Origin of the sequence: Curtobacterium sp. MCBD17_028 (assembly GCF_003234875.1) — a bacterium.
Taxonomy (GTDB): domain Bacteria; phylum Actinomycetota; class Actinomycetes; order Actinomycetales; family Microbacteriaceae; genus Curtobacterium.
Genome location: NZ_QKTQ01000019.1, coordinates 1 through 50,266, shown reverse-complemented (window position 1 = coordinate 50,266; position 50,266 = coordinate 1). Strand labels below are relative to the sequence as shown.

Here is a 50,266-nt window from a genome sequence, read left to right as displayed (position 1 = left end):
GACAGGCCCGGCCCGGCCGGCCCGGCCCGGCCCGGCCCTCCTCCGCGAGATCGCAGTCGTTGCCGCTCTGACCAGACTCAGAGCGGCAACGACTGCGATCTCACCGGATGGCGGGGGCGGCCGGAGGGGTCAGGGGGTCAGGAGGACCTTGCCGATCGTGGCGCCCTCCGCGACCAGGCGGTGCGCGTCGGCGGCCTGCGCCATGGGCAGCACGGTGTCGACGACCGGCGCGACCCGACCACGCTCGACGAACGGCCAGACCTCGCGACGGACCGCGGCGACGATCTCGGCCTTCTCCTCGGCCGGACGAGCACGGAGCGTCGTGGCGGTGACACTGGCGCGCTTCCGCATGAGGAGCCCGAGGTCGAGCGGGGCGTCCGGGGCCGAGCCCGTGCTGCCGATGACGACGAGATGGCCGTTCACCGCGAGCGCTTCGAGGTTCCGCTGCAGGTAGGTCGGCCCCACGATGTCGAGCACGACGTCGACCCCGGCGCCGTCGGTCTGCTCCCGCACGACGGTGACGAAGTCCTCGTCGCGGTGGTTGATGACGACGTCGGCGCCGAACCGCCGGGCTGCCTCGAGCTTCGGCGTGCTGCCCGCGGTCGCGAACACGCGGGCGCCGAGGGCGTTCGCCCACTGGATGGCGTGTGACCCCATGCCGCTGCCGCCGCCGTGCACGAGGAGCGACTGCCCCGGACGCAGGCCCGCGACCATCCCGACGTTCGAGTACACCGTGCACGCGGCTTCGGGCAGACCCGCGGCCGCGACGAGGTCGAGGTCGTCGGGGACCGGGAGCACTTGCGCGGCGGGGACGGCCACGAGCTCGGCGTACCCACCGCCGCTCAGCAGCGCGCAGACCCGATCGCCCACGTGCCAGTCGCTGACGCCCTCGCCGACCGCGGCGATCGTGCCGGAGCACTCGAGCCCCAGGATCGGCGAGGCACCCTGCGCCACCGGGTAGTGCCCCCGCCGCTGGAGCAGATCCGCGTTGTTGATGCCGGCGGCGGCGACGGCGATCAGGACCTCACCCGGACCGGCGACGGCGTCGGGGACGTCGGACCAGACGAGGACGGCCTCGTCGCCGGGAGCGTCGAACGTGATGGCGTGCATGCGGTCGACGCTACGCCGGGCTCCTCAGCCTTCCGTGCCGGTGTCGTCCCGGGGCGCGGCCACCCGTTTCGACTGGGTCGAGCCGCGCTGCCGGAGCCACACGGTGGCCACGATCATGACCGAGATCACCATGAACTCCGATTGCCAGTTCTGCATCGACTCGAACCAGAACTGGCTCGTGGCGAGGTAGCCCCACCCGGAGACGACGGCACCGCCGTGCTCGCGTTGGTCCTCGTTGTAGGCCGCAGCACCGCCGAGGACGTGCCCCACGACGCTGCCGACGAACAACAGCGCGAAGAGGATGAGCAGCGAGTTCTCGTACAACACGAGTGCCAGGCCCCCGCGCCGGACCGGCCAGGGGACACGAGCGTCGTCCCGGTGCTCCCGCGGGTCCTCGTCCTGCTCGGCCGCTTCGTCCAGGGGCTTCGACTCGCTCGACCCCCACTGGAACAGGAACGACGTCAGCACGACGTACGACCCCATCTGGAGGAACTCGCTCTCCCAGTTCTCGAACGTCGCCTCGACGAAGTCCCCGCTCCGCAGGAACGCGCCGAGGGACTCCGCCGCCCGGCCGTGCTCGAGTGCGTCGGCGTTCGCGACGTGCCAGCCGCTGAACACCATTCCCGCGAAGAAGACGAGGAACGCGATCAGGTTGACGAGCAGCAGCCCGTTCCGTCGCGCCCACGTCCACTCCTGCGGCCGGTCACGCAGGAAGGCGCTCATGTCGTCCGCCGGGTTCCCGCGTGCCGACCGCGGAGCACGATCACGCCGCGGGTGCCTGCGCGGCGTCGAGGCGCTCGATCTGCTCGGGCCGCAGCTTGACGTCGGCCGCCCGCACGGAATCGAGGATCGACTGCGGTCGTGACGCACCCGGGATCGGGATGACGACGTCGCTCTTCTGCAGCTCCCACGCCAGTGCGATCACCTGCGGGGAGACGTCGTGCTCGCGCGCGACGATCGAGAAGGCCTCGTGGATGGCCCCGAGGTCACCGGCCGACGTGATGCCGCCGAGCGGAGCCCACGGCAGGAACGTGATGCCGAGCTCGTCGCACAGGACGAGTTCGACCTCGCTCGTGCGGAACGCCGGCGAGTACTGGTTCTGCACGGACACGAGCCGCCCGTCGAGGATCTCGTTCGCCTGTCGGATCTGGTCGACGTCGGCGTTCGAGATGCCCGCCATGCGGATGACGCCCTCGTCGAGCAGGTCGACCAGGGCACCGATCGAGTCGGCGTAGGGCACGGCCGGGTCGGGCCGGTGGAACTGGTAGAGGTCGATGGCCTCGACGCCGAGGCGCTTCGCCGATGCCCTGGCGGCCTCCTTGAGGTAGGCCGGGTCGCCGTTCTGGGTCCACCGCTCGTCCGGCCCGGGGCGCAGGTGTCCCCCCTTCGTGGCGATGACGACGTGCGACGTGTCCCCGCCGTACTCCGCGATGGCCTTGGCGATGAGCGATTCGTTGTGCCCGACCTCGTCGTGGCCGCCCAGGTGGTAGGCGTCCGCCGTGTCGATGAGGGTCACCCCGGCCTCGAGCGCGGCGTGGATGGTCGCGATCGCGCGGCGTTCGTCCGGTCGCCCCTCGATGGACATGGGCATGCCGCCCAGACCGATGGCGCTGACGTCGGTGTCTCCGATGGTCCGTTGTCTCATGGCTCCAGCATGCGCCGCCCGCACCGAGCCGGTTCCCCGCGAGGCATCCCTGTGGATGTCGACAGCTCTCCGGCCCCGGTGGAGGGATCAGCGGTCAGCGGGAACGCGGCCGGCGACGAGCAGACCTTCAGCGCCCCGCGGCGTACGCCTGCTCGCCCCGCGGGTTGGCGGCGGCCGACAGGACACCGGTCCGTGGGTCGCGGCCGACGCTCGAGAGGCGACCGAGGGTCCAACCGCCGGCGCGCGTGACGACGTGCCCCCGGGCCTCCAGGCCGGCGATGACGTCGTCCCCGATCCGGTCCTCGACGACGATCCCCGCCGGCTCCCACGTGCGCGGCCAGAACGACCCCGGGAACGAGGTCGTGTGCAGCGCCGGGGCGTCGATCGCCTGCTGCGGCGACCAGCCGCCGACGATCGTCCGGAGCAGGTAGAGCAGCTGCCACTGGTCCTGCTGGTCACCGCCGGGGGAGCCGAGGGCGACGACGGGCTCGCCGTCGCGGAGCACGAGCGTCGGGGTGAGCGTCGTGCGCGGACGCAGCCCGGGGCGGAGCGTCGAGGCGGTGCCCTCCTCGAGCCAGGTCATCTGCAACCGCGTGCCGAGGCAGAAGCCGAGCTCGGGGATCGTCGGCGAGGACTGGAGCCATCCGCCGGACGGGGTGGCCGACACGATGTTGCCCCAGCGGTCGACGACGTCGATGTGGCACGTGTCGCCGCGCGTCTGGCCGTCGGGGCCGACGTGCGGTTCCGCGCCGGCGAACGAGTCGACGGTGGGTTCCCCGACGCCCTCGGGGCGCTCGTCGAGCGCCGGCGGCAGGTACTCGGTGCGGAGCGGGGGCATGGCGCCGGCCGGCACGCCGGCGTCGCCCGGGCGGATCTCGGCGGAGGCCCGGTCAGCGATGAGCGCGCGTCGCTCGGCTGCGTAGGCCGCGGACAGCAGCCGCTCGAGCGGCACGTCGTGGTCGCCGTAGTACGCCTCGCGGTCGGCGAGGGCGAGCTTCTGCGCCTCGACGATGGTGTGCGCGCCCTCGACCGTCGACGGGTCGAGCAGGGCGTCGTCGAGCGGTTCGAGGATGGCGAGGGTCTGCAGCAGTGCGGGCCCCTGCCCCCAGGCGCCGGTCTTCGCGATGGTGTGGCCGCGGAACTCGAGCGTCACCGCGGGCTCGTACGTGGCCCGGAACCCGGCCATGTCGGCAGCCGTGATGACGCCCGCGTGGTCGGTGCCCGACGAGTGCCGGTGCGGCGTCCGGACGAACCGCTCGACGGCCTCGGCGACGAACCCCGACGCCCAGGCGTCCCGGGCCGCGTCGATCCGTGCCGACCGGTCCGCCGAGCCCTCTCCGGCCGCGACGAGCCGCTCGAGCACGTCCGCGTACGCGGTGTTCCGGACGACCTCGCCGGCGACGGGGATCCGGCCCTCGGGCATCCAGCGCTCGGCGGAGGACGGCCAGTGCTCCGTGAACAGGTCGGCGACGCGGCCGATCGTGTCGGCGACGCGGGCGGCGACCGGGTGGCCGTCGCGCGCGTACCCGATGGCGTAGGCCAGGACGTCGGCGAGGTCCCACGTGCCGTGGTCCCGGAGGAGCAGCAGCCACGCGTCGACGGCGGCGGGCACGGCGGCCGCGAGGGCGCCCGACCCCGGCACGAGTTCCAGACCCTCGCCGCGGTAGTGCTCGACGGTCGCACCGGCGGGAGCCGGGCCCTGCCCCATGAGCACGACGGGCGTGGGGTCCGCCGCGGTGGCGAACACCGCGGTCATGTCGCCGCCCGGGCCGTTGAGGTGCGGCTCGACGACGTGGAGCACGAACGCCCCGGCGACGGCCGCGTCGAACGCGTTGCCCCCGCGCTCGAGTACCGACTGCGCCGAGGCCGTGGCCAGCCAGTGCGTCGAGGCGCTCATGCCGTGCGTGCCCTGCAGGTCGGGGCGGGTCATGGTCGTGGGTGGGGTCGTGTAGGTCACGAGGTCCTTCCTGGTCATGCGGGCCGCTCGGTCGGTTCGAACCGTGCCGCGTTCGTGTCGGCGACGATGCCGGTGTCCCCGCCCGAGCGCGCCTCGTGCAGCCGCGACCCCGTGCGTACTCCGTGCAACTGGTGCGGACCGGGGCCGGAGCGGGCGGCGCCGTCCCCGGGGTTGACAAGGGCGCAGCGGGTCAGGGACAGACAGCCGCACCCGATGCAGCCGTCGAGGTCGTCGCGGAGGGCCTCGAGCTCGCGGATCCGGGTGTCGACCGCGTCGGCCCATCGTCGTGAGAGCGCCGTCCACTCCGCCGGGTTCGGGGCACGGTCCGCGGGCAGGGCGTCGAACGCCTCGCGGATCTCGGCGAGGGACAGACCGGCTCGCTGCCCGGCGGCGAGGACCGCGAGCCGACGGAGCGTGTGGCGCGGGAACAGTCGCTGGTTGCCGGCCGTCCGTTCCGCCGTCACGAGACCGCGTTCCTCGTAGTACCGGATGGCCGACGGGGCGATCCCCGACCGGCGCGACAGCTCGCCGATGGTCAACAGGTCGGTCGCGGTCGGCACGCGTTCATCGTCGCACCGATCCGGCCCCTCGCGGTCCTGGGGGTTGTCAGGTCCCGCTCCCGCCGGGCCACGGAGAGTCACCGGCCGGGGTCGTGCCGCCGAGGTCGCCGAGTGCCGACGCGGACAGGACCCCGCCGCCGACGACGCATCCGACGGCCACCACGAAGCCGATCGCGGCGATCCACCACGAGCTCCGCCGACGGATCCAGGCCCACACCGCCAGGACGAGCGCCGCGACCCCGACGACGAACGCACCGCCGGCCGCGAGCGCGCCGCCGCCGACGAGCGCTCCGGTCGAGCACCCGCTCGCCGGGTGGCATCGCGGTGCCGATGCCAGGACCGCGACGAGCGCGATCACGGCGGTCACGATGGTCATGACGCCGGTCGCGGCCAGCAACAGGACCGTCACCACCCGGTCGGCGATGCGCCCGACCGGTGGGATGAGCGAGGTGCCGCCCTGCTCCCACGCGATCCGGGCCTCCCGTTCGGCCTGCGTCTCCATGTGCGGCCGGGAGGCCCGGCTGCCGTCCGGCGCGCCGCCGTCCGTCCCCCCGGTCATCGGGGTTCCACCCCGAAGGCCTGCGCCAGGCGTTCGATCTTCTGTGCGCGCCCGAGCCGGGGCAGGTCGCTGCCGTCCCGGACCACGCGGTCGCGCGCCTCGAAGTCGTCGAGGAAGTCGCGGGCCCAGGCGACGTCGGCCGGCGTGGGCGAGATGACCTCGTTGATCACGGGCAGCTGGTCGGTGTCGAGGCACAGCTTGCCGGTGAGGCCGAGCGCCACCGCGACCTGCGCCTGCTCGCGGAGGATCGGGTGACTCGTGCCGACCGTCGGGCCGTCGATGGGGCCGGGCAGGTCCCCGACGCGTGACGCGACCACGAGCCGGGATCGCGGGTAGGCCATGGCCAGGGTGTCGGCGGAGGTACCGGTGTCGCGGCGGTAGTCACCGCTCCCGAACGCCAGGCGGAACGCGCCCTTCGCGCGGGCGATCGCCGTGGACTCCTCGATCCCGAGGGCCGACTCGACGAGCGCGACCACGGGGTGGGTGCCCCCGAGGCGGTGCCAGGTGTCGGTGACCTGTTCCGCGGCCTCCGTCTTGGCGAGGACCACGCCCCGCAGTCCGGGCAGGCCGCGGAGCGCCTCGACGTCGTCCGCCCAGAACGGCGTCGTGACGTCGTTGATGCGCACCCATGCCGATCCGCCGCCCGCGAGCCACGCGGCGACGGTGGCGCGGGCCTCCGGCTTGCGCTTCGGGTCGACCGCGTCCTCGATGTCGAGCACGACCTGGTCGGCCCGGGATCGCGCGGCGCGGTCGAAGCCGTGCTCGGCGGTCGCGGCGACCAGGAGCCAGGACCGGCTGATCTCGGCCGGGACGGCACGGCGTTCGGAGGTGGAGGTGCGCGGACGGTCGTCGATGGCCATGCGTCGTTGGTACCACACCCACCCCCGCGCGCCAGGGGCCGCGGAGGGCTGCGTGTGGAGGGTCGCGTGATCACGCTCGGATGTGTCGAAATCGGCGTTCATTGACCGTCGGGGCTCGGCGGGCCGCCTACAGTATCGGTGTGTGGCGTGTCGACAGGACTGCAGAGCGCGAGGACGACGTGGATGACGACGTCCGCGCCGATGACCTGCGCGCGCCCGAGCAGGTGACGAGCCCACAGCAGCTGAGCCTCGGGGACCCGCGCCTCACGGCGGGGAACGCGGCCGAGCCCGTGTGGGACGCCTGGCGCGAGCAGCTCTCCGGTGTCGGTGGCACGTCCCCGCTCATCCACTTCTCGGATCACCCCCGGGCTCGCATCGAGCTCAGCACGACCCACCCGGGTGGTCTGGCACAGTTCATCACCGGCAAGACGACCCTGCTGTCGAGCCTCATCCGCGACGAGGTCGCGTTCCGCGCCGCCCGCATCGCCGCCGGGTTCGTCGAGGAGAAGGGCACCGAGCTCGCCACGGTGCGCGGGATCGACGCGGTCGAGCTCGGCATCGGCATGGTGGACTGGCGGCACGCCGACGTCGACCACCGCGGGCCGGTCCTCCTCCGGCCGCTCGCCATCCGCCGCCACGGGCGCGACTTCGAGGTCCGACTGCTCGGCCAGCCCGTCCTCAACCCGGCGCTCGCCGACGCCCTGCGCGACCAGTTCGGGATCGTGCTCGACGCCGAGGCCTTCGTCGCGCTCGCCCAGCAGGACGGCTCGTTCACGCCGAACCCGGTCATCGACCGCCTCCGCGGCCTCACCGCGCACCTGCCGCACTTCAGCGTCCACCCGCGCCTCGTCGTGTCGACGTTCGCCGAGGTCGCGTCGAGCATGGTCGAGGACACCCGCGACCTCTCGCACCCGGTGCTCGACGCCCTCGCCGGCAACCCGAGCGCCAAGTGGCAGGTCGAGCAGTCCTACCGGCCGGTCGAGCAGACGCCGTCCGACGAGCGCAGCCCCGAGACCGACACGCTCCTGCTCGACGCCGACGACGAGCAGGAGAACGTGATCGCGCAGATCACGGCGGGCAACTCCATCGTGGTCAAGACCCTGCCCGGCACGGGTGGCACCCAGACCATCGTCAACGCCCTCGGTGGCCTCGTCGCCGCGAACAAGCGCGTGCTCGTCGTCAGCCCGCGGCGCGCGACCCTGCGCGGCATCGCCAGCCGGTTCGTCGAGGTCCAGCTGCCCGGCGTCGCCGTCACCCCCGCGACCCTCCGGCGCGACCTCATCCGCGCGATCGGCCGCAACGAGAAGTCGACGAAGCCGAACCTCCGCGAGGTCGACGACGCGCTCGTCCGGCTCCGCAAGGTCCTGCTCGACTACCGCGGCGCACTCGGCCGCGTCGACCCGGCGTTCGGTGTCTCCGTGCTCGACTGTCTGGTCGAGCTGTCCCGCCTGTCGCTCCTCCCGGTCCCGCCCGCCACGACCGCGCGCCTGTCGCGGTCGTCCGTGGAGGCCATGGTCGACGGTCGCGCGCGCGTCGCCGAGACGATGGTGAGTGCCGCGAACCTCGGCGAGTTCAAGTACGGGCCGGACGACTCGCCCTGGTACGGCGCCCGGTTCGCGTCCAGCGCCGCCGCGCACAAGGCGCACCAGACCGCGCAGGGCCTGCACGCCACCGAGCTGCCGACGCTGCTGCAGCGCGCGAACGACCTCATCGGCTCGACCCACATGCGGCCGTTCACGACGATCGGCGAACTCGGCGTGTACCTGCGGCTCCTCACCGAGATCCGCGACACCCTCGACCGCTTCCTGCCCGTCGTGTTCGATCGCTCCGTGTCCGAGCTCGTCGCGGCGACGGCCCCGCGTGGTGAGGGTGCCCCGATGTCGGCGACGAACCGCCGTCGCCTCAAGAAGCTCGCCCGCGAGTACGTCCGTCCGGGCGTGCACGTGTCCGACCTGCACGAGGCCCTGACGCGGGTCCAGCAGCAGCGGGTCCTGTGGCAGCGGTACGTGGCGGCCGGGGTCGCCCCGGAGATCCCCACCGGCATCGCCGACGTCCAGGTGCTCTACTCGAACGTCGCCGAGGACCTCGCGCGTCTCGACGAGCCGCTCGGCAACACGTCCCGTGAGCGGCAGCTCGCCAACCTGCCGATCGACCAGCTCGTCGCGGACATCGGCGAGCTCGCGGCCGAGAGCGACGTCCTGCACAACCTGCAGGAGCGCACCGAGCTCATGACGACCCTGCGCGACCTGCAGCTCGAGCCGCTCATCACCGACCTGGCGAACCGCCACGTGCCCGAGTCCCAGGTGCCGGCCGAGCTCGAGCTCGCGTGGTGGCAGTCCTGCCTCGAGATGCTGCTCGAGGGCGACCGCGCCCTGCTCGGGGCGAACACCGACATGCTCGACCGCGTCGAGGCGGACTTCCGGCTCGTCGACGACGCCCACGCTGCCGGGGTGTCCCAGGGCCTGGCGTGGCAGCTCGCCGAGAACTGGAAGGTCGGCCTGGTCGACTGGCCGGACGAGGCCGCGCAGCTCAAGGCGCAGCTCCGGCAGCCCGCGATCACGTCGCGACTGCTGCAGGACTCCGCACCGCACCTGTCCCGCGCCATCGCACCCGTGTGGCTCGCGTCGCCGTACGAGGTCCCGCAGATCGCCGACACGATGCCGTTCGACACCGTGATCCTCGTCGACGCCGGTGCCGTGACGATCGCCGAGACCGTCGGGGCGATCCGCCGCGCCAAGCAGACCGTGGTCTTCGGCGACCCGGTCACCCAGACGCCGTCCCCGTTCCGCATCGCGGTCGACCCGGACCACCGGGCGCTCCGCGTCGACGAGCAGACGCTCGACTCGCTGCACGCCGACTCCGCGCTGGCGAAGCTCTCGACGCTCCTGCCGACCCTGTCGCTCACGCGCTCGTACCGCGCCGGCGGCGAGGACCTCGCGGAGCTCGTGAACCGGCGCTTCTACGGGGGCCGCATCGAGTCCCTGCCGTGGGCGGGTTCGTTCCTCGGCCACGGCTCGATCGCGATCGACTACGTCGCCGAGGGCAAGGCCGTGCCGGACCCCGAGTCCGGCGCCGTCGAGAGCGTCGACGCCGAGGTCGACCGTGTCGTGCGGCTCGTCCTCGACCACGCCAAGAACCGGCCGACCGAGTCGCTCATGGTCATCACGGCGTCCGCCAAGCACGCCGTTCGTGTCGAGCAGGCCGTCCTCGCCGCCGTGCAGGGCCACAAGGACCTCACCGAGTTCGTGATCGGCGACCGCCCCGAGCCGTTCATGGTGGTGACGCTCGAGCAGTCCGTCGCCCAGAGCCGCGACCGCGTCGTGTTCTCGATCGGCTACGGGCGCACGCCCCACGGCCGCGTCCTCCGCGACTTCGGTCCGCTCGGCAAGCCCGGCGGCGAACGCCTGCTCGCCGTCGCGATGACCCGCGCCCGCCGGTCGATGATCATCGTCACGTGCTTCCAGCCGTCCGACATCGAGGCCGAGCGCATGGGTCACGGCACCGTCGCGCTCGCCGAGATCCTCGCGGAGGTCCGGGCCCGCACGAGCATGGAGTACGTGCCCGACGACAGCGACCCGCTGCTCGTCGACCTCGCCCGCCGGCTCGAGATGCGCGGCATCCCCGTGGCGCTCGGACACCGCGGCAAGCTCGGCCTCGTCGCCGCGCACGGCGGGGTCTGCGTGACGATCGAGACCGACGCGTCGCTCGCCAAGGGCTCCCTGCGCGAGTCGCTGCGCCTCCGGCCCGAGGTGCTCCGACGGCTCGGCTGGCACTACGTGCGCGTCCACGCCTTCCAGCTCTTCTCCGACCCGGACCGCGTCGCCACGACGGTCGCGCAGGTGCTCGGCGTCGACCGTGGTGCGACGCAGGAGATCGCGATCCCGCCGGTCCCGGCCCGGCAGTGACCGCGGGCTGGCCAGCGGTCGCCGGCTGGTCCCGATGACCGGGAGGCGCGCCTCCCGACCGGCCGGACCGGTCACCCCAGGGACGGAACAGCTCCGCGGGAGCTGGGCGGCCCACGCCGACGTCCGTTCCGCCACGGGGGCGGAGGCCGTCGCCGCTGGTCCCGCGGGCGACCCGTCCGCCGTTGGCCCCGCGGGCGACCCGTCAGCCGGGCGGACGACGGGCGCACAGGACCGCACGTCTGACGGCGCCACGGCCGCTCATGACCGACGGCCGGGAGGCCCGACTCGCCGCCGCCGGGTCACGACCGCTCCGGCGCCGGGAACGGACCCGAACCCCGCGCCCGAGCCGGAGCGGCACGGCGCGGGGGAGAACGACGCGCGGCTGCTGGGCGACCGGCCGCCGCACTGGGGCTGAGGCGGCCCTCCCGCCGCCCGTGAGCCCTCCTGCCTCCCCGTTCCGCCCTCGCACGGCCCCCGTCGGACCGGGACGACGTTCAACGCGTCGCCCGACAACGGTCGTGTCGGCGGCGGAAGTCGGCGGATGGAACTGTGCGGCTCACGTACGCAGGGGCGACGCGTCGATCGGGGAAGCGTGGCAGCGCTCGGCAGCGCGAGGTCAGCGAGGAGACTGCCGTCCGTGCGGTGCCGACCTCAGCGAGCGGGGACGGCGTCGCCGCGGCGCTTCCGCACCATGGCAGCGGCGTACTGTGCGCCGGCGAGCACGTGCCCGACCGTGCCGAGGACGATGCACACGAGGGCGACGACACGCACCCACGTGAGGTGTTCGGCGACCGACGTCGACGAGAACAGCAGCACGGGCAGCCCGACGAACAGCAGCGCCGAGCGGATCTTGCCCGTCCAGGTCACGTCGAGGTCTGGTGACCCGCGGAACAACGCGCTCGACATGGCGACGAGCACCAGGTCCACGACCACCACCACGGCGACGACGACCCACGGCAGGAGCCCGACGAGGACCAGCGACAACACGATCGCGACGATCGACAAGCGGTCCGCCACGGGATCCAGCGCCTTGCCGAGTGCGGACTCCTGGTGGAATCGGCGGGCGATGAAGCCGTCCGCCCAGTCGGTGACCCCGAGTCCGACCAGCGACACGAGGCCCCATCCGGGGTGTCCCGCGACGACCAGTCCGACGTACACGGGGATGAGGACGAACCGGACGAGCGTCAGCAGGTTCGGCCAGGTCTGCCAGTCCGGACGGGCTCGCCTCCCACTGATGTCCGCCATGGCGTCGGGCCTCTCGTTCGCCGTCGTGGCGAACCCGCCGGTCGCCCATCCACTCAGGATAGCGGCGGTGCCTCCGGCACCTGGGTGGCGAGCGATCGGCCCGGTCTCAGAGCTTCGTCGTGCCGCTGATGCCCGGTCCCGTCGGCGCGTCGGTGGGGGCGACGTGCGCGCCCGCGGCCTGACCGGTGATCCCCTGCTGCTGTCGGAGCAGGTCGCGGATCTCGAGGAGGACCTCGACATCGGTCGGCGGGACGTCCGCCGGCGGCTGCTCGACGTCGTTCTCGACGCGCTTGAACGCGAGCTTCCTCAGGCGGTTGACCGGCAGCACGAGCGCGAAGTAGACGACCGCGGCCACGATGACGAACTGGATCACGGCACCGAGCACGGAACCGAAGTGGAGCTCGGCGTGCGCCCCGCCGACTCCGGGGATCGTGAGGACCCAGGTGTGCTCGAGGCTCGACGCGTTGAACAGCGCCCCGACCGCCGGGTTGATCACCGCCGTGACGATCGAGTTGACGATCGCGGTGAACGCGGCGCCGATGACGACGGCGACTGCGAGGTCGATGACGTTGCCGCGGAGCAGGAACTCCCTGAAGCCCTTCACGGGACCCCCTCGTGTCCAGGTGTCGGCCCGCGCCACGGGGACCGGCCGGGCGTCCAGTCGACCGGCACGGATCACGCTACCGACGGAGCACGACTCAGGCCGCGCTGGAGCTCCCGGATGAGGACGACGACGGTGAGGACGAGCCTGTGGAGGACGAACCGGATGAACTCGACGAGGTCGAACCGGATGAACTCGACGAGGTCGAACTCGACGACGACGACTCGCTCGGCGTCGATCCGCCACCGGACTCGGACTTCGTCCCCGATGCCCCGGACGACGACCGGGAGTCCGTGCGGTAGAAGCCGGACCCGTTGAACGTCACTCCGACGGGGCTGAACACCTTGCGGAGCACGCCGCCGCAGGTCGGGCACTCGGTCAGGGCCGCGTCCGAGAAGGACTGCTTGACGTCGAAGGCGGTACCGCACTCGGTGCAGCGGTAGGAGTAGGTGGGCACGTCAGCTCCGGAAGGTGAGGATGCGCGATGGGGTGATGATGCCGTCGACGGGCTGGTCGTGGCGCTCGCGAGGGACCTCGTCCACGTACTCCGCGTCGAACACCACAGCATAGACGGGCGGACGCTTGGCCATGGATCCGAGGGTCTTGTCGTAGTAGCCGCGCCCCCAGCCCATCCGCATGCCGGCTCGGTCCACGGCGGCCGCGGGCGCGAGGATGACGTCGACGTCGTTGATCGCGATCGGCGAGAGCACCTCGCCGACGACCTCGGGGACGCCCGCCAGACCCTGGTGCTCGGTCTCGCCGTCCCCCACGGCCCAGTCCAGCAGGCCGTCGTCCCGGGCGATCGGGAACAGCGTGCGGATGCCCGCGTCGAACGCCCAGTTGAGGAACGGGCGGACGTTGGGCTCGTCGGACGACGGGAGGTAGGCCGACAGCGAGGAGATCGCCCGCTCCTCCACGAAGCGCTGGAGCGTGGCGGTGAGGTCCGTGGTGAACGCGCTCCGCTCCGACGCGGTGTGCATGCGGCGACGTTGCCGCAGCTCGGCACGGAGGGCTCGTTTGGCGTTCCCGATGTCGCTCTCGGCGCTCATGGCCACGAGCTTAACGGCTCGTCCCCGCGTGGCCATGTGTCCTCCACACGGTCCCCCATCCGTTAACGCCCGCGTCGTGGGGGCAGCGGATACGCTCGTCGCCATGGGTTTCCAGATTTCCAAAGCAGTGATCCCGGCCGCAGGGCTGGGGACGCGGTTCCTCCCCGCGACCAAGGCGATGCCGAAGGAGATGCTCCCGGTCGTCGACAAGCCCGCGATCCAGTACGTGGTCGAGGAAGCCGTCGACGCGGGCCTCCATGACGTCCTCATGATCACCGGTCGCAACAAGAACGCGCTCGAGAACCACTTCGACCACGTGTCGGAGCTCGAGGAGACCCTCCGCAAGAAGGGCGACCACGACAAGCTCGCCAAGGTGAACCAGTCGACGGACCTCGCCGACATGCACTACGTGCGCCAGGGCGACCCGCTGGGCCTCGGCCACGCCGTGCTCCGCGCCAAGATGCACGTCGGCCGCGAGCCGTTCGCCGTGCTCCTCGGCGACGACATCATCGACGCTCGTGATCCGCTGCTCAAGCGCATGATCGAGGTGCAGGACGAGAAGAACGCGACCGTCGTCGCCCTGCTCGAGGTCCCGGCGTCCCAGACCCACATGTACGGCATCGCGACCGTCGAGGAGACCGACGAGGACGACGTCGTCAAGATCACCGGTCTCGTCGAGAAGCCCGCCCAGGGGGAGGCCCCCTCCAACCTCGCGATCATCGGTCGCTACGTGATCCGCCCCGAGGTGTTCGACGTCCTCGAGAAGCAGGAGCCGGGCAAGGGCGGCGAGATCCAGCTCACGGACGCGCTCATGAAGATGGCCGGCGCCGAGGAGTGGACGGGTGGCGTGTACGGCGTCGTGTTCCGTGGACGCCGGTACGACACGGGTGACAAACTCGACTACATCAAGGCGATCGTCCAGCTCGCCTCCGACCGCGACGACCTCGGCCCCGAGCTCAAGGAATGGCTCAAGGAGTTCAACGCGGGCGAGTAGCCGTCCCGTCCGGGACACCCGAACCAGGAACGCGATCCCCCGATGACGACCATCCCCACCCTGACGCACGGTCGGATCACCATCCGCCCGCTGCGCCTCCGTGACACCCGTGACCTCGACATGGCCCTGTCGATGAACCGGAGCTGGTTGCGGACCTGGGAGGCCACGAACCCGTCGGGACTCGTGTCGGCGGACGTCCGTGGGAGCATCCGGGCCCTGCAGGCGAACGCGCGTGCAGGGCTCGGCCTGCCCTTCGCCATGGAGCTCGACGGCCGGTTCGTCGGACAGCTCAACGTGTCGGGCATCAGCTACGGCTCGCTCGCCAGTGCGTCGATCGGTTACTGGGTGGTCGAGAGCGCCGCGGGGCACAACGTGACCCCGACCGCCGTCGCGCTCGCGACCGACCACTGCTTCCGTTCCGTCGGGATCCACCGGGTGGAGATCTGCATCCGTCCGGAGAACGCGCCCTCGCTCCGGGTCGTCGAGAAGCTCGGGTTCCGGTACGAGGGCCTGCGGCGCCGGTACATCCACATCAACGGTGACTGGCGCGACCACTTCTGCTTCGCGCTCGTGGCCGAGGAGGTCCGCGAGGGCGTCCTCGACCGCTGGGTGCGCGGCGCCGTGCCCGCAGGTCAGGGCAGCGTGCCCGACCAGGCCCGTGAGGAGGCCGCGATGCCGATCGCGACCTCGCGCCGCGGCTGAACTCGTCCTCCACAACCCGAATCCGGCGCGACTCGCTCAACACGCGACGCGCAATGACCGATCGGCGCGCGGCCCGCCCATACCGTGTTCCCCGTGAGCATCGGGTCCTGGAGCGGAGGCATCGTCCTCCTCATCGCGGCGGTGCTGTGGCTCGTCTACCTCATGCCCTCGTGGCACGCGCGTCGGCAGTACCTCGCCACGGAGCGCAACGCGGTGCGTCTGCAGCAGACGCTCCGGATCCTCGCACAGACCGCCGAACTCCCGGACGAGGTCCGCATCGAGATGAACGCCCGATCCCTGGCAGAGGCCCAGCGTGTGGCCGCGAGCGAAGAAGCCCGCCGCCGCGCCATCGTCCGAGCACACGAGGCCGCACGCCAGCGTGAGATCACGCGACGCCTGGCGGAGCAGGAGCCCGAGCTCGAGCGGGTCGCCGCGTCGCCGGCGCTCACCGCCCGCCGCATGCGTCGTTCTCGACTGGGGGCGACGCTCATCGGCTTCGTCGGGCTCGTGGTCACCGTGGTGACGCTCGTCGCCGCACCGGCGATGTGGCTCATGGCGCTCGCCGCCGCGCTCGTGGTCGTGGGGGCGGTGGCGGTCCTCGCGCAGCTCGCCGCCGTCGGCCGCGCCCGGATGCGCCGTGCCGCCGGGGTCGCCGCGGCGACCCGGGCACCCGCACCGCGCGCCCGGTCCGCACGGGCACGGAACGCCGCTCCGATCGACACCGCCGTTGGCACAGCGGAGACCGCACCGGCCGCCGAGGACCGGAGCTGGACGCCCGTGGAGGTCCCCAAGCCGCTCTACGTGTCGCGACCGGACGTGGAGCGCGCCCGTGCGGAAGCCCGCCAGGCGGCCGAGGAGTCGTCGGCGGCGCTCGCCGCACGCCTCCGCGAGCGCGTCGCCGAGGCCGCTGCGGCCGCGGACGCGGAAGCAGCGCGACGCCGAGCAGAGGCAGCTGCCGTGGCCGCGGGCGCGACCGACCCCGACCTCGCTCGGGTCACGCCGATCCGATCCGATGTCGAGGCCGCTGCGGCCGCGCTCGCCGAGCACGACCAGGCGACGCCGACGACCACCCTGGCCGAGCGGATGGGGCTGCGCGCTCCCGCCGCGGACGGGGCCGCTGGTGGACCACAGCCGGGAGGCCCGACCACCGCCACCCGGACTGCGGACGACCGGCGGCCGGAACCGGCTGCACCGTCGGCACCGCCGAGCAAGTACGCGGGTATGGGGATCATCGACGAGGACTCGTGGGAGCGCACGGACCTCGACGCGGTCCTCCGGCGCCGCCGCGCGGTCTGAACGCGGTCGCCCAGCCGGACCGATGTCGTGCCGGGCTCGATTTCGGATCGAGCCTGCTGCGGTGCTAGTCTTGCTGGGCACTCGGGGCTATGGCGCAGTTGGTAGCGCGTCTCGTTCGCAATGAGAAGGTCAGGGGTTCGAATCCCCTTAGCTCCACCGAGAACCGCACGGCAAGAGGCCCGGGTCCACCAGGATCCGGGCCTCTCGCCGTCTCGGCGGGTGGTCGTTCTGCACCTGTCGTCTCGGCATGGTCGTTCTCCGCTGCGGGCGATGGTGGTGGTGCGCAGCGGCCTCTGGCACCATGGGCGCACCGCGACGGGGCGCACGCCGCTCCACAGCCAGCACGCGAGGAGCGACGATGCCCACCGCACTCAACCCCTACATCGGTTTCCGTGACGAGGCCCGCCAGGCGATGGAGTTCTACCGCGACGTCTTCGGCGGCGACTTGACGCTGTCGACGTTCGGCGAGATGCACGCGAGTGAGGACCCGACCGAGCAGGACAAGGTGATGCACAGCGTCCTGGTGACCCCGCACGGCCTCCTGCTCATGGCCTCGGACACGCCGAACGGCATGGAGGCCCCGACAGGGTCCCGCATCAGCATCTCGCTGAGCGGCGACGACGGGCAGGAGCTCCACGGCTACTGGGACGGTCTGGCCGACGGGGCGACGATCATCGCGCCGTTGACCGCCGCCCCGTGGGGCGACGAGTTCGGGATGCTGAGCGACCGCTTCGGCGTCACCTGGCTGGTGAACGTCACCGGTCCACGGTCCTGAGCGGCGTCGGTCGTCTCGGGGTTCCAGATCTCGGGAACGGTGGGCCACCGGCGCATCGTCGGACGTATCGCTTACCCTGTCCGGACGATGACTGCTCCCGCCGCGCTCACCCGACGTTCCCTGTTCTCGCTGGCGGGCGTCGCCGGTGTCGGCCTGGCGCTCGCGGCCTGCACGGCGGACGACCGGTCCTCGGGGTCCGCGACGCACGGCCCCACGACGGGCAGCGCGTCGACGGGCGCGGCGCACCCGGTCGCACGGGCGCTGTCGCCGGCGCAGGTGCCCTTGGCCGGCGGGGTGACCGTGACCATCACGGGGTCCGGCCTGGCGCGGGTCGCGGGCGTGACGGTCGGCGGGCTCGCGGCACGGGACGTCCACGCGACGGGTGAGCGGGTGACCTTCACGGCTCCGCACCAGGCCTCCTACGCCCCGGGGCGCGCGGAGGTGGCGCTGTTGACCCGTGCGGTGGAGCCGGTGCCGTCGGCGAACGTGACGACGTCGGACGGCAACGGCAGCACGAGCAACGACGGCGTGAGCGGGGACACCGCCACGAGCGGCGCGACCTCGACCCCGACGCCCACCGCAGCCACCGCGGGAACGCCCGTCGCCACGACGACGCTGACGTACGCCGCGCTGACCGCCGTCGACCGTCAGCTCCAGTACGCGATGGCGCACTGGTCGAACTACAACCTGGCGGAGTACGGCAACATGAACGCGATCGGCGGCGACTGCGCGAACTTCGTCAGCCAGACGCTCGTCGCCCGCGGGTGGCAGCAGCGCGACGACTGGTACAACCACGACGCCGGGGCCGAGCACTCCGCCACCTGGACCTACTGCCCGTCGCTCGACCCGTGGTTGCGGACGAACGCCGCCGCCTTCGGGCTCACCCGGCGGACGCTGGACGAGCGCGCGAAGGTCGGGGTCGGTGACATCGTCATGTGGGACTGGAACGGCAACGGGTCACCGGACCACACGACGATCGTGTCCGAGGTGTTCCCGAAGCCCGACGGCACGGTGCTCATCAAGTCCGCGAGCCACAACGAGGACGGCCCCTACCGTGACCTCGACGAGATGCTCACCGTGCAGCACCCCGGTGGCACGGCCTGGTTCCACACCTTCGACGCGTAGGGGAGCGCTGGCCGCCGAAGCGGGTCGGCGCATCGGCACAGGGGGGCGAACGCGCCCCACCACAACGGGGAGCCGGGTCACGGGAACCCGATGTACCAGATGAGCACGATCGCGATCGCCTGCAGCACCACGCCGACGACGGCGAGCACGACCGTGCGCCGCCGCGTCCGCACGAACAGGTCGGTCCCGAGCACGGGCGCGGCGGGCATGAGCAGCCGCACGAGGCTCTGCTGTGGCAGGAACACCGCGACGAGGTAGACCCCGTACGCGGCCACGAACCCGACCACCTCGGGCCCGAGCGCGCGCGTGCTCCGCCGGACGAGCAGCCACACCGCGGCGGCGATCACGGCGATCACCAGGACGAACCCGCCGTTCCCGAGCCACCGTCCGGCGAGCATGAACCACGGGGTCATCGGCACGAAGTGGACGTGGCCGACGTACCCGGTCCACCAGGCGAGCTCGCTGTCGAGGTAGGTGTCCGGCCGCCCGGTGACCGCGCTCGCGATGAACGGCCAGGCCAGACCGGCCACCGCGACCACGATCCCGGTGGCGGCGAGGCCGAGGCGCGTCGTCCAGGGGACGCGCTGGATCCACCGTCGGGCGGGCAGGCCCCGGGTGCGCGATCGACCGGCCCGGACCTCGATGGCGACGAGGTGCACGGCGACCGCGACGGCCAGCGCGAGGGCGCCCGGGCGGGTGAACGCGGCGACCACGCCCAGGGCGGCCACGAGCGGGTACCGGCGTTGCACGAGTGCGAGCAACGCGCCCGCGACGAGCAGCAGGGACAGCGCCTCGGCGTAGGGCACCTGCAGCAGGAACCCGAGCGGCCCGAACACGAACAGGGCCGTGGCGCGCCGGGCCCGTCGGGACCCGGCGACGGCGCGGACGAGCCGGTAGAGCACGACCGTGCCGCCGGCGCCGCTGAACAGGGAGACGACGACGCCCGCACCCCAGAAGGACAGCCCGGTGACGGTCATGACGACACGGACGACGGCGGGGAACACCGGGAGGAACGCCCACGCGTTCGGCTCGACGTGCCCGTGGTGGTCCAGGGGGACGGACCGCGGGTACCCGTGCACCGCGACGGTCTGGTACCACCACGCGTCCCAGGAGCCGGAGAACGCCAGCAGACCGTGGGCGCCGCCGTGGCCCTCCGGCTCGTGTCCGGCGGCGGCCCCGACGAGCAGCACGCCGACGAGCAGCACGGTGCTCACCGCACGGGAGCCGACCCACAGCAGGAGCGGGGCGGTCCACCCGCTGTGCCGTCCCTCCAGGGCGATCCGGATCAGGCGGGCGAGCCGCCTGATCCGGAGCAGGCGGGCGAGCCGCCGCGGCCGGGAGGCCCCGCCCACGCCGTGGACGGCCGTGCTGACGGGCGTCGGCAGAGCTGGCACGACCTCGATGATCGCAGAGGCGCGACGGGCGCGCGCGCTCCGACGGGAGGTCACTCGATGGCGGCCTCGCGGGTGAGGACCATGACGTCCATGCGTCCGGTCTGCACGACCTCGCCGTGCTGGTTCCGGAGGGTCACGGTGCGCTCGACGATGCCGGTGCGGCCGGAGCTCGTGCGACGGGTGGACAGGATCTCGACTGTGCAGGTGAGCGTGTCACCGATGAACACGGGCGCGGTGAACCGCCAGCCGTCGATGCCGAGGAGCGCGACGGCGGAGCCCTCGAACACGCCGGTGCGGGCGATCAGCCCCAGGCACAGGGACGCGCCGAGCATGCCGTGGACGATGCGCTGGCCGTACCGCGTCTGCTTCGCGAACTCGACATCGGTGTGCACCTGGTTGTTGTCGTTCGTCCACGACGCGAACGACACGACGTCCGCCTCGGTGATCGTGCGACCCGGGGTCACGAAGGTCTGTCCGGCGGCGAGGTCCTCGAGGTAGTGCGGCACGGGGCCAGTGTCCCACGCGGGCTCCGACCTGCCGCGCTGCCCGCGTCCCGGGCCAGCCGGAGCCGACCACGGCCTCCCGGCGCGGACCAGGGAACCGCGCCGGTCCGTCCGGCGTACGCTCCGGCGCATGAGCGACGCAGCCCCGACCACCGCCGCGACGGACCCGACATCGACCTCGGAGCCGCGCGACGACCGCCGGGTCGACGCCCTGACCCACGAGGTCGTGGCCGCCTGGATGGCGGGGCAGCGCTGGTACGCCGCGAAGGGCCTCGACCCCGCGCTCCGGCTCATCGCCGCCCTCGAGGGGGAGGTCGACGGCGTCCGGGTCAGCACGCAGCTCGTCATCGACGACGCCCCGAGCACGCCCGTGCTCTACCAGGTGCCGCTCACCGTGCGGACCGAGCCGGTCGACGCGCTCGACGAGGTCCTCATCGCCACGGACGGCGAACGGTGGCTCTACGACGGGCCGCACGACGCCGCGTACGCACGGTGGCTGCTCGGGACGATCGACGGCGGCGCGACCGTGCAGGCCGACGGTGCCAGCGTGGAGGGGCAGCACCTCGCCGACATCGGCGCCGTGACCGCCGTCCGGGTGCTCCGCGGCGAACAGTCGAACACGTCCGTGATCTGCGACGTCGACGGTGGCGGCGGCCAGGTCATCGTCAAGGTGTTCCGGGTCCTGCACCACGGCGACAACCCGGACGTGACCTCCCAGGCCGCGCTCTCGGCAGGTGGCTCGACGCGCGTGCCGAGGTCGTTCGGGGCGCTCCGGGGCACCTGGCCGGACGTCGGGCGGGACGAGGGCACGGCGACGGGGCACCTCGCGTTCGCGCAGGAGTTCCTGCCGGGGCTCGAGGACGCCTGGCGCGTCGCCCTCCAGGCCGCGCAGGACGGCGTGGACTTCACCGAGCAGGCCCACGGTCTCGGGCAGGCGACGGCCGAGGTGCACGCGGTGCTCGCCGAGCAGCTCCCGACGGTCGCGGCCGGCACCGACGAGATCGCCTCGGCGGTCGGGTCGATGCGGCAGCGGCTCGAAGTCGCCTCCGACGAGGTGCCCGCCGTCGCCGAGCACGCCGACGCGATCCGCAGGATCTACGACGCCGCCGAGGGTCTCGAATGGCCCCGGCTCCAGCGCATCCACGGCGACCTCCACCTGGGGCAGGCGGTCTCGTCGCCCGACCGCGGCTGGGTGCTCCTCGACTTCGAGGGCGAGCCGCTCCGGCCGATGCCCGAGCGGTCGCGACCCGACGTCACACTGCGGGACGTCGCGGGCATGCTCCGCTCGTTCGACTACGTCGCCGGCGCCCTGCAGCACGGCGACCACCCGACCGATGCGAGTGGGTGGGCGCACGATGCGCGCCGCGCCTTCGTGGACGGGTACATCGCGGCGTCCGGGACGGACATCCGTGCCCAGCGGACCCTGCTCGACGCGTTCGAGATCGACAAGGCCGTCTACGAGGCCGTGTACGAGGCGCGCAACCGTCCGGACTGGATCGGCATCCCGATCGCGGCCGTCGCCCGGCTCGTCGAGCGGTCCGCGCCCGACTCGGCCTGACGCCGCCCGCGGCCTGACGCGCCGCCTGGCCTGCCGTGCCGCCCGTGGCCGGACGCGCCGCCCGATCAGGCGGGGACGGCGCCCGTGAGCTGACTCGCGGCGAGCGCCAGGGTCATGATGCCGAGCACGGCTGCCGTGAAGGCCATGCTGCGCGCGGCGACACGCCACACCCCCGTGGCTCGGGGGCGGGCGATGCCCGCGATCGCGGCGACCACCGCGAGCAGGCTGACGATCCCGAACGGGTCGACCACCAGGGCGAGCAACGCCAGCGCGAGCGAGCCCCAGCCGAACAGGCAGAAGCGCCGCGCGGCGTGCACGCTGAACCGGCCGCCCGGGGTGAGCGCGATCGATCCCGTGCGGGATCCGCACGCCCAGCCGTGCTCGTCGAGGTCCTGCGACGTCACCGAGAAGTGCGGGGCGACGGACTCGGGCGTCGTGGGGGCCAGTGTCCGGTCGGCCAGCGCGGGCGCCTGCGTGGCACTGCCCCACGTGCGACCGTCCCACCACCGCAGACGCGTCGCATCGGCGGGGTCGGGGAACCAGCCAGCAGCCGGCAGTGACACGGGGACGTCTCCTGATCCTGGAAGGGGTGGAACGCGATCGAGCCTACGAAGCGCGTCCCATCCGCCCCAGCCCCAGCACGAGTGTCGGCAGAAGGGGGGACAAACCGGACGGGAGGTACGGTTCAGGCCGCGCCCACGGCCTCCCGGTCCCAGCCGAGCTCGCTCCCGACGGCCTTGACGCCGGCGAGCAGGCGCGCGTTGAACTCGACGCCGAGCTGGTTCGGCACCGTCACGAGCACGGTGTCGGCGGCCGCGACGGCCGCGTCCTGGGCGAGCTCGGCGACGAGCTGCTCCGGCTCGCCGATGTACGAGCGTCCGAATCGCGCGAGGCCGCCGTCGAGGTGCCCGACCTGGTCCTGCCCCTCCACCTGCGCCCGGACGCCGAAGTAGTGGCGGGACTCGTCGTCGATGATCGGGATGATGCTCCGCGACACGGAGACGCGCGGTGTGCGCTCCCAGCCGGACTCGGCCCACGCGTCGCGGAACCGCTGGATCTGCTCGGCCTGCAGCTCGTCGAACGGCACGCCGGTGTCCTCGGTCAGGAGGGTGGACGACATGAGGTTCATGCCCTGCTCCGCGGTCCACTCCGCCGTCGCGCGGGTGCCGGCACCCCACCAGATGCGGTCGGGGAGCGTGTCGGACAGCGGGAAGAGGGGCAGCGACCCCTCACGGCCGGTCATCTGCGGGTTCGCGTTCGCCATCGGCTGCCCGGCGATCGCCTGGCGGAAGATCGCGGTGTGCTGCCGGGCCATGTCCGCGTCGGTCTGCCCCGCCGCGGGCGCGTACCCGAAGGACTCGTAGCCCGCGAGCGCCGTCTCGGGCGATCCCCGGCTCACGCCGAGCTGCAGGCGGCCGCCGCTGATGAGGTCGGCGGCCGCGGCCTCCTCGGCCATGTAGAGGGGGTTCTCGTACCGCATGTCGATGACGCCGGTGCCGATCTCGATGCGGCTCGTCCGCGCCGCGATGGCGGACAGCAGCGGGAACGGCGCGGCCTGCTGCGGCGCGAAGTGGTGGACGCGGAAGTACGCGCCGTCCACGCCGACCTCCTCGGCGGCGACGGCCAGGTCGATCGCCTGCACGAGGGCCTCGCGGGCGGACCGCGCCCGGGACCCCGGCACGTTCTGCCAGTGCCCGAAGGACAGGAACCCGATCTTCTTCGTCATGTGCATACGAACGCACGGACCCCGGCGAGCATTCCGGCCGGGAGGCACGCTCCGAGCCCGTCCCGCCACTAGCGTCGAGCAGAGACCGCCTGTGGATAGACGCTGCACACGGCTGGCGGTCCGATACCGTTGATGCATGAGGCCACTGCTGCGTATCAGGGCGACGAACTTCCGTAGCTTGCGAAGCGTTGACGTGCTGCTCAATCCGCTCAACGTGTTGGTCGGTCCTAATGGCGCGGGAAAGTCCAATTTCCTCGACCTCATCGAATTTCTGGGAGATTCAGCGCGCTATGACCTTCCCGACGCGTTGGAGCGCCGAGGAGGTATTGATCGCGTGCGCTTCCGAGGGGTGCGCCCTGACTCTGGTCGAGTATCTATTCACGTCTCCGCGAATGTGACCACATACAGCAGTGAAAATACTCCCGATGAGTACGAGCTTCGATTCTCAACGCGAAAGCTCGCTCAACAGTCGTCATTGCTGCTGCGGAATGAGGAATTTATTTTCAAGCGGCTACGAGGGCGCGGGCGGCGGATCACCGTCAGTGGCGATAAGGCCGAAATCGTCGACTCTCGAGGTTCGCACAGCCAAGAGCGAGCGCTTCCGCTCCGAAGTAACTCTTTGGCGCTCTCCACGCTGCGCCGGCTTCCTCCAAAGGAAGGCGGGGAGGAGATAGATCGCTTTGCTCGACTCTTCACCACCTTCCGCGTGTTCAATGTTGACGTCAGCGCGGCTCAACTTCCCTCCCGCATTTCCGATGACGCTATTGCGCCAGACGGTCGAAATCTGGCTTCCGTGCTCGTAAAGCTTTCCCAAGATGATCAACCTTATAAAGACTTCATCGACGATGCGCAGGCGATGATTCCGGGATTTGAGCGCCTGGAGTTTATCGAGGTAGGTGGTGCAGATCGTGCGGTGGCCGTTCGCATAGTCGAGCGTGGGCTACGGGATTCCACGTCACTTGCTGACGCCTCCTTTGGTACCATCCGAGTTCTCGCACTCCTTGCTCTCCTTTATGACCCTAATCCCCCTCTCCTTACCTGCATTGAAGAGATCGACCATGGTCTGCATCCATACCTCTTTGATAGACTCGTTGAACGCCTACGGGAGGCTTCAAGCCGCACTCAGCTTCTCGTCGCGACGCATTCGCCAGCGCTCGTCAGCCGCCTGTCACCCAGGGAATTGATCGTCGTCGAGCGAAGTCCTGACGGGGAGACGCGACTACCGGCAGTGGATCCCGAGCTCGTTGCGGCGAAAGCTGAGGTGCTGGCCGGAGAAGTTGAGCTAGGAGAACTCTGGTTTTCGGGCGAGCTTGGTGGGGTGCCGCGTTGACTGCTCGACGCTCTTCAGTGCGATCCAAGCCGAGAGTCATATTGATATTCGGAGAGAATGAAAATGATACCAAAGCGTTGCGAGAGATAATTCTCTCTCTGCGGGGGGACGCGACGGTTCGTGTTGACGCGCGCCGCAAGCCCTCAATTAATCTCCGGGATGCTCCTGCCGATGCGATTCCGAGCCGAGCGGCTGCGATACTCAAAGTGGTTCGAGCGGCGGAGGTCGACTCAGAGGTAGTTGCGGTGATAGCACACCAAGACTGCGACGCCGTCGAACCTGCACACGTTGCAGTTGCCGCGAAAGTCGAAGCAGGCTTCGCGGCTGCGGGGTACTCGGCGGTGGTTGCGGCGGCGCCTGCTTGGGAGCTCGAAACCTGGCTGATGCAGTGGCCTGATGTCTTCCAAAAGCATGTTCCAAGTTGGAACCGGCCGAATACAGACGGAAGGCATGTGGGTCTGATGAGCGACGCCAAGGAGAAGTTGGCCCGGATGTTGAACGGGACGACCCAGGGCCGCCAGTATCGGGAATCGGATGCGCCCAAGTTGATGGAGATCGTTCGACTACAGAACTGGGTTCGTGCTCCCGCCGCGAAGAGTCTCTCGTTCCAACTGTTCGCGCAGAAGATTGACGACATAGGTGAATGATTTGACCGCGTACCCGCGCAACGAGCGAGTCGAGGCACCCCAACCCTTCGACGCGCGCCTAGCGCTGCTCGCCGAGCGAGACCGGACGCTCCGCCTCTTCGGCACGGTCCAGCGGAGCATGGACGACGTCGCATCTGCGCGGGACGGTGCGAACAGCGACGACGAGCACGACCCCGAGGGCGCCACGCTCGCCTGGGAGCGCGGGTCCCTCGGCGCGGTCCGCGACGACGCCCGCCGACGGCTCGAGCTCGTCGACGCCGCGCTGCATCGTCTCGATGACGGGTCCTACGGACGGTGCCTCGTCGGGGGCGAGCGCATCCCGCGGGCGCGACTCGCCGCCGTCCCCTGGGCGCGGACCTGCGTCGCACACGCGGGCTGAGTCGCACACGCGGGTGGAGTCGCACACGCGGGCTGAGTCGCACACGCGGGCCGAGTCGCACGCGGGATGACCGGGGCGCTCCGGTGTCGCTCGTGGCGGGACCGCTCCCGGTGTCCGATGCCGGGCCTCCCGGTCGTCGCGGGGGGACATCACCAGCCGCACCCCCGGGGTTTCCCAGCCGGGGTTCCTAGCCTCGAGCCATGGACGGCGACCGCGTGCACACCGACGGGGCCGACCCCCGTGCCGCGGACGACGATGGAGCAGCGCGAGCCCCCGGACAGGCGCTCGTCGCGGCGCCGGTACCGCCGAAGCGACACCGGTTCCACTGGTTCCGCGACGTGCGAGCGTGGATCCACGCGCGGCCCCACCTGCACTTCGTCTACCGCGTCCTCGTCGGGATCGTCGGCGGCCTCGTCATCATCATCGGGCTGGCGCTCGTGCCCCTGCCCGGGCCGGGCTGGCTCGTCGTGTTCATCGGTCTGACGATCCTGTCGAGCGAGTTCGCGTTCTTCCACCGCATTTCGACCTGGCTGCGCCGGAAGCTGCACGACTTCTGGGATCGGGTGCGTCGGCACGCGCCGTCCTCGCGGGTGCGGGCTGCAGCCGACCGGGGCAAGGCGTCCGTGGACGCGGCGCACGACGACGCCCATCGGTCGATGGGGGCCTCGTCGCGCTGATCGCGCTGCCGCTGCGGCTCCTCCCGCGTTGAACCGCGCTTCGCCCTGTTGAACCGGGTTGTTCCGCGGTTCAACACGACGGAAGGCGGTTCAACCGGGCGGGATCCAGGTCGGGGGTGGCGTCAGACGGTGCGGATCGTCCCCGTCGCGATGCGCTCGACCTCGTCGGCGGCGGCCTGCTCGAGCGCAGCGGTCCGGGGCGACCGGAGCTGGGCCACGAGGGCGACGACCGCCGCGAGCACGACGAACCCGCCGTAGGCGACGCTCACGGGCACGATCCCGACGCTCGGCTCGAACACCCCCGCGACGACGCTCGGTGCACCGAACGCCAGGTAGCTCGCGACGTAGATCGCCGACAGGAGTCCGGCCCGGTGTGCGGGGGACGCCGTGGCGAGCAGCATCCGCAGCCCTGCCTGGAACCCCGCCCCGAAGCCGACGCCCGCGATCACCGCGCCGACGACGACGCCCACGAGCAGGTGCGCGACGACGAACCCGAGCGTGACGACCGGCCCGACGACGAGCGCCACGAGGCCGAGCACGACCGCGTGACGGGCGTCCATGCGCTGGATGACGACCCCCGTCAGCGCACCGGTACCCGCGAACGCCGCGATGAACCCGCCCGCGGCCACGTGGTCCGTCACGCCGAACACCGCCGGCAGGAGGGACGGCACGATGGACAGGAACATCCCGCCGAGCGCCCAGCTCGACACGAGGGCGCCGACGACGCTGCGGAACAGGCGCTTCGACGACGCCGGGATCCCGAGGGTGGGGCGCAGGGACCGCAGCGCTCCCGGCTGCTTGCGGACGCGTTCCGGCACGACGACGAGGGTGGCCGCCGCGAGCACGAGCAGTGCGCCGAAGACGATGTAGACGAGTTGCTCGGGCAGCGGTGCCCACTCGACGAGCATGCCGCTCGAGAGCGCCCCGACCGCGAGGGCGATGGGCGGGACCGCGCCGTTGAGGACGCCGGCGAGGGCGGGATGCCGTTCGAGTGAGTGATCGAGGAGCGCCGCACCGAGGGCCCCGATGAGCACGCCCACGAAGACGCCCTGCACGATGCGGGCGACGATGAGCATCGCGACCCCGTTCGCGAGCACGAACAGCACCATCGCGGCGACGACACCGAGCGCACCGACCGCGAGCACGGGCTTCCGGCCGACGTGGTCCGACAGCGCGCCGGCGGTCAACAGGCTGACGAGGAGCCCGGCCACGTAGATCGCGAACACCCCGGTGAGCATGATCGGGCTCAGGTGCCACTCGGCCGCGTACACGGGGTAGATCGGCGAGGGGATGGCCGACGACGCGACTGAGATGAACATCATCGCCGCGACGATCCAGAAGGCGACGACCGAGCGTCGCGGCTGGGTGGACACGGCCTGTCCGTGGTCGCTCGTGCGCTCCGTCGGTGCCATGCCGTTCCTCCTGGTCCTCGGGCTCGCGCCGCGCGGTCGCAGTACGAGCAGACTCGTACTGTACTCCCAGTACGACCCGAGTCGTACTGCTCAGTACTGGGTGGTAACCTTCCGCGCATGTCAGCAGCCGTCGCCGTCGCCCCCACCCCGGCACCGCTCCTGCCGCAGCCGGACCCGGACGCGATCGCGCTGCCGAGCGTGATGGCGGCGCTCTCGGACCCCATCCGCCTCACCATCCTGCACCGGTACCTCGTCGACGGCGACGGATCCGAGCAGGCCTGTGGATGGGTGGGGATCGACCGGCCGAAGTCGACGCTGACGCACCACTTCCGGGTCCTGCGCGAGGCCGGCCTGCTCGAGCAGCGTCAGGACGGCCTCGAGCGACGCAGCCGCGTCCGGACCGAGGTCATCGCCGCGCGGTTCCCCGGCGTGCTCGACCTCGTCCGCACGTGGCAGGTCCCGCCCGCCGTGCTCCTCGAGGACCTGCCGCCGCTGCCCGCACCGCGCACCGCCGGCGCGCACACCCCGGCTCGCGCGTGACGACGCAGCACGCCCCCGAACTCGCCCCGGCGCCCGCCCGCCGGATCGTCCCCGACGGCGCACTCGCCCGTGCGCTCGCCGAGGACCTGCGCGACGCGGGGTACACCGTCGACGCCGTGGACGCGCTCTGGGGCACGGACGCCGCGGCCGCCCTGCACCGTGGCGACCGCGTCCCCGCGCTCCGGGCCCTGGACGCACGGCGACGCGCCGGCATGACGACCGGTGCCACGAACGACAGCGCGGACGACCGAGCACCGACCGCCACCGCGCCCGCCGCCACAGCACCGACCGCCACTGCGCCGACTCCCTCAGCACTGACCGCCACAGCGCCGACCGCCACCGCCACGCTCGCCACGTGCTTCGTGCTCGGCGTCGCCGTGCCCCGGACCGACGCGGACGCGGCCCTGCCCACCGCCGGCGTCGAGGCGCTCGCCGCCGCGGGCCTCCTGCGCCTCGTGGGCGACCACGTCGTCCCGGCGGTCGACCTCCGGCCCTACGCCTTCGTCGACGACGCCGGCGCGGGCAGCTGGTGGATCCTGTCCGACCTCGGCGAGGCCGTCCTCGGCGGGCCGCTCGGCGAGGACCACGTGCTCGGCGTCGGCGGTGCCACGATGACCCTGAGCGGCCTCATGGTGCCCGTCCCCGTCCGTCGCGTGCTCGACCTCGGCACGGGCTGCGGGATCCAGGCGATGCACGCGCGTCGCCACGCGGACCAGGTCGTGGCGACCGACATCTCGGAGCGGGCCCTCGCGATCGCGCGGTTCAACGCCGACCTCAACGGGCTCGACGGCATCGAGTTCCGCCTCGGGTCCCTGTTCGAGCCCGTCGCGGGAGAGCGGTTCGACCGCATCGTGTCGAATCCGCCGTTCGTCATCACACCCCGGCGCGACGACGTCCCCTCGTACGAGTACCGCGACGGCGGCATGGTCGGCGACGGCCTCGTCGAGACCGTCCTGCGCGGACTCGCCGAGCACCTCGAGCCGGGAGGCACGGCGCAGCTCCTCGGGAACTGGGAGTACCGATGGGGCCAGGACGGGCTCGACCGTGTCCGCGGCTGGTTCGACGACACCGCGTCGGCGCGCGACGTCGACGTCTGGGTCGTCGAGCGCGAGCAGCAGGACCCCGCCCGCTACGCCGAGACCTGGATCCGCGACGGCGGCACGCGCCCCGGCACCCCCGCCCACGACCGACTCGTCGACGCCTGGCTCGACGACTTCGCCGCCCGACACGTCACCGCCGTCGGGTTCGGCTACGTCGTCGTCCGCCGACCGGACCCCGTGGCGGAGGCGAGCGGCGCGCCGAGCGGCGGTCGGGCCTCCCGGCTGCGGCGCTTCGAACGGATCGCGGACGCGCTCGGCAGCAACCCGACCGGCCTCGGCGCCGCCGTCGCACGGACGCTCGACGCCGTCGCGTGGTCGCGCGGGCACGACGACGAGGCCCTCGGGCGCGCGCACCTCGTGGTCGCCGGCGACGTGACGGAGGAGCGCCACTACTGGCCGGGCAACGACGACCCGACCGTGATCACCCTCGTGCAGGGCGGCGGATTCGCGCGGCGCGTGGACGCCGACACCGCGCTCGCCGCGTTCGTCGGTGCCTGCGACGGGGACCTGTCGGTGCGGGCTATCATCGAGGCGATCGCGGACCTCACCGGCGTCGGGGCCGAGGACCTCGCCGCCGATCTGCTGCCGCGCGTCCGTGCCCTGCTGCAGGACGGCCTCCTGCGCCCGCCCGCCTGACCTGCTCGGTCCCGTTCGTCCCGCCCCCCACCGCCGAGATCGCAGTCGTCGCCGTTCCGACGGTGGTCAGAACGGCGACGAGTGCGATCTCGCGGAACCGGCTCAGCGGCCGTCGCGCCAGCTGTACTGCGGGTCGTAGCCGATGAGCTCGCGGGCCTTGTCCGACGACAGGAGCGAGCTGACGCCGTCGATCGCGCTCTTCCGGGGGATGTCGGGGACGAACCGCTCGACGAGTTCGATCGTCGGCGTCGTCATGACGGTGTCCGGCGAGGCGATGATGAACGCCTCGAACCCGGTGAGGTCGCTCTCGACGGCCTTGCGAACGGCCTGGGCGCCGTCACGCGAGTCGATGTAGGACCACAGGTTGAAGATCTTCGCCTCGGGCTGCTCGTCCCACGGGTACGCGGGGTAGTCGGTCTCGTCCATGACGTTCGAGAACCGCAGGCCGATCATCTTGAGGGTCGGGTCCCAGCGGGTGAAGTGCCGCGCCATCTCCTCCTCCACGGCCTTGCCGAGCGAGTACGAGGACTGCGGGCGGACGGCGAACTCCTCGTCGACCGGCAGGTACGGCGGCTGGTGCTCGCCCATGGGGATCCCGAGCAGCGTCTCGCTCGACGCCCACACGACGTTCTTGATCCCCGCTGCCTTGGCCGCGTGGAACACGTTGATCGACGCCGTCACGTTGTTCGTGATGAGGGCGACGTCGGGCACGAGGCCCGGCGCCGGGATCGCCGCGAGGTGGACGACGGCGTCGACGGGAGTGTCGTACCGGTCGTCGAGCCCGATGAACGCGCCGAGCACCTGCCCGTAGTCGGTCAGGTCGGTGCGGACGAACGCGACGCCCTCGGGCTTGTCCGGGGACGGCACCCGGTCGAGCAGGACCACGTCGTAGCCGTGCGCGTCGAACTCGCGCACCACGGCCCTCCCGAGCTTGCCGCTGCCACCGGTCACCACTACGCGCGTCATCGCGCCTCCTCGTCGTCGAGTCCCACCGGGCATGGAGCCCGGTCGCGGCCCCAGGCCGCCCGTCCAATCATGCCCGGTCCTGCGCATTCCGGCTCCACCCGGAGAATCGGCCGCGTGATCTGGCTTTCGATGCGGTCGTATCAGTAACATGCACTTCGGTGGACACGGCTGGTTACCGTGACGCCCGCACCGTACGTGGTCGTTCGGAGCGCGCCGCAGCCTCCTGATCCGGCTGTCGGTGCCCCATCGACTTCGGTGTGTCGATGCGCCCTCGTGGTCTCCACGAGGGCGCATCGTCGTGTTCGGGCCGCGGAGCGACGGAGAACAGCCAGGATGCGTACTGTTCCGCGATCGGACTGTTGACGGGTGACAAACGCACAGCGCGATGCGATCATGGACGCACCATCCCGTTCGGATCAGGGCCGGGATGGGCGCCTCGGCGGGGGAGGGGTCCTCACCACGCCGCCTCTCCCGCCGAGGTCAACCCCGGCGAGTGGCATTCCCTGATCGCCGGACGGTCCTGGTCCCCGTCGCCGGGTCGGGCGTCCGCGTCGCTCAGTCGGCGGGCGTCCAGCCCAGGTGCGGCGCGATCCGGTCGGCGACGAGCGACAGGATCCGACGATGGGACGCGGCGTCGCCGTTGGCGGGCAGCGTGATCACGAGCTGGTCGGTCGCGGCGACCGCGGGGTCCCCGAGCAGCGCCTCCACGATCCGCTCCGGTTCGCCGGCCAGCACCTTGCTGAACCGGAACGGCGGGGTGCCGGAGCGCGGTCGACCCTCGTCGTCCATGCCCGCTGCGTAGCTCTCGATGAACTCGCGGTGCGTGGCGGCGTCGGCGTCGGTCTCGAACGGCACGACGATCCGACCGATCGCGACCCGGCCGGTCCGACCCGGGTGCGCCTCCGCCAGGCGTTCGCGGTACGCGACGATCTGCGCGGCCTGGGCGTCCGCGAACGGCGCCCCGGTGTCCTCGGTGTTGAGCGTCGACAGATGGAGGTCGAGCCCCCGCTCCGCGGTGCGCACCGCCGTGCCCGTGCTGCCGCCGCCCCACCACACGCGATCGAGCACACCGGCGCTGCGCGGCTCGACGACCAGGTCCTTGCCCGCCGGGATGCTCTCGTACCCGCCGCCGCTCGTGCCGAGGGCGTCGCCGCGGAGGGCCTCGAGGAGCCGCGCCGCGCGGGCCTCCGCTTCCTCGCGGAACGGACGGTCGACCGCGCCGAACAGCGGATCGAGCACCGGCCCGGACTGCGGGATCCCCGTGCTGATGCCGAGCTCGACGCGGCCACCGCTCAGGAGGTCCACGGTGGCGACGTCCTCGGCGAGCCGGATGGGGTCCTCGTACCGCATGCCGAGCACGGCGGTGCCGAAGCCGATGCGACGGGTGCGTTGTGCCGCCGCCGCGAAGAACGTCATCGGGCTCGTCAGGAACGGCTCGAAGTGCCGGCCGCGGACCCAGCCCGTGGCGTATCCGAGTCCCTCGGCGTGCTCGAAGAGCTGCAGGCCGTCCTCGAGCGCGGCGGCCGCCCCTGCGGGCCCGCCGTGGTTCGGGACGAAGGACAGGAACCCGAGTTCGCGCAGCACGGACCCGAGCCTAACCCGTCCGGTCGTTGCGTTCGCATGGACATACGCGCGATCGGTTCGGCCGGACCACACCCCGGTCGACGACGCTCGCGACGCTGGTGGCCGCCCGCCCCAGGCGGGATGCGGGAGGATCGACCCACCATGACCGACGTCACCGCCCCGGCACCCCTGCTCACCGCGCTCCCGCCGGCCGGTGACCCCGACGCCGTCTACGCCGCCTTCGCCGAGTGGGCCGAGTCCACCGGCCGTCCGCTCTACCCCGCGCAGGACGAAGCGCTCATCGAACTCGTCTCCGGCGCGAACGTCGTGCTGAGCACCCCCACCGGGACCGGCAAGTCGCTCGTCGCCGCCGGCGCGCACTTCGCCGCGCTCGCCGAGTGCAAGCGGTCGTACTACACCGCCCCGATCAAGGCGCTCGTGTCCGAGAAGTTCTTCCAGCTCGTCGACCTGTTCGGCCCCGAGAACGTCGGCATGGTCACGGGCGACTCCTCGGTGAACGCCGACGCCCCGATCATCTGCTGCACCGCCGAGATCCTCGCGAACACCGCGCTCCGGCAGGGCCCCGACGCCGACGTCGACGTCGTCGTGATGGACGAGTTCCACTTCTACGGCGAACCCGACCGCGGTTGGGCGTGGCAGGTCCCACTGCTCGTCCTGCATCGTGCGCAGTTCCTGCTCATGTCCGCCACGCTCGGCGACATCGAGGTGATCGCCGAGGACCTGTCCCGGAGGACCGGCCGCGTCACCGCGCGCGTCACCGGGGTGTCCCGCCCGGTCCCGCTCGACTACGAGTACGTCATGACGCCCGTGCAGGAGACCGTCGAGGCGCTCCTGTCGGACGGCAAGGCGCCCGTCTACATCGTGCACTTCGCCCAGGCCGCGGCGCTCGAACGCGCCCAGTCCCTGACGAGCATCACGGTCGCCTCGCGCGAACGCCGTGACGAGATCGCCGCCGCCATCGGCGGCTTCCGGTTCAGCGCCGGGTTCGGCCAGACCCTGTCCCGCCTCATCCGCGCGGGCATCGGGGTGCACCACGCGGGGATGCTCCCGAAGTACCGGCGACTCGTCGAACAGCTCGCGCAGCGGGGCCTCCTGCCCGTCATCTGCGGCACCGACACCCTGGGCGTCGGCATCAACGTGCCCATCCGGTCCGTGCTGTTCACCGGCCTGACGAAGTTCGACGGCACGAAGATGCGACAACTCAGCGCGCGGGAGTTCCACCAGATCGCCGGTCGCGCGGGACGAGCCGGGTACGACACCGAGGGCACGGTCGTCGCCGAGGCGCCCGAGCACGACATCGAGAACGCACGTGCCCTCGCCAAGGCCGGTGACGACCCGAAGAAGAAGAACAAGGTCAAGCGCAAGAAGGCCCCCGACGGGTTCGTCTCCTGGGGCGAGGCGTCGTTCCAGCGGCTCATCGCCGCCGAGCCCGAACCGCTCGCGTCACGGATGCGCATCACCCACGCGATGGTGCTCGCGGTGGTCGGTCGCGGTGGCGACGTCTTCGGCGCCGTGCGCGACCTCGTGTTCGCGAACCACGAGCCTCCCGCCCGTCAGTTCGCGCTCGCGCGCCGCGCGCTCACGATCGCGCGGACGCTGCTCACCGCCGGCGTCATCGAGCGGGTCCCGGCCGGGAGGCCCGGGGAGCTTCCGACGGTCCGGCTCACCGTCGACCTGCAGCCGAACTTCGCCCTGAACCAGCCCCTGTCGCCGTTCGCGCTCGCCGCGTTCGAGCTGCTCGACCCCGAGTCGCCGACGTACGCCCTCGACATGGTGTCCATCGTCGAGTCCACGCTCGACGACCCACGTGCGATCCTCGGCGCCCAGCAGTTCAAGGAACGCGGCGAGGCCGTCGCCGCCATGAAGCGTGAGGGCATCGAGTACGAGGAGCGCATGGAACTCCTCGAGGACGTCACCCACCCGCGGCCGCTCGCGGAGCTCCTCGAAGCCGCGTACGAGGCGTACGGCCGGGAACAGCCGTGGGTGCTCGACTTCGCCCTGTCCCCGAAGTCCGTCGTCCGCGACATGTTCGAACGCGCCATGACCTTCGGCGACTACGTCCGCTTCTACGGCCTCTCGCGCTCCGAGGGGCTCGTCCTCCGCTACCTCTCCGACGCCTACCGCGCGCTGCGGCAGACGATCCCGACCGAGATGCGGACGGACGAGCTCACCGACATCGTGGAGTGGCTCGGCGAACTCGTGCGGCAGGTGGACTCCTCGCTCGTCGACGAATGGGAGGCCATGGTCGCCCCGCACCTCGTCGGGGACGCGCCCGAAGCGGAGATCGCCCCGCCCGCGCCGAACCGCTTGACGACGAACACCCGGGCATTCCGGGTGCTCGTGCGGAACGAACTGTTCCGGCGCGTGCAGCTCGCCGCGCTCGACGACGCCGAGGCCCTGGGGGAGCTCGACGCCGCCGCCGGCCACGACTGGCGTGCCTGGGACGCCGTGCTCGAGGAGTACTACGCGGAGCACGACAGCATCGGCACCGACGCCGACGCACGCTCCATGCGGTACCTCGTGCTCGACGAAGCGGGGCCCGGGCGGACCTGGCGGGCGCGGCAGATCTTCGCCGACCCCGAGGGTGACAACGACTTCGGGATCGTCGCGACCGTCGACCTCGACGCGTCGGACGAGGCCGGGGAGGCCGTGGTCCGCGTCACCGAGATCGGCCGGTTCGACGGCTGGACCGAGGTCGACGTCGACTGAGGTCCGTCCGGCGGTCAGCCCTGCGAGGGGGAGACCGCGTCCGACCGGCCGTTCGGGTCGAGGTTCAGCAGGTCGCCTTCGTCGAGCCAGTCCCGCTCGTGGAACCCGCTCTGCGGATTGAGCCACCGCAGTTGCGCGAGCGTGATCCCGAGGCGCTTCGCCACGGTCACCGCGCGGTCCCCGTGCGCGACGAAGTACTGCACGGGCTTGCCCGTGGCGTCCCGGACGATCGTGCCGTAGGCGTACGGGACCGCCGCTGCGATCGTGCCGATGTGGAACCCGGGGTACGGGGACGGCACGTGCCAGGTCAGGGGCGCGGCGGCGAGGACGTGGTTCGCCCACGACGGGATCGTGTTCGCGGCCGCCTCGGCGTCGGTGTTCAGGGGGACGAGCACCACGCTCCGGAGGAAGCTCGGGTCGTTCCCGGCCTCGGACAGGTCGTCCACGGTCGGCGGTTGTCCACCGGCGCCCCACTGGACCAGACCGATCGACGCGAGGTCGTAGCCGTCCCCCTGGTGCGCCACGCTCGGGCGGAACTCGAGCGACATCGGCTGGGACACCGTCGTCCGGAACCCCGACAGCTCGGCGGTGAACGTGCCGTCACCGTCCGAGACCACGCGCACGTGTGCGGATGTGTCGCCGCTGGGCGACGTGACGTCCGTCTCGGCGACCACCGTGCCGCGCGGGAGGGACGCGGGCTCGTGCTCGTCCACCGTGGTGTCGGGAGCCGTCGTCGTGCCTGCCGCTGGCTGTGACGGGTTCGCCGACGCGTGCGGACCGTGCGCATGTGGATCGTGCGGGTGCGGTCCTGGCGCTGCCCCGTGACCGGCACCGAACACACTGCAGCCGGCGAGCGCGAACGCCGCCAGCGCCGTGACGGCAACGCCGCCGATCGCACGAGTCCCCATGGCTCCCCCCCCCCCCGTCAGCCGGAGCCTAACGGCTCGCGCGCGACCGGGACAACCGGCGAACGGAGGACGCATCGCGGTCCTGACGCGGAGGGGCGGATCGCGGTCCGTCGTCCCGGTGCGAGGCCGCCCCCGATCGCCCCTCAGAAGAGCGTCGCGGGCGGCGTGGCCTCGGGTAACGGGGCGGGGTCGGTGACCTCGACCCCGGGCCACCCCGGCCCGTGCGGGACCTCGGACCGACGCTGGTAGGCGGTCGCCGCGGCTCGGGCGCGAGTGTCGGCGGCCTCGTTCATCTCGTGGCCCACGTGCCCCCGGACCCACTCGAACGTGACCTTGCGGCCCTGCAGTTCGGCGTCGAGCTCCTTGATGATCTCGACGTTGAGCACCGGCTTGCCGTCGGCCTTGCGCCAGCCCTTGCGCTTCCAGCCGGCGAGCCACTCGGTGCAGGCCTTGATGGCGTACTGGCTGTCGCACAGGATGTGCAGGGGCTCGCCCGTGGCCTTGGTGGCACGCAGCAGCTGGAGCACGGCGGTCAGTTCGCCCTGGTTGTTCGTGGCGCTCGGCCATCCGCCCGCGGCCCACCGGTCGTCGTCCACGTACCAGGCCCAGCCGGCGGGGCCGGGGTTGCCGAGGGCGGAGCCGTCAGCGGCGGCGACGATCGTCACGGGACCTCCAGGTGCTAGCGAGTGCCGGACCACGGTACCCGACCTCGGCGGCGTGCCCCGGGCCTCCCGGCCGGCCTGTGGATGACGATCAGGCGGGGCCGCGCTCGGCGGTGCGCAGCGCGGCAACGAGCGCGTCGCCGTCCGCGACGTCCCAGAACGCGAGCTCCTGCGGGCCGAACAGGCCGTCGAGCCCGGTGTTCCGGTAGACCTGTGCGTTCACCGCTCGGTTGCCGAACGTGCCTCCGGCGACGACGCTCGTCCACTCGACGCTGCAGTGCCTCCGGTCGCGGGACCACGACGTGGTGTGGTCCGTGCGACGGACGGGGGTCTCACGCGTCCGGCCCGCAGCCGTGACCAGCACTCGACGGTCCGTGATCGCGTATGCCGTGACCCGCTTGCGGTGCCGCTTGACGACGAACCGTCCGAGCAGCATGTGCAGTCCCACCAGGGCGAAGACCCCGCCGAAGAGGACGAAGAACCACGGGGCGCCGGACGACACCGCCGTTGCGAGCCAGAACGCGACGAACGCACACCAGATGATGCTGAAGGGCACGAGGAACGCATCGCGCCCGGTGAACAGGACCGACGGGTCCCCGCGACCGCTCCAGAGCAGGTGCTCGCCGGGTTCGAGCTCGCGCGTCACCTGGTCGCGGGCACTCGGATCATCGCGAGGATCGGTCACGACGACGACGCTACGGGTCCGGGGGACGGCCTGCCCGCGGGATGAGTGAGCGCTCAGGCGACGCGGTCCGGGTGCGACCCGATGCGCTCCCCGTTCTCGAGCGCCGCGATCGCCGCCATCTCCTCGTCGTCGAGTCCGAACCGGCCGACGTCGATGTTCGACGCGATGCGCGCCGGCGTGACGGACTTCGGCAGGACCACGACCTCCTGCTGCAGGTTCCAGCGCACGAGCACCTGCGCGACGGACACGTCGTGCTCGGCCGCGATGCGCGCCAAGGTCGGTTCGTCCACCAGGCGTCCGCGGCCGAGCGGCGACCAGGCCTCCGTCACGATCCCGTGCCGCGCGTGGAAGGTCATGAGCTCCGTCTGCGGCAGCCACGGGTGCCGCTCGACCTGGTTCACCGCCGGGAGCACGTCCGTCTCGTCGAGGAGCCGCTGCAGGTGCTCGACCTGGAAGTTCGAGACGCCGATCGAGGTCGCGCGCCCCTCGGCCCGGATCCGCTCGAGCGCCCGCCAGGTGTCGACGTAGCGGTCGTTCGCCGCCGCCGGCCAGTGGATGAGGTACAGGTCCACCCGATCGAGCTCCAACCGGTCGAGCGATGCGTCGAACGCCCGCATCGTCGCGTCGAACCCCTGGTTCGTGTTCCACACCTTCGTCGTGACGAACACCTCGTCGCGGTCGACCTCGGCGGTCCGGAGAGCCCGGCCGACCCCGGCTTCGTTGCCGTACATCTCGGCCGTGTCGACGTGCCGGTAGCCGACGTGCAGGGCCTCGCGCACGGCACGCTCGGCCTCGTCGTCGGAGACCTTGTACACGCCGAGACCGACGGCGGGGATGGTGTTGCCGTCGAGCAGGGCGACGGTGGGGACGGTTGCGGGATCGACCATGGTGTCCATGCTGCCCCGCGGCGGCTTGCGCTGGTTCCCCTGGTGCCCCTGGCCTCCCGCTGGTGCCGCTGGTGCCGCTGGTGTCCTTGGCCTCCCGTTGGTCTTCGGCATCCCCCCTGTCCGACGACGCCCGCGGTGTCGAGGACAGGCGGACCAGCGGGGAGTGGGGCCAGCGGGTGGCCCGGGCAGGCCGCGTGCGGGCGGGCTCAGGTCGTGGGCAGGTCGACCGGCTCGGTGTCCGGGATCGGCGACGCGTCCCGCCCACGGAGGTCGGGCAACCACCGCCGGGCGAACAGCGGCACGAGCACCCCGACGAAGGCCGTGACCGCGCCGACCGCCAAGCCGCCGACGGCACCGTGCGCGTCGATGAGGAAGCCGGCCACCGCGGACCCGAGCGCGGCGCCGATGAGCTGCCCGGTCCCCATCCAGCCGTAGGCCTCGGCCGTGTCGCTGAACTTGACGGTCGACGACACCGAGCCGAACATGACCGCGAGTGCGGGGGCGATGCCGCCGCCGGCGATGAGCAGGGTCAGGCACAGCCACCAGAAACTCGGGTGGACCGTCGTGAGGACGAGCCCCACGAAGACGATGACCATCCGGATCCACAGTCCGTTCGGCGCGATCGGACGGTGCCCGAACGCCAGCCCACCGCCGAGCGACCCGATCGCGAACAGGGCCAGCACGATGCCCGCGTTCGGGCTGCCGTCACCGAACGCGCTCGTCACGCCGGCCTCCACCGCCGCGCACGCGCCGATGAGCAGGAACCCGGTGAACGTGGCGACGAGCACCGACGGGCGACGGAGCACCGTGCCGAACGCGCGCTTCGAGCGGGGGATGCGCACGCGGCCGACCTCGGGGGACGCGATGAACCAGATGCCGCCGACGACGAGGAACGCGATGGCGATCACGATCGCGAGCACGGTGCTGATCTGCGTCGCGACGAACGTCGTGATGACGGGGCCGGCCACCCAGATGAGCTCCTGCGCCGACGCGTCGAGCGAGAACAGCGGGGTCAGCTGCGCCGACGTCACCATCTTCGGGTAGATCGTCCGCACCGCCGGTTGCACGGGCGGAACGGCGAGACCGCCGACGAACCCGACGAGCATGTACAGCGGAACGGGCATGATGACGAACGCGACGGCGGCCATGCTCACCGCGCAGACCGAGGTCGTGAGGATGAGCACCGGCCGCATGCCCCACTGGCCCATCCACCGGCTGGTGAGCGGACCGGCGATCGCCTGTCCGATGCTCGAGGCCGCCAGGACGAGCCCAGCGGCGCCGTAGGAGTGCGCCACGCGCTCGACGTGGAGCAGGTACGCGAGCGACAGCATCCCGAAGGGGAACCGGGCGGTCAGCTGTGCCGCGATGACGCGGCCGACCCCCGGAGTCCGCAGCAGGTTCCCGTACGCGCTCACCGTCCTCAGTGTACGGACGCGACGGTGCCGGCCGGGAGGGTCGACACGCGCCGTGGAGAGCGGCCCGCCGTCCACAGATGGCCGGTCGCGCACCTCCCGGGGGCGACGACCGGCGGGGCCTCGGACGGTCGTCGGTTGCCACGTCGGAGGCTCCGTCCGCCACCTCCACAACGGGGGAGGGGTACTGCTCAGGACCCGACGCGCGACACGCCGAACCGCGAATCCCACACCCTGTGGAACACGCCCTCCACCGCTGTGCACAGATGTCGGTGGCCGGGCGGAGACTGGCGGAAATCCGGGCCTCCGATGGGCTCCACCGGAATGCCCCACCTGTGGGGACTGTTGTGGAGAACTACACGGGTGTAACACTTCCTCTTGTGGTCGACTCCGGTGTCGGACACAAGATGTAGTATCGACCAGCCGGGACAGACCGGCCCCTCACGGGGCCGGAACGCCCCTCACCGGGGCCATCACGGACCGGCCGTCCGGACCAGGAACCGGGCCCACACGCACCAGTAGCAGCACACCGAGAACCACCGCCGGACAGCCCGTCCGGGACACCACCTCTGGGGAGATCATGGCCGTCACCGTCTACACCAAGCCGTCCTGCGTCCAGTGCACGGCGACGTACCGCGCGCTCGACAACAAGGGCATCGAGTACGAGGTCCACGACGTCTCCTCCGACCCCGCCGCGCTCGAGCACGTCAAGAGCCTCGGTTACCTCCAGGCGCCGGTCGTCGTGACCGACGACGACCACTGGTCCGGCTTCCGTCCCGACAAGATCGCCGGCCTCGTCGCCGAGATCGGCTGACTGCAGTACCCGCTTCACCCGTAGTGCTGTCGGGCCCCGAAGGGGCCCGACAGCACTACGGCCCAGACCTGCAGCAGGAGGTCACACGATGAGCCAGCTCGTGTACTTCTCGAGCGTCTCGGGCAACACGGCACGGTTCGTCGACAAGCTCGGACGCCCGGCCGTCCGCATCCCGTTGTTCGCCAAGGAGCCCCCGCTCCGCGTCGACGAGCCGTACGTGCTCGTCCTGCCGACGTACGGCGGTGGCAACGGGCGCGGCGCGGTGCCCAAGCAGGTCATCTCCTTCCTCAACGACGAACACAACCGGTCGTTGATCCGCGGCGTCATCGTCGGCGGGAACACCAACTTCGGCGACGCCTACGGACTCGCCGGCGACATCGTGGCCGCCAAGTGCCACGTGCCCGTGCTCTATCGATTCGAACTCTTCGGGACCCCTGACGACGTGCAGGCGGTCAACTCAGGATTGGATGCATTTTGGACGCAGCAGTTGCAGACGTCGATCTGACGTCGCCCGCGACGGGGATGGACTACCACGCCCTGAACGCCATGCTCAACCTCTACGGTCCGAGCGGCGAGATCCAGTTCGACAAGGACCGCGAGGCCGCCAAGCAGTACTTCCTGCAGCACGTCAACCAGAACACGGTCTTCTTCCACAACCTCAAGGAGCGTCTCGACTACCTGGTCGAGAACGACTACTACGAGCAGGCCGTGATCGACCAGTACTCGCTCGAGTTCATCCAGCGGCTCAACGACCTCGCCTACTCCAAGAAGTTCCGGTTCCAGACCTTCCTCGGGGCGTTCAAGTACTACACGAGCTACACGCTCAAGACGTTCGACGGCAAGCGGTACCTCGAGCGCTTCGAGGACCGCGTCGTCATGACCGCGCTCGGGCTCGCCCACGGTGACGAGGACCTCGCGGTGAACCTCGTCGAGGAGATCATCGGCGGCCGGTTCCAGCCGGCGACCCCGACGTTCCTCAACACCGGCAAGGCCCAGCGCGGCGAGCTCGTCTCCTGCTTCCTCCTCCGCATCGAGGACAACATGGAGTCGATCTCGCGCGGCATCAACTCCGCCCTCCAGCTGTCCAAGCGCGGCGGCGGTGTCGCCCTGCTGCTCTCGAACATCCGCGAGGCCGGGGCCCCGATCAAGCAGATCGAGAACCAGTCGTCCGGGATCATCCCCGTGATGAAGCTCCTCGAGGACTCGTTCTCGTACGCGAACCAGCTCGGTGCCCGTCAGGGTGCGGGCGCGGTGTACCTGTCGGCGCACCACCCCGACATCATGCGGTTCCTCGACACCAAGCGCGAGAACGCCGACGAGAAGATCCGCATCAAGACGCTGTCGCTCGGTGTCGTCGTGCCGGACATCACCTTCGAGCTCGCCAAGAACAACGAGGACATGTACCTGTTCTCGCCCTACGACGTCGAGCGCGTCTACGGCATCCCGTTCGGCGACGTCCCGATGACCGAGAAGTACCGCGAGATGGTCGACGACCCGCGGATCAAGAAGACCAAGATCAAGGCGCGCGACTTCTTCCAGACGATCGCCGAGATCCAGTTCGAGTCGGGCTACCCGTACATCGTGTTCGAGGACACGGTGAACAAGGCCAACCCGATCAAGGGCCGGATCAACATGTCGAACCTGTGCTCGGAGATCCTCCAGGTCAACACCCCGACGACCTACAACGAGGACCTGTCGTACAACACGATCGGTAAGGACATCTCCTGCAACCTCGGGTCGCTCAACATCGCGCTGACGATGGACTCGCCCGACTTCGGCAAGACCATCGAGACCGCGATCCGTGGCCTCACCGCCGTGTCGCAGCAGTCGCACATCCGCTCGGTCCGCTCGATCGAGGACGGCAACGACAAGTCGCACGCGATCGGCCTCGGGCAGATGAACCTGCACGGCTACCTCGCCCGTGAGCGCGTCCACTACGGCAGCGAGGAGGGCATCGACTTCACGAACATCTACTTCTACACGGTGCTGTACCACGCACTGCGGGCGTCGAACACGATCGCGATCGAGCAGGGCACCGCGTTCGAGGGCTTCGCCGACTCGAAGTACGCGTCGGGCGAGTTCTTCGACAAGTACACCGAGCAGGCGTGGGTCCCCGCGACCGCTCGGGTGCAGGCGCTGTTCGACGACGCCGGCATCCACATCCCGACCCAGGCCGACTGGGCCGCGCTCAAGGCCTCGGTCCAGGAGCACGGCATCTACAACCAGAACCTGCAGGCCGTGCCGCCGACGGGATCGATCTCGTACATCAACCACTCGACGTCGTCGATCCACCCGATCGCGTCGAAGATCGAGATCCGCAAGGAAGGCAAGCTCGGTCGCGTCTACTACCCGGCGCCGTTCATGACGAACGACAACCTGGAGTACTACACGGACGCGTACGAGATCGGCCCCGAGAAGATCATCGACACGTACGCGGCGGCGACGCAGCACGTGGACCAGGGCCTGTCGCTCACGCTGTTCTTCAAGGACACCGCGACCACGCGCGACATCAACAAGGCGCAGATCTACGCGTGGCGCAAGGGGATCAAGACGATCTACTACATTCGCCTCCGTCAGCTCGCGCTCGAGGGCACCGAGGTCGAGGGCTGCGTCAGCTGCATGCTGTAGCCGCCGGTCGCTGATCGCGACCACCTCCGGTCTGGAGGGACGGTGCCAGCCCGCACCGTCCCTCCAGACCGGCTCCCACCACCACATCCCATCCGCGCATCCCCACAACCCCCGAACGAGGAACCCACGTTGGTCGAGAAGCTGAAGCTCATCGATTCGGTCCAGGCCATCAACTGGAACCGCATCCAGGACGACAAGGACGTCGAGGTCTGGAACCGCCTCGTCAACAACTTCTGGCTGCCCGAGAAGGTGCCGCTGTCGAACGACGTGCAGTCGTGGAACACGCTCACGCCCGAGGAGCAGACGCTGACCATGCGCGTGTTCACCGGCCTGACGCTGCTCGACACCATCCAGGGCACGGTCGGCGCGGTCTCGCTGATCCCCGATGCGCTCACCCCGCACGAGGAAGCCGTCTACACGAACATCGCGTTCATGGAGTCGGTGCACGCCAAGAGCTACTCGTCGATCTTCTCGACCCTCGCGTCGACGCCCGAGATCGACGAGGCCTTCCGCTGGTCGGTGGAGAACCCGAACCTGCAGAAGAAGGCGTCCATCGTGATGGACTACTACAAGGGCGACGAGCCGCTCAAGCGCAAGGTCGCGTCGACCCTGCTCGAGTCGTTCCTGTTCTACTCGGGCTTCTACCTGCCGATGCACTGGTCGTCGCGCGCGAAGCTGACGAACACGGCCGACCTGGTCCGCCTGATCATCCGCGACGAGGCCGTGCACGGGTACTACATCGGCTACAAGTTCCAGAAGGGGCTCGAGCTCGTCACCGAGGCCGAGCGGCAGGACCTGAAGGACTACACGTTCTCGTTGCTCTACGAGCTCTACGACAACGAGGCGCAGTACACGCAGGACCTCTACGACGGCGTCGGCCTGACCGAGGACGTCAAGAAGTTCCTGCACTACAACGCCAACAAGGCGCTCATGAACCTGGGCTACGAGCCGATGTTCCCGAAGAACATCACCGACGTGAACCCGGCCATCCTCTCGGCCCTGTCGCCGAACGCCGACGAGAACCACGACTTCTTCTCGGGGTCGGGTTCGTCGTACGTCATCGGCAAGGCCGTGAACACTGAGGACGAGGACTGGGACTTCTGATCCCGAGCGCTCGCTGATCCGGCGGCGTCAGCGCCCCGCCGCTCCGAGCCCGAGTGTTGGATGGCACCCATCATCGGGTATTTGCACCAAACGTTGTAAATCGCCGCTCGTGGCACAACCGACTCTGGGTGACGTCATCCGAGATCGGGCGTAGGCAGCCGGCGAGCTCGAGCCAGGAGCACAGCGTCCTGCGGGCTGAGGGGAGAACGCACGTGGTGGTCGCGACGGTACAGCGCTGCGCGGCTCCTTGGTACTCGGACGCTCTCGAGGGGTCGGCACACGATCACGGTGGCACCCCACGGAATGTTCTCGCGGTTCGTCGATAAGCCTTGGGCCGCCCTTGTCGTCCGCCAGCTAACTTGTCCGACTGCCACTCAACGTGTCTGAAATACAAAGACGGACACGTTGTTTGGCAGCGCGGGCGGCGCACGTCCATAACGGGTCGGCCAAGCCTTCATTCGTCGCGAGGCGTCCGAATGGCGTGCGCCAACTGCAAAAGGTCGCGGACCACCTATGTGAGACGGGGCACGCCTTGGACTAGGGCGGCAGGAGTCGGGGCCACCTGTAAACATCAGGACGGCCACTGGAGGACCGGCTAGTTGTACTGCCCAGGGAGGTTGGTCAACCGAGTGATCGGTGACCGGTTCCCGATGGCGGTGTGGGGCCGGTGGTGATTGTAGTGATGCAGCCATGCCGGGAGGGCGTTCCGGCGGGCGTGCTCGGTCGGGTAGTGCCGTGAGAACGCCCACCCGTCGGCGAGGGTGCGGTGGAAGCGTTCGATCTTCCCGTTGGTCTGCGGCCGATAGGGGCGGGTCTTCTTCGGCGTGATCTCCAGCTCAGTGCAGGCCTCGCGCCAGGCGTGGGACTTGTAGGCAGAGCCGTTGTCGGAGAGGACCCGCTCCACCCGGACACCGCGTGCGGCGAACCACGACACGGCCCGCCGTAGCACCCCGATCGCGGTCGCTGCTTTCTCGTCGTCGTGGATCTCGGCGTAAGCGACGCGGGAGTGGTCATCGATCACGGTGTGCACGAACGCGGTCCCGATCAGCGGGCCGCGATGCTTGCTGCGGCCCTTACCGGGCGTTGCTGACCGGTTCCGCCCACCTTGCTGTCGGCCGACGTAGCGCCAACCGCCGCCATCGGGGATGTTGCCGAGTTTCTTCACGTCGACGTGGATCATCGCGCCCGGACGTTCGTGCTCGTAACGGCGCACGAGTTCGCCGGTGCGGATGTCGATGTGGTGCAGCCGGTTCACCCGACAGCGGGTCAGCACGGCGTGCACTGTCGAGGCCTGCATGCCGAGTTGCCCGCCGATCCCAACGGGACCGAGGCGCTTTCGCCAGCGAACTGCGACGACCTTCTTCACCAGCTCAGGGCGGGTGCGGTTCGGGGACCGGTGCGGACGGGACGAGCGGTCATGCATGCCCTCGGCGCCCATGGCCGCATACCGGTCGGCCCAGCGCTTCGCGGTCGGCCAGGACACGTGGAAGAACAGGCTGCGTGCCGGACTGGCCAGCCGTCATCGACGATCAGACGACCTATCCGGAGGCGTTGGCGTGGAGTCAGGGCAGCGTTAGCGTGGGACACGAGGACCTCCTGCGGAGAGTGTGTGAACTAGACAGCTCCACTCCACTGCAGGAGGTCCTTCTCACATCCCAACGACTACAGCGAGTCGTCGCAACACAACCAACGTCCCTGGGCAGTACAGCTAGTGAGTCAGTCACTGAGTAGCTGGCGGCGGTTGCCACCGTCCTCTCCGACGCCCGCTGGGCACCCTGCGCAGTCGAAGGATTCGGTTTTGGTCTCCTCTGCTCACCGCCCCCGCCTCTGGGACAGCACAGACCTCAACGCCCCGATCCAAGTCCCTCGAACGAGCGGTAGGACCGCGACGCAAACGACATTAAGCTTTACTCAGTGTTCGAAGGAGGAACCGATGTCGCACGAACCCCGCGATCGCGCCGCTCTTGCTCGAGACTATCCGGACCCCGTGTGGCGGCAGCGTTTCCTCGAGTTGCTCGCGATCGTAGACCTCCTGAGCCATTGCGTGATCGAAGGAAATTTCAAGGTATCAGATGAACTGAACCGGGCAATTGTGCTGAGTGATGCCGGCAGGAAGGTCCGTGATCAGCTGATCACCAAGGAATCTGTCGATGCGAAGGACGCTAACCTTCTGTGCCTGCTGGGCCTCGTGCACCTCGAGCCACTTATCGACGTCGATAAAATTGATGTCGATCGTCTCATTGAAGCGATATCAAACTATGTCCTGGATGGGCGGATCAGATTCCCTCTAATCTTCGGGCGGGCGTTGTACGATGGTGCATCAAGTCTTATCCCGGAAGAGCGCGCGGTTCTGAAGCACGAGGACACCCTGCGCCTCCTGGATAGCAAACCACGGGGCGTATTTCACTCTGGCCCGTTCCTGATCGGTCCCTTCGGCGTGCGCAGAGTGACACATCGACGTGCACTAGCGCCGCGCTTGTCCGTGCCAATCCAACACTGCGCGGATCTCTCGTGTGCGGCCGTTCACTCCGTACGACTTACCACAAGCTATGATGCCAGCATCAACAAAACGCGATCGGCCTTGTATAAGGTCCTAGATCAAGTTTCAAAAGATCCTGCAGACTGGAACGGCTTCGTCCTCGACTTCACCGAGGGTGATTACAACCCATATGCGATTGATGACGGATCGACACTGCCTTTCCTGCTCGGGGACGGATTCTCCGACCGTGAGTTGCGTGTCTTTGTCAACTATGTGAATGAGCGAACGGAGGGGCGCCTCACGGGTGAGGCACGTCGTTTTGGCCTCAAAGGCCCCATGGAGAAGTGGCTTCCGGACCTCGACCGCGCACAGTTGCTCCACATACTGCTGACTGAAACCGACGACAACCTCGCCCGCCTTCTTGACCTAGCGATTCGCGACGAGGAGATTCAGATCCCTGTAGGCGAAGTCCGCCGGCCGGTCGTCAATCATCGGACAAGGTCCGGCGCGTGGCGCCTCCGGCCCGAAGCGAGTTCGCTTGGATACCGTGTTCGCCCCCGCGACGAAACCACGACGCTGCTCCGACTGGCGTCGACCGTCCGCGCAATGTTCGATAGAGACTCACCGGAGGATATGGACGAGCTCGCCTGGATGCTCCGTGACGTCCAGGGCAAGACGACCGGTGCTCGACTGGAGGAGTTCCTCCGCCAGGAGAGCCCGCGCGGCATAGTCTCGACGTTGATCCTCGGCCGGAGGCGGAACGCTCAGCGGGCCGCTGACGCCTTGAAGATCACACTCAGCACGGACGACGACTTCGTAGACCGCATCCTGTGGAAGTTGGGCTTCCCATTGGAACGTCGCACAGACGTTCGAGATGAATACTGGGACCGCCACCAGGCACTCGAGACTTTTGTCACAACAGCATCGGCAAGCGCTGAATCGACCGAGCCGCGTTTGAGGGAGATTGCGTCAAACTACTTTGTTGAGCTCGAGCGATTCCTGTTCGACTCGCTCACATTCACGACCTGGGCGCTGCTCACAGACCACGTTACGTCGAAGAGCCCGTTCCGGCATCATCACACCGCAGCCAGGGCTTTCACAATCGAGAAGTTGAACGCGTCAGTGGAGCGAAAGCCCGGGGTAGCTCAGAATGATCTGCGAGAGGATCCAGATCTCAGCAGCATTGTGCAGGGTTTCATTCGACTTGCAGATCACCTAACCAGCCTCCTTTCACACAGTGCAGATTTCCTGCGCGACGAGCAGGAGCTCCCGAAGTTCGTTCGGCGCACAGATCTGCAGCGATTCCCCTTCCGCCACACCATCCCGTTCCTTGATTTGACCGACTCGTCGCAGCACACGCTCCCCCAGACTCTCCACGCAGTTGGTCAGCAACTGAGCAATTCGGGAATCATGACCGCGCGCAATGGACTTTCGCATGCTAAGTCTCAAAGAACCCCAAGTGTCCTAGAGGTCAACGATGCCCTCTCGAAAGCCCGTTCAGCATTGCGGCTCCTTGAGGAGATCGGGTGCGTGAGGAACACCTACCAAGCAGTATCGACAAGCATCGATGCATGGGGCCGAGCATCCACCCTAATGCGATCCCACGGGGCGGACATCTCGTTCTCCGGCCCGAGCGGTTTCGGCATGCTGGGCTTGCCCTCGCTGACGCTGCCTGTGTACCTCATGCAGGGCGCTGTGTTCGCAGAGCCGAACGAGATGATGCGCTTCAGTGAGGGTTTCGACTCCGAGTATTCCGAGTACTGGGAGGGGATCCCGCACCGACCTGAACCGGGTAGCCCCGACAGCCCGAGTCAGCCCAACCAGACGGTCGAGGAACTCGCGTCTCCTGCTCCGATCGCCTGAGGCCGCGGGCGGCCTTTGGGCTGCTCGAGGCGAAGTCTTCAGTCCGATCACGTAGCGCTGGTGCGTCGCGGATCCGTGTCGATCGTGCAGCGTGCTTACGAGCGCGTCGCATCGCCGTGCGTTTACTTCGCACTGCACGCCGCGCATTGCTCTGGTCTAAGACGGCCGGGGCACGGGCGCGTCCGGAGGCTTTCCTGTCTCGGTCAGCGATTGTCTATCGAGATGCTGTTCTTGCTCGCGTGGCTAGCCGTGCGAGCAAGATTGTGAGCGTGGGTTTCGACACCGTCTTGGCTGCAGCTGATGTCCCGACCATTCAGGCGGAGGTCGCCGCGCTCCGGCGCCCTGCCCGACGACTCGCTCGCGGCGTGACCGCGCCCCGGGCCGGCTTGGCGCAGCCTCTGCAGTTCCAGGTCGTCATCGACGAGCGCGACCACAGCTGGACGTTCGACCGGCAGGGTGACCGTCACCGCGACCAATACAGGGACGGCGTTCTTTTCTCAGTTGATGGGTCGGTGGAGGTCAGCTTCGCGCGAAGCGGCGCGGTGGCTCCTCCCGTTCGGCTGCTCACCCCGGAGCTTCTCCTCTTGTGGGGCCCGCCCGCGAGCTTCGCGCCGATCCTGGTCCAACGGATACACGGGCACTGGCTGCTCGTGACGTTCGAGCATGAGCGCGACCCAGCGGACCGCATGACGGTGGTCATCGACGAGCGAGACGGCGTCGCGCACCGCTCCTACGGAACGAGCGAGATCACAATGCTCACGGAAATCCGGGTCATGGACGACGACGAGCCGGCACCGCCGCGCCCCCGGTTTTCCCGGCTGCAAGAGTGGCCAGTGCTCGAGTACTGACGGCTGCGCAGTTGTCTCGCTCGCCGATCCGCAATCGGAATTCGGTAGTCGAGTTGGCGCCTTGACGACAGCAGAATTCGGCAACGTCTTTGCGCTGGGCACGACGGCTACCGTGCACGCCTACCGGGAGCTCGCTGTCTCCACTGCCGGGCGAACTCGGAGTGGTCCGATCATCCGCCGTTGGGATGACGAGGCAGCGACAACCACCGCGAGGCGGCTCGACCTGGCCCGGCGCGGACCAGGCCGCTTGGGACTGGGCGAGCGCCGGATGGTCGTGGAGCGGGGACCATTTTGACTGTCAGATCCACGCGATCGGCACCGTGTTCCGCCCCGGATTTAGTGGAGGCTCGGTAGTGCCGCCTCGACGGTAATCGGAGCGGGGTTGTGCCGGTAGTGGTCGTGCTCAAACTCGACCGGCGGGACCATGCCGAG

The 50,266-nt window shown here is 70.2% G+C and carries 42 protein-coding genes, 1 tRNA gene and 3 pseudogenes; 22 read left to right on the top strand and 24 right to left on the bottom strand.

What is annotated here, in order from left to right:
- Positions 1-129: 129 nt before the first annotated feature.
- The 7 genes and pseudogenes from DEI86_RS14860 to DEI86_RS14830 all read right to left on the bottom strand — a co-directional run bounded on the left by DEI86_RS14860 (position 130) and on the right by DEI86_RS14830 (position 6,691).
- A complete protein-coding gene (locus DEI86_RS14860; protein ID WP_111050026.1) occupies positions 130-1,110 on the bottom strand; it encodes an NAD(P)H-quinone oxidoreductase in 981 nt (326 codons plus the stop codon).
- A gap of 24 nt (positions 1,111-1,134) precedes the next feature.
- A complete protein-coding gene (locus DEI86_RS14855; RefSeq protein WP_111050025.1) occupies positions 1,135-1,833 on the bottom strand; it encodes a DUF6766 family protein in 699 nt (232 codons plus the stop codon).
- Positions 1,834-1,873: 40 nt separating this feature from the next.
- The gene (locus tag DEI86_RS14850; RefSeq protein WP_111050024.1) at positions 1,874-2,755 is read right to left on the bottom strand and encodes an aldo/keto reductase; all 882 of its coding nucleotides are present in this window, start codon (positions 2,753-2,755) and stop codon (positions 1,874-1,876) included.
- 127 nt (positions 2,756-2,882) lie between these two features.
- Positions 2,883-4,730: a gamma-glutamyltransferase family protein gene (locus tag DEI86_RS14845; RefSeq protein ID WP_258376573.1), complete on the bottom strand. Its 1,848-nt coding sequence runs from the start codon at positions 4,728-4,730 to the stop codon at positions 2,883-2,885.
- Complete coding sequence (soxR, locus tag DEI86_RS14840) at positions 4,727-5,272, bottom strand: redox-sensitive transcriptional activator SoxR (RefSeq protein ID WP_111010444.1); 546 nt, start codon at positions 5,270-5,272, stop codon at positions 4,727-4,729. The genes DEI86_RS14845 and soxR overlap by 4 nt, the downstream gene beginning before the upstream one ends.
- Before the next feature lie 46 nt (positions 5,273-5,318).
- Positions 5,319-5,852 (bottom strand): annotated as a pseudogene (locus DEI86_RS14835) (DUF6264 family protein); the annotation flags it as partial.
- Positions 5,828-6,691: a CoA ester lyase gene (locus DEI86_RS14830; RefSeq protein ID WP_111036696.1), complete on the bottom strand. Its 864-nt coding sequence runs from the start codon at positions 6,689-6,691 to the stop codon at positions 5,828-5,830. The pseudogene DEI86_RS14835 and the gene DEI86_RS14830, both read right to left, overlap by 25 nt.
- A gap of 80 nt (positions 6,692-6,771) precedes the next feature.
- On the opposite strand from DEI86_RS14830, the gene DEI86_RS14825 reads away from it, so the two are divergent.
- Entirely contained in the window at positions 6,772-10,596 is a 3,825-nt protein-coding gene (locus DEI86_RS14825) for an ATP-binding protein (protein ID WP_111013152.1), read from the top strand.
- 651 nt (positions 10,597-11,247) lie between these two features.
- Here the strand turns inward: DEI86_RS14825 and DEI86_RS14820 are convergent.
- The gene (locus tag DEI86_RS14820; RefSeq protein ID WP_111050023.1) at positions 11,248-11,841 is read right to left on the bottom strand and encodes a CDP-alcohol phosphatidyltransferase family protein; all 594 of its coding nucleotides are present in this window, start codon (positions 11,839-11,841) and stop codon (positions 11,248-11,250) included.
- A 106-nt stretch (positions 11,842-11,947) separates the two neighbouring features.
- The gene (gene mscL, locus DEI86_RS14815; protein WP_111050022.1) at positions 11,948-12,445 is read right to left on the bottom strand and encodes a large conductance mechanosensitive channel protein MscL; all 498 of its coding nucleotides are present in this window, start codon (positions 12,443-12,445) and stop codon (positions 11,948-11,950) included.
- Between the two features lie 146 nt (positions 12,446-12,591).
- Here mscL and DEI86_RS17000 point away from each other — a divergent pair, with 146 nt between their 5' ends.
- Positions 12,592-12,744: a hypothetical protein gene (locus DEI86_RS17000; protein WP_309146571.1), complete on the top strand. Its 153-nt coding sequence runs from the start codon at positions 12,592-12,594 to the stop codon at positions 12,742-12,744.
- A gap of 14 nt (positions 12,745-12,758) precedes the next feature.
- Here the strand turns inward: DEI86_RS17000 and DEI86_RS16995 are convergent.
- Positions 12,759-13,010: pseudogene (locus DEI86_RS16995) on the bottom strand (FmdB family zinc ribbon protein); the annotation flags it as partial.
- Complete coding sequence (locus DEI86_RS14805) at positions 12,901-13,491, bottom strand: 5-formyltetrahydrofolate cyclo-ligase (RefSeq protein ID WP_111010538.1); 591 nt, start codon at positions 13,489-13,491, stop codon at positions 12,901-12,903. The pseudogene DEI86_RS16995 and the gene DEI86_RS14805, both read right to left, overlap by 110 nt.
- Before the next feature lie 103 nt (positions 13,492-13,594).
- Between DEI86_RS14805 and galU the strand changes: the two genes are divergently transcribed.
- From galU to DEI86_RS14775, 6 genes are all read left to right on the top strand, one after another.
- Positions 13,595-14,485 carry a UTP--glucose-1-phosphate uridylyltransferase GalU gene (galU, locus tag DEI86_RS14800; protein WP_111010437.1) on the top strand — a complete coding sequence of 297 codons (891 nt, stop codon included), beginning with the start codon at positions 13,595-13,597 and terminating at the stop codon, positions 14,483-14,485.
- A gap of 42 nt (positions 14,486-14,527) precedes the next feature.
- Positions 14,528-15,187, top strand: coding sequence for a GNAT family N-acetyltransferase (locus DEI86_RS14795; RefSeq protein WP_111010436.1), 660 nt, complete (start codon positions 14,528-14,530; stop codon positions 15,185-15,187).
- A 93-nt stretch (positions 15,188-15,280) separates the two neighbouring features.
- Positions 15,281-16,483 carry a DUF3040 domain-containing protein gene (locus DEI86_RS14790; RefSeq protein ID WP_146244961.1) on the top strand — a complete coding sequence of 401 codons (1,203 nt, stop codon included), beginning with the start codon at positions 15,281-15,283 and terminating at the stop codon, positions 16,481-16,483.
- Positions 16,484-16,566: 83 nt separating this feature from the next.
- Positions 16,567-16,639 (top strand) — tRNA-Ala (locus tag DEI86_RS14785).
- Between the two features lie 202 nt (positions 16,640-16,841).
- On the top strand, positions 16,842-17,258 hold the full coding sequence (locus DEI86_RS14780; protein WP_111050020.1) for a VOC family protein: 417 nt from the start codon (positions 16,842-16,844) through the stop codon (positions 17,256-17,258).
- Positions 17,259-17,345: 87 nt separating this feature from the next.
- Positions 17,346-18,383 (top strand): amidase domain-containing protein, encoded by a 1,038-nt coding sequence (locus tag DEI86_RS14775; RefSeq protein ID WP_111050019.1) that lies wholly within the window; start codon positions 17,346-17,348, stop codon positions 18,381-18,383.
- Between the two features lie 77 nt (positions 18,384-18,460).
- Here DEI86_RS14775 and DEI86_RS14770 read toward each other — a convergent pair whose 3' ends face one another.
- Both DEI86_RS14770 and DEI86_RS14765 read right to left on the bottom strand, forming a co-directional pair.
- Positions 18,461-19,777 carry a hypothetical protein gene (locus DEI86_RS14770; protein WP_258376572.1) on the bottom strand — a complete coding sequence of 439 codons (1,317 nt, stop codon included), beginning with the start codon at positions 19,775-19,777 and terminating at the stop codon, positions 18,461-18,463.
- A 50-nt stretch (positions 19,778-19,827) separates the two neighbouring features.
- Positions 19,828-20,283: a MaoC/PaaZ C-terminal domain-containing protein gene (locus DEI86_RS14765; RefSeq protein ID WP_258368596.1), complete on the bottom strand. Its 456-nt coding sequence runs from the start codon at positions 20,281-20,283 to the stop codon at positions 19,828-19,830.
- Positions 20,284-20,410: 127 nt separating this feature from the next.
- Between DEI86_RS14765 and DEI86_RS14760 the strand changes: the two genes are divergently transcribed.
- On the top strand, positions 20,411-21,838 hold the full coding sequence (locus DEI86_RS14760) for a phosphotransferase (protein WP_181439803.1): 1,428 nt from the start codon (positions 20,411-20,413) through the stop codon (positions 21,836-21,838).
- Positions 21,839-21,903: 65 nt separating this feature from the next.
- Here DEI86_RS14760 and DEI86_RS14755 read toward each other — a convergent pair whose 3' ends face one another.
- Entirely contained in the window at positions 21,904-22,401 is a 498-nt protein-coding gene (locus DEI86_RS14755; RefSeq protein ID WP_111026251.1) for a DUF2510 domain-containing protein, read from the bottom strand.
- A gap of 122 nt (positions 22,402-22,523) precedes the next feature.
- On the bottom strand, positions 22,524-23,570 hold the full coding sequence (locus DEI86_RS14750; RefSeq protein ID WP_220038531.1) for an LLM class flavin-dependent oxidoreductase: 1,047 nt from the start codon (positions 23,568-23,570) through the stop codon (positions 22,524-22,526).
- A 130-nt stretch (positions 23,571-23,700) separates the two neighbouring features.
- Here DEI86_RS14750 and DEI86_RS14745 point away from each other — a divergent pair, with 130 nt between their 5' ends.
- The 4 genes from DEI86_RS14745 (at position 23,701) to DEI86_RS14730 (ending at position 26,597) form a co-directional block, all read left to right on the top strand.
- Positions 23,701-24,894, top strand: a complete 1,194-nt coding sequence (locus tag DEI86_RS14745) for an AAA family ATPase (RefSeq protein ID WP_111050017.1) — start codon at positions 23,701-23,703, stop codon at positions 24,892-24,894.
- Between the two features lie 17 nt (positions 24,895-24,911).
- A complete protein-coding gene (locus DEI86_RS16360; protein ID WP_146244960.1) occupies positions 24,912-25,541 on the top strand; it encodes a hypothetical protein in 630 nt (209 codons plus the stop codon).
- Positions 25,534-25,920 (top strand): TraR/DksA C4-type zinc finger protein, encoded by a 387-nt coding sequence (locus tag DEI86_RS14735; protein WP_258376571.1) that lies wholly within the window; start codon positions 25,534-25,536, stop codon positions 25,918-25,920. Before DEI86_RS16360 ends, DEI86_RS14735 begins: the two co-directional genes overlap by 8 nt.
- Before the next feature lie 200 nt (positions 25,921-26,120).
- A complete protein-coding gene (locus DEI86_RS14730; protein ID WP_111050015.1) occupies positions 26,121-26,597 on the top strand; it encodes a TIGR02611 family protein in 477 nt (158 codons plus the stop codon).
- Positions 26,598-26,719: 122 nt separating this feature from the next.
- Here DEI86_RS14730 and DEI86_RS14725 read toward each other — a convergent pair whose 3' ends face one another.
- Positions 26,720-28,009, bottom strand: coding sequence for an MFS transporter (locus tag DEI86_RS14725; protein WP_111050014.1), 1,290 nt, complete (start codon positions 28,007-28,009; stop codon positions 26,720-26,722).
- A 117-nt stretch (positions 28,010-28,126) separates the two neighbouring features.
- Between DEI86_RS14725 and DEI86_RS14720 the strand changes: the two genes are divergently transcribed.
- Both DEI86_RS14720 and DEI86_RS14715 read left to right on the top strand, forming a co-directional pair.
- Positions 28,127-28,549 carry a helix-turn-helix transcriptional regulator gene (locus DEI86_RS14720; RefSeq protein WP_111026248.1) on the top strand — a complete coding sequence of 141 codons (423 nt, stop codon included), beginning with the start codon at positions 28,127-28,129 and terminating at the stop codon, positions 28,547-28,549.
- Entirely contained in the window at positions 28,546-30,285 is a 1,740-nt protein-coding gene (locus tag DEI86_RS14715) for a methyltransferase (RefSeq protein WP_375342180.1), read from the top strand. Before DEI86_RS14720 ends, DEI86_RS14715 begins: the two co-directional genes overlap by 4 nt.
- A gap of 102 nt (positions 30,286-30,387) precedes the next feature.
- Here the strand turns inward: DEI86_RS14715 and DEI86_RS14710 are convergent, their stop codons facing one another.
- Both DEI86_RS14710 and DEI86_RS14705 read right to left on the bottom strand, forming a co-directional pair.
- Positions 30,388-31,251, bottom strand: coding sequence for an NAD(P)-dependent oxidoreductase (locus DEI86_RS14710; protein ID WP_111013161.1), 864 nt, complete (start codon positions 31,249-31,251; stop codon positions 30,388-30,390).
- A 555-nt stretch (positions 31,252-31,806) separates the two neighbouring features.
- Positions 31,807-32,835, bottom strand: coding sequence for an LLM class flavin-dependent oxidoreductase (locus DEI86_RS14705; protein ID WP_181439802.1), 1,029 nt, complete (start codon positions 32,833-32,835; stop codon positions 31,807-31,809).
- A 141-nt stretch (positions 32,836-32,976) separates the two neighbouring features.
- Between DEI86_RS14705 and DEI86_RS14700 the strand changes: the two genes are divergently transcribed.
- Positions 32,977-35,544 carry an RNA helicase gene (locus DEI86_RS14700; RefSeq protein ID WP_111050027.1) on the top strand — a complete coding sequence of 856 codons (2,568 nt, stop codon included), beginning with the start codon at positions 32,977-32,979 and terminating at the stop codon, positions 35,542-35,544.
- 14 nt (positions 35,545-35,558) lie between these two features.
- On the opposite strand, the gene DEI86_RS14695 is transcribed toward DEI86_RS14700, so the two are convergent.
- The 5 genes from DEI86_RS14695 to DEI86_RS14675 form a co-directional block, all read right to left on the bottom strand.
- Positions 35,559-36,452: a hypothetical protein gene (locus DEI86_RS14695; protein WP_111050013.1), complete on the bottom strand. Its 894-nt coding sequence runs from the start codon at positions 36,450-36,452 to the stop codon at positions 35,559-35,561.
- Between the two features lie 143 nt (positions 36,453-36,595).
- Positions 36,596-37,117 carry a ribonuclease H gene (locus DEI86_RS14690; RefSeq protein ID WP_111010424.1) on the bottom strand — a complete coding sequence of 174 codons (522 nt, stop codon included), beginning with the start codon at positions 37,115-37,117 and terminating at the stop codon, positions 36,596-36,598.
- 88 nt (positions 37,118-37,205) lie between these two features.
- Positions 37,206-37,799, bottom strand: a complete 594-nt coding sequence (locus tag DEI86_RS14685) for a hypothetical protein (RefSeq protein ID WP_146242892.1) — start codon at positions 37,797-37,799, stop codon at positions 37,206-37,208.
- A 53-nt stretch (positions 37,800-37,852) separates the two neighbouring features.
- Complete coding sequence (locus DEI86_RS14680) at positions 37,853-38,686, bottom strand: aldo/keto reductase (RefSeq protein ID WP_111050012.1); 834 nt, start codon at positions 38,684-38,686, stop codon at positions 37,853-37,855.
- A gap of 206 nt (positions 38,687-38,892) precedes the next feature.
- On the bottom strand, positions 38,893-40,101 hold the full coding sequence (locus DEI86_RS14675) for an MFS transporter (RefSeq protein WP_111013165.1): 1,209 nt from the start codon (positions 40,099-40,101) through the stop codon (positions 38,893-38,895).
- Between the two features lie 577 nt (positions 40,102-40,678).
- Between DEI86_RS14675 and nrdH the strand changes: the two genes are divergently transcribed.
- The 4 genes from nrdH (at position 40,679) to nrdF (ending at position 44,644) form a co-directional block, all read left to right on the top strand.
- Entirely contained in the window at positions 40,679-40,912 is a 234-nt protein-coding gene (gene nrdH, locus DEI86_RS14670; protein WP_111010420.1) for a glutaredoxin-like protein NrdH, read from the top strand.
- 88 nt (positions 40,913-41,000) lie between these two features.
- Positions 41,001-41,417 (top strand): class Ib ribonucleoside-diphosphate reductase assembly flavoprotein NrdI, encoded by a 417-nt coding sequence (gene nrdI / locus DEI86_RS14665; RefSeq protein ID WP_111010419.1) that lies wholly within the window; start codon positions 41,001-41,003, stop codon positions 41,415-41,417.
- A 17-nt stretch (positions 41,418-41,434) separates the two neighbouring features.
- Positions 41,435-43,540, top strand: a complete 2,106-nt coding sequence (gene nrdE / locus DEI86_RS14660) for a class 1b ribonucleoside-diphosphate reductase subunit alpha (protein WP_111050011.1) — start codon at positions 41,435-41,437, stop codon at positions 43,538-43,540.
- Positions 43,541-43,669: 129 nt separating this feature from the next.
- Positions 43,670-44,644 carry a class 1b ribonucleoside-diphosphate reductase subunit beta gene (gene nrdF, locus DEI86_RS14655; RefSeq protein WP_111010416.1) on the top strand — a complete coding sequence of 325 codons (975 nt, stop codon included), beginning with the start codon at positions 43,670-43,672 and terminating at the stop codon, positions 44,642-44,644.
- A 595-nt stretch (positions 44,645-45,239) separates the two neighbouring features.
- On the opposite strand, the pseudogene DEI86_RS14650 reads toward nrdF, so the two are convergent.
- Positions 45,240-46,231 (bottom strand): annotated as a pseudogene (locus tag DEI86_RS14650) (IS481 family transposase).
- Between the two features lie 346 nt (positions 46,232-46,577).
- Between DEI86_RS14650 and DEI86_RS16355 the strand changes: the two are divergent.
- Together DEI86_RS16355 and DEI86_RS14640 are read left to right on the top strand one after the other, a co-directional pair.
- Complete coding sequence (locus DEI86_RS16355) at positions 46,578-48,986, top strand: hypothetical protein (RefSeq protein ID WP_146242955.1); 2,409 nt, start codon at positions 46,578-46,580, stop codon at positions 48,984-48,986.
- Positions 48,987-49,255: 269 nt separating this feature from the next.
- Positions 49,256-49,834, top strand: coding sequence for a hypothetical protein (locus DEI86_RS14640; protein WP_146244958.1), 579 nt, complete (start codon positions 49,256-49,258; stop codon positions 49,832-49,834).
- The last annotated feature ends 432 nt before the right edge of the window (positions 49,835-50,266 follow it).

Coding starts and splice junctions, on each gene's coding strand:
- DEI86_RS14860 (WP_111050026.1), bottom strand. CDS start 1,110: ATGCACGCCATCACGTTCGACGCTCCCGGCGACGAGGCCGTCCTCGTC.
- DEI86_RS14855 (WP_111050025.1), bottom strand. CDS start 1,833: ATGAGCGCCTTCCTGCGTGACCGGCCGCAGGAGTGGACGTGGGCGCGA.
- DEI86_RS14850 (WP_111050024.1), bottom strand. CDS start 2,755: ATGAGACAACGGACCATCGGAGACACCGACGTCAGCGCCATCGGTCTG.
- DEI86_RS14845 (WP_258376573.1), bottom strand. CDS start 4,730: ATGACCAGGAAGGACCTCGTGACCTACACGACCCCACCCACGACCATG.
- DEI86_RS14830 (WP_111036696.1), bottom strand. CDS start 6,691: ATGGCCATCGACGACCGTCCGCGCACCTCCACCTCCGAACGCCGTGCC.
- DEI86_RS14825 (WP_111013152.1), top strand. CDS start 6,772: ATGTGTCGAAATCGGCGTTCATTGACCGTCGGGGCTCGGCGGGCCGCC.
- DEI86_RS14820 (WP_111050023.1), bottom strand. CDS start 11,841: ATGGCGGACATCAGTGGGAGGCGAGCCCGTCCGGACTGGCAGACCTGG.
- DEI86_RS14805 (WP_111010538.1), bottom strand. CDS start 13,491: ATGAGCGCCGAGAGCGACATCGGGAACGCCAAACGAGCCCTCCGTGCC.
- galU (WP_111010437.1), top strand. CDS start 13,595: ATGGGTTTCCAGATTTCCAAAGCAGTGATCCCGGCCGCAGGGCTGGGG.
- DEI86_RS14795 (WP_111010436.1), top strand. CDS start 14,528: ATGACGACCATCCCCACCCTGACGCACGGTCGGATCACCATCCGCCCG.
- DEI86_RS14780 (WP_111050020.1), top strand. CDS start 16,842: ATGCCCACCGCACTCAACCCCTACATCGGTTTCCGTGACGAGGCCCGC.
- DEI86_RS14775 (WP_111050019.1), top strand. CDS start 17,346: ATGACTGCTCCCGCCGCGCTCACCCGACGTTCCCTGTTCTCGCTGGCG.
- DEI86_RS14760 (WP_181439803.1), top strand. CDS start 20,411: ATGAGCGACGCAGCCCCGACCACCGCCGCGACGGACCCGACATCGACC.
- DEI86_RS14750 (WP_220038531.1), bottom strand. CDS start 23,570: ATGCACATGACGAAGAAGATCGGGTTCCTGTCCTTCGGGCACTGGCAG.
- DEI86_RS14745 (WP_111050017.1), top strand. CDS start 23,701: ATGAGGCCACTGCTGCGTATCAGGGCGACGAACTTCCGTAGCTTGCGA.
- DEI86_RS14730 (WP_111050015.1), top strand. CDS start 26,121: ATGGACGGCGACCGCGTGCACACCGACGGGGCCGACCCCCGTGCCGCG.
- DEI86_RS14725 (WP_111050014.1), bottom strand. CDS start 28,009: ATGGCACCGACGGAGCGCACGAGCGACCACGGACAGGCCGTGTCCACC.
- DEI86_RS14720 (WP_111026248.1), top strand. CDS start 28,127: ATGTCAGCAGCCGTCGCCGTCGCCCCCACCCCGGCACCGCTCCTGCCG.
- DEI86_RS14710 (WP_111013161.1), bottom strand. CDS start 31,251: ATGACGCGCGTAGTGGTGACCGGTGGCAGCGGCAAGCTCGGGAGGGCC.
- DEI86_RS14700 (WP_111050027.1), top strand. CDS start 32,977: ATGACCGACGTCACCGCCCCGGCACCCCTGCTCACCGCGCTCCCGCCG.
- DEI86_RS14695 (WP_111050013.1), bottom strand. CDS start 36,452: ATGGGGACTCGTGCGATCGGCGGCGTTGCCGTCACGGCGCTGGCGGCG.
- DEI86_RS14680 (WP_111050012.1), bottom strand. CDS start 38,686: ATGGTCGATCCCGCAACCGTCCCCACCGTCGCCCTGCTCGACGGCAAC.
- nrdH (WP_111010420.1), top strand. CDS start 40,679: ATGGCCGTCACCGTCTACACCAAGCCGTCCTGCGTCCAGTGCACGGCG.
- nrdI (WP_111010419.1), top strand. CDS start 41,001: ATGAGCCAGCTCGTGTACTTCTCGAGCGTCTCGGGCAACACGGCACGG.
- nrdE (WP_111050011.1), top strand. CDS start 41,435: ATGGACTACCACGCCCTGAACGCCATGCTCAACCTCTACGGTCCGAGC.
- DEI86_RS16355 (WP_146242955.1), top strand. CDS start 46,578: ATGTCGCACGAACCCCGCGATCGCGCCGCTCTTGCTCGAGACTATCCG.